The following is a 57,671-nucleotide window of genomic DNA, read 5'->3' as shown; positions in this document are numbered from 1 at the left end:
CATCGACCTGGACTTCAGCACCCTCGGCTACTTGCAGGAATCAGTGGCCCCCAGCCTCGACGACCCCGACGAGCTGTTGTTCCATCGACAAACGCTGCACATGGAACTCGAAGGTTACACCGGAGGCGGCCACATGCTGCGGCTGGCGGCTGACGTCTACCGTGACGACGCCTCCTTCCAGGACGAATCGACGGTAAAATCGCGCCTGCGCGAGGCTTACCTCAGGCTGCGCTTTGACAAGGTAGACCTTCGCCTGGGTCGCCAGCAGATCGCCTGGGGAGAAGCCGACGGCGCGATAGTGTCGGACCAGGTTTCGCCCTTTGACCTCACCAACTTCATCGTCCCCGAGTTCGACGAGATACGGCTGGGCGTGGACGGAGTAACCCTGGACTACTACTTCGATGATGGCAGCGACCTGCAGCTGCTGTGGCTCGGGCGTTTCACCAGCCCCGACTTCCCCGACCTTGGCTCGCCCTGGTCCTTCGTGGACCCCGACGCGCTGGGAGGGCTGGCGCTGTTGCCAGCCGAGAGGCCAGCCGCGAGCTTCGCGAACTCTGAGTTTGGCCTGCGCTACAGCCGTCACCCGCTGGCGGCCGACTGGTCGATCGGCTACCTCAGGAGCTGGGACGACCGTCCTTCGCTGGCAGTGGACCCTCTCTCGGGCACGGCGACCCCGCGCCACGAACAGTTTGACCTGCTGACCTTCAACGTGGTGCACCCGAGAGGAAACCTCCTCTACCGGCTGGACGCGGCCTTCGAAAACAACAGGATGTTCTCGGTCTCACCGCTGGCCGCGCCCGAAACCGCCGGCCGCGGTTTCCGCGCCCGCCAGGACGTGGCCCGCGTGCTGCTGGCGCTCGACACCAAGCCTGACTTCGACTGGTGGGAACAGGCCGACGCAAGCCTGCAGCTGGTGCACGAACAGATCATCGACCCTCACTCCGCGCTGCTCCACCCGCGAGAGACCGACTACGTGGGGCTACGCCTTTCGGGAGCCTGGATGGCCGAAACGATCAAGCCGTGGCTGTTTACGATGGTCAATGTCAGGGGCAACGACGCCTGGCTGCAGGCCAAGGTCGACTACCAACCCATGGACAACTGGAAGTTCTCGGCCGAGTACGACGCATTCTTCGGCCATGCCTACAACCCGATGGCGCGCACTGGTGGAACCTTTGGCCGCTTTGATCGCAACGACATGCTGCTGTTCACCGTACGGCGCAGTTTCTGAGAAACCGTTTTCAGCTAGAGAAAAAACACTGTATCACCGCTTCACAAACCTTGTCCTCTCGCGCCCCCTGCCAATCCTGCTGGCCACCTTGCTGCTTACCGGCTGGTTCGCCTGGCAGTTGCCATCGATCAGAACGGACAGCGACGCGCGTTCCTACCTGGGCAAGGACGACCCGGTCGGCCAAGCGCTTGACCGCATGGAAGATATCTTCGGTGAGCAGGACCTGTTCATGATCCTGGTCCTTCGCCGTGACCACCGCGACGGCATCTACAATCCATCCTCGCTGGCTCTCATCCGCGAAATGGGCGAGTGGCTCGAGCAGCAGGACGAGTTCGAAACCTCCTTGCCCTCGGACCTCAGGTCGCTGGCCACCGTAAACAACATCGTCGGCAGTGACAGCGGATTGCTCGTGCTCCCCTTCATGGACGAGATCCCCGCCAACCGGGATCAGTCGCTGGCACTTCGCGGGGCGCTCGACGCCGACCCGGTTTACAGCGGGTCGTTGGTGTCTGCCGATGGCAAGGGTGCCACCATCATGGTCAGGCGATCAGCGGCGGGGAACCTTAACCGACAGGGCGCCTCCAGGAAACTGGAAGCCTACGTCAACAAGTTGTCTGCCGATGGCCGCCCCGAGACCTTCCACCTCGCGGGGAGACCTATCATTGAAGGCATCTTCGATGAAAACATGCGCAGCGACACGCGCAACATGCTGCCCGCGGTGATAGGCCTGATCGGCATAATGCTGTGGCTGACCTTTCGCAGCGTACGCGGGGTGCTACTGCCGTTTGCAGTCATACTGGGAACCGAGCTGTGGACCATGGGCGCGCTGGCGGCATTGGACCACCCCATCTACCCGATCACGACCATCCTGCCGGTGATCCTGGTGCCCATAGCGGTGGCCGATTCCATCCACCTTCTCAGCCGCTACTACGATGCCCAGGTCGAAAACCCGTCGCTCGACCGAGAGGCCGTCGTCCGCCTGACCATGCAGGAAATGGCTTCCCCGGTACTGCTGACATCGATCACCACGGCGGTTGGCTTCAGCGCCATGTCGGTCTCGAGGCTGATACCGATTTTTGAGTTCGGCCTGGCGGCGGCCGGTGGAATAATGGTAGCGCTGTTGCTCACCTTGGTACTGATGCCTGCCGTGCTGATGGTGTTGCCGCTGCAGCCCGGCCGCGGCCGCTCGAGAAACAGCTTGCTCGACCGCGGGTCGTGGCTGGTGCGACAGCTCACCGGATCGGCCGTGCTCGTGAATCGAAACCCCTGGGTCACGCTGGCCCTGTTCGCCCTGCTGTCGAGCGTGGGCGTGTTCGGTATCCGCCTGGTCACGGCCGACAGCTCCATGGTGAGCCAGTTTCCACCCGGCCACAGGGTAAGAGTCGCCAACAACGTAGCCGACCTCTACTTTGCCGGTGGAACTACCACCGACATACTGATCGACAGCGGTAGCGAAGGGGGCCTCAAGGATCCGGCCCTGCTCAAGGCCATGGCCTCGGTACAGGACGGGCTCGAAGAAATGGAGCTGGTGGGCGACAGCTTTTCGCTGGCCGACCTCGTGGCGCGAATGCACGCCGTCATGAACGGCCTGCCCAACGGTAGCCGGGAGATGCCGGCCGACAGAGAGCTAGTGGCCCAGTACCTGCTCTTGTACTCGATGTCGGGCAGCCCCGGAGACTTCGAAGACCTGGTAGACTACGACTACCGCTACGCCCGCCTGCGTACCTTCTTGCGCGACCCGGGCACTACAGCGGCCCGGCAGGTGCTCGAGCGCAGTGACGAACTGGTGTCGCTTCACTTTGCTGACCTGCCCAACGCCAGTGCCGTGGCAGCCGGCGGAGCACAGTTTACCACCACGCTGGAAGAAGCCATTATCTCGGGCCAGTTCATGACTGCGTCTATCTGCCTGCCGGTGCTCGTCGCGATTGGCTTCCTCGTGTTCAGGAGCCTTGTGATGGCGCTGCTGCTGGTGGCACCGGTGGCCTTCGCCGTCCTGCTCACTTACGGCGCGCTCGGCATTGCCGGCATCCCCACCGACTTTGGCATTGCCGTGCTGAGCGGGATCACACTGGGGATCGGCGTCGATTTCTCGGTGCACTACCTGCATCGCTACCGCGAGTTGCGAAACCGCGGCATGGAGCACGAAGGCGCCAGCGTTCTCACCGCCGCCACCGCCGGTCGCGCGCTGTTTTTTAACGCAGTGGTACTGGTCGGAGGCTTCCTCGTCCTGCTGGGAGCGCGCTTCTACCCGCAGGTAAAACTCGGCTTGTTGGTGACCACGACCATGGTGATCTGCTACGTCTACACCCTGTATCTCTTCCCGGCAGCGCTGGGACTTTTTGCAGCAGAGCAATCAAGCACCGGGAAGGGACCCTCGTGAAACGCGCCTGGCAACGCTACATCGATGCGGTCATCCGCAGGCCACTGGTGGCACTGCTCATCGCGCTGGCCGCCACCGCCTTCATGGCCGCCGGCCTTCCACGAGTCTACATAGACAGCGACGCGAGGCAGTTCCTCCCCGACAAGGACATAGCGCGCGACAACCTGGCGTACATCGAAGAAGTTTTCGGCGATGTAAGCCTGCACATGATCGCCGTGCTCAGGCCCGACCACCCCGACGGTGCCTTCAACCCCGAGACACTGGCGCTGGTGAGCCGCATCACCGACTGGCTGCAGGAACAGCCCGAATTTGAAACGGCCGTCAACTCGGATCTGAGGTCGCTGTCCACCGTAAACAATGTGCGCGGCACCGAGGAGGGCATGGAAGTGGAGCCCTTCATGGAGCTGGCTCCCGATGATCCCGAGGGAGCCCGGCGGCTGAGGCAAGCCATACGAGACAACGGTATGTTCGAAGGCACCCTCGCGGCTCTCGACGATAAGGGCACCCTGATAATGGTGCGCGAGTCCGAGCAGGGTCACGCCGACCAGGCCGGCTCCTACCTGAAGCTCAAGGCCTACGTCGACGGGCTCAGCGAGGCGGGCCATCCCGAACAGTTTTTTCTCGCCGGCCGCCCGGTGATCGAAGGAATCTTCTACATCGCCATCCCCGCCGAGGGCCGTCGCCTGATGCCCTTCGTACTTGCGGTGATCAGCCTGCTGGTACTCTTGTCATTTCGCACGCTTCGCTCGGTTGGTATCTGCCTCGCCGTTATAGCCGCGACCGAAATCTGGACCTTCGGATTCCTGGGTTGGTGGGGACACCCGATGTACACCATCAGTTCCATACTGCTGGTCGTTCTCGTACCCATAGCCGTTGCCGATTCGATACACCTGCTCAGTCGCTACTACGACGCGCAGGTCGAGTCACCCGACGCAGGGCGCGACGAGATCGTGCGCGTAACGATGATGGACATGGGTCCTCCCGTGCTGCTTACCTCGGTGACTACGGCGGTCGGTTTTCTGTCGACCTCGATGTCATCGATGGCGCCGCTACGCGACTTCGGTGTGCTCGCCGCGGTGGGGGTGACGGCGGCCTTCGTGCTTACGCTCCTGCTCATTCCTGCGCTGTTTGCCCTGTTGCCGCTGAAGGCACCGCGTTTGGGCACCCGCCGCAGCCTGTTTGACGACAACAACAGCAGCGTGCGCCTGTTCGCTGGCGTAGCGCGCGCGGCGTCGCGGAGAAGAAACTGGGTAGTGGCCGTTTTCGCAGCACTGGTAGTGGCTGGAATTTTTGGAGCCAGCAGGTTGACCGTGGACAGTTCGCGCATAGCCCAGTTTCCGCCGGGCCACGAAATCAGGGACGCCGACGACGCGGTCAACGCCCACTTCTCGGGAAGCACCATACTCGACGTTGTAATAGACGGCGGCTCGGTCGACGCCATCAAGGATCCCGCGCTACTCTCCGCCATGCTTGAAATGCAACGGCGAATGGACGAGCTGCCGCAGGTAGGTGGCTCCTTGTCACTGGCCGAACTGGTAGCCCGCATGAACCGCGTAATGCACGGCGATGACCCCCACAAGGCCGAGATACCCGGCTCGCGTGAGCTGGTGGCCCAGTACCTGCTGCTCTACTCCATGTCGGGTGATCCCGGCGATTTTGACGACATGGTGGACTACGACTACCGCCACGCCCGCATGCAGATGTTCATCAACCGCACCGGCACCGCCTGGGCAAAAGCTACTCTCGAACAGGCAAGGGACCTCTCCGAGGAACTGTTCAACGGTCCGGGGCTGCCGTCGGCAAAAATAGTATTCTCGGGTGACGCCATGACGAGTTCGCGAATGGAATTGCACGTCATAAACGACCAGATCCGAGCGCTGGCCATATGTCTGCCCCTGCTGACCTTGATCTGCTGGGCGGTGTTCGGACGGTTGCCGCTGGGAGTGCTTGCCGTGATGCCCGTTACTTTTGCCCTGCTGGCTGCCTACGGGAGCATGGGCTTTGCCGGGGTACCGGTCGATATACCCATAGTAATGCTCGGCGCCATGACGCTTGGAATAGGCATCGACTTCGCCATCCACTACCTCTACCGCTACCTGGGAGAGAGACGCGCTGGTGTCGCGCACGAACAAGCGGCCGTGATTACAGCGGTTACGGCCGGGCGCGCGTTGTTCTTCAACGCGGTGGTGCTCCTGGCAGGCTTCCTGGTTTTGCTCGCCGCCGATCTCTACCCGCAGATCAAGCTGGGCGCGCTCACCGCCATCACGGTCGCGGTATGTTACCTGGTGTCTATACTTCTGTTCCCGGCCACCCTTTCACGGCTGGTGCGTATTCCGGGCTCGGGTGGAACTGGTCAATCGAGCAAGGGCAGCAGGTAGGGCCACAGGGTCTCTGCCAGGCGACGATGCCCTTCGAGGTTGGGGTGCACGCCGTCGGCCACGTTGAGAGCCGGATCTCCAGCTACCCCAGCCATCAGGTCCACCAGCAGCGGAGCCGAGCTGAGACGGGCTACGTCTCGGTACACGGCTTCTGCCGCTCCCCCCGAACGCAGCTCAAACGGTGGAAACAGGGTCCCGGCTATCAGAACCCCGGAGCCCGCCGCCTGGAAACGCTCAACGATCTCGACAAGATTCTTCGTCCAGGCCTCCGACGGCACCCGTCGGAACACATCGTTGGCGCCCAGCTCAACAACTACCACCGCTGGCGGCTCCCGCAGGAACTCAGGCAGGCGCAACAGGGACCCGCCGGTGGTTATGCCGGAGACACCTGCGTTGACGCAGCGGTAGTCCAAACCTTCGCTGTTTATCCTTTCCTGCACCACCGCCGGAAACGCAGCGGCCTGGCCCACGCCGGTGCCAGCAGTGATGCTGTCGCCAAAAAACAGGACAACCGGGGCATCGGCCGAGGGCGCCTCACGGGCGGGCGCACCGTATTCATGGACAGTGCAGGAAGCCAGCAGCACGAGCAGCGTGGCCACGGTCCTGGCTGTCAGCAAAGCCACTGGCGGTCAGTCGGCGCCGGGGCCGTTGTCCGACGCGCCGGCGGCACGCAGCTTGCGGTGATCCCAGCTCGTGGTCTTCTCGGGGTGAAACACCAACGCCACCCTCTTGCGTACGGCCTCTACCACGTGAGGCCGAGAAAGATCTTCTGGAATATCCTGGTACTTGTTGGCCGACTTAACCCCTATCTCCACGCAAAGATCCTGATCGTCGATGACGTCGTAGTAACCGCGCTGAAAAACGCCGCGCAGGGTACCGTAGGTATCACCGTCTTCGACCAGGGCGGACCCCCTCGGGTCGCGCCGCAGGTTGACGACTTTCTGCGAAGCTCCGTAGGTGTGCATCGAGATAAGACCGTCCACCATCGAGTACCACATGGGCATCATGTGGGGTACGCCGTCGTGGTTGTTGCTGCCAACTATCACGGTCTGTGCGTTCTCTATGAACGCGCTGATTTCTTCTTCGCTGAGCGCTATGCGATCGCGTACATTAGCCATGCTTGTCGTGTTCCCCTGTAGCCCGAGCGGTCAGTCCATAAAGTCTTCGAGCTGCTGCAGTTCCCGCTCAAAACCGCTGCCGCTCAGATCATCGTCCAGATCGTCGCCTATGCCGCTGCCATCCATGCCATCGTCGTCAAACTCTTTTTCAATCTGCAGATCACGGTCTGCCTGCTCCCGAAACGCGCGCTCGGCCGAGGTCTCCCCCTCTAGACGCGACGGGGGCTCGACCATGCGGGGTTTTTCGATCTCCGGCCAGTCGTCGTCCAGGAAGGGGTCGGGTAGCATGAGTTCATTGCGCTCGCCCTGCCCCGCCCCCGGCTCCTGGTCGTCAACGTAGGCCACCAGGGAAACAGGTGCCAGGCACAGGGCTGCAAAAAAAAGTGCGCAGATTGTCAACCGGGCCATGCCTCAGGGTACCCCGACAGTGACCATCGCGCCAGCAGATTCTGGCCGTTTACCAGCCTCCTCAGGGCAAAAAGACCCGGCGCCTCCCTCAGGCCACGAAGATCGCGTCGCTGTGCCAGCTGTCGCTGATCCGCCCGTTGTCCATATTTACGTCGGGGATGTAGTTGCGCAGCATGCGCACCTTTGACAGCAGCCTGAAGGTTGATACGTCCTCTATCGCCTTCTTTCCATGGTTGGACTTGAGTGCGGGCAGTATTTCTTCCTGGAATCGCTCAACGATATCCGCGTCCGACACCCCGTCGATGATCATCACCAGGGCCACCCGGCCGTCGATCTCGGCCACGTGGGATTCGTAGACCGAGCGGGTGAATACGGTCACGACCTTGGGCTCGCGGTTTATTTCTTCCAGGAAGCGGCTGAGCCGCACGTCGACCTCAAAGCGGATGATGTACATGTGCCGGCACTGAAAATGGCCGGTGCCCGACTCGCCCATGTCGAGTTCGGTGAAGTAGCGCAGAAGTTGGTCCTGCTCCATGCGCGCGCGCTTCCGGCTGACCGTCCGCACCGGGATTCGGTTCTGCTCGCCCAGCTTGTTGTCCGACAAGCGGGGGTCGCGAACCAGGGCGCGGACGATCTTCAACTCCTGGGCATCGAGTATACGCGGGTCGGTTTTTCGTCTAGTCATGGGTAGTAATCTGACGAATCCCCGGTGTTCTGTCAACCTTTTGGCCTGATTTGGTCATTCTAGCTTAGCTATTGACAGATTCCCTACTTTCTACTAGCTTTCTTGTCTCGGCCGGAGCGCGTAGCACTCGAGCAACCGGCGCGGACACAGCTAATGAGACAACTCAGCGACGGCAGCATACCTTCTCTCTACCTCCCGGAGACCGAACACGACGCCTGCGGTATTGGGTTCCTCGCCCGCCTGGACAACGTCCCCACCCACGACCTGATCGAAAAAGCCCTCTCGGGACTCCACAACCTTGACCACCGCGGCGCGTCGGGCTGCGACCCCGAGTCGGGTGACGGCGCGGGCGTGCTCATACAGGTCCCCGATCGTTTTCTGCGCACCCGCGCAGAAAAACTGGGAATCCCCCTGCCCCCAGCCCGGGAATACGGCGTCGGCATGCTTTTTCTGCCCCGTGAAGCTGCCGAGCGTAGCCTCTGCGAAGAAATCGTGGCCAGCGCCGCCAGGAGCGTGGGCCTCGAAGTGCTCGGCTGGCGCGAGGTCCCCTTCAACGAGCAGCACTGTGGTAGCACGTCGCTTACGACCAGGCCCGACTTTGCCCAGGTGTTCGTGGGTAAGAACGGGCTCGAACTCGACGAGGAATCATTCGAGCGCAAGCTCTACACCATGCGCAAGGTGGCCGAGAACAAGGCCGCGGCCGCCGGCGGCGCCTCGGCGAGGGATTTCTACCCCAGCAGCCTGTCCTGCCGTACGCTGGTCTACAAGGGCATGCTGCTCACCGGCCAGCTGGCCAGTTTTTACCCCGACCTCGCCGAAGCAGACATGGAGTCAGCCCTGGCGCTGGTGCACTCGCGCTTCAGCACCAACACGCTGCCCGCATGGAGCCTGGCGCAACCGTTTCGCTACATGTGCCACAACGGCGAGATCAACACCTTGCGCGGCAACATCAACTGGATGAACGCCCGCGAAAAGCTGTTCGAATCGTCGACTTTCGGGCCCGAGCTCGAGCGCCTGCTGCCGATAGTAAAGCCCGGCCAGTCCGACTCGGCCACCTTCGACAACGCACTGGAGCTTCTGTTCCAGACCGGCCGTGAACTGCCCCACGCCGCCATGATGATGGTGCCCGAAGCCTGGGAAAAGCACGACGACATGGACCAGCAACGCCGCGACTTCTATCGCTACCACGGCTGCCTGCTTGAGCCCTGGGACGGACCGGCCTGCATTCCCTTCACCGACGGCCACCGCGTGGGTGCCATACTCGACCGCAACGGGCTGCGCCCCTCGAGATACCTCGTGACCAAGGACGGACTGGTGATCGTCGCCTCGGAAACGGGCGTGATCGACGTACCCCCCGAAAACGTGGAGCGCAAGGGACGCCTGCAACCGGGCCGAATCTTTCTCGTTGACCTCGACGAGCACCGCATCATCGACGACGAGGAAGCCAAGGCTGCCATGGCGGCACGCCTGCCCTGGGGAGAATGGCTCGAGAGGAACGTCGTCGAACTCGACGAGCTGCCCGAGCCCGGCGGGATGCCGGCAACGACCACCGGTGGCGAACTGAAGACCGCCCAGAAGCTCCACGCCTACACCCGCGAAGAACTCAAAATGCTGCTGCTGCCCATGGCCCGTGACGGCCAGGAACCATTGGGCTCGATGGGCACAGACACCCCCCTGGCCGTGCTGTCGAACCAGCCGCAGCTACTCTACAACTATTTCAAGCAGCTGTTCGCCCAGGTGACCAACCCGCCCATAGACCCCATCCGCGAAGAGCTGATCATGTCGCTGGACGCCATGTGCGGGCGCCAGCAGAACCTTTTCGACGAGACCGAGGACCACTGCCGCCAGCTGCACATACCCGCGCCCTGCATCAGCAACGACCAGCTCGCGCGCATACGCGAGATCGACGCCAACGGTATACACAGTACGACCCTCGACTCCCTGTTTGATGCGTCCGGCGGTGAAGACGCCCTGGACGAGGCGCTGCAGGCTATCTGCAACCAGGCCTCGGAGGCCGTAAAAAAAGGCTTCGACATCATCATCCTCTCCGACCGCGCGGCCGACGCCGAGCGCGCGCCGATACCGGCGCTGCTGGCTATCGGCGCCGTCCATCACCACCTCATACGCGAGGGCAGCCGAACGCTGGTCGGGTTGGTAGTGGAAAGCGGCGAAGTGCGCGAGGTGATGCACTTCTGCCTGCTGTCGGGCTACGGCGCGTCGGCCGTAAACCCCTGGCTGGCCATGGATACGCTCAATGCCCTCGCGGGCAAGGGCGCGCTCGATGGAGTGTCGGCCGAACAGGCCGTTGAGAATTACTGCAAGGCTATCGGCAAGGGTCTGCTCAAGACCATGTCGAAGATGGGCATCTCTACGCAGGCCAGCTACCGCGGCGCGCAGATCTTCGAAGCCATAGGCATCGCCCCCGAGGTCATAGAGCGTTGTTTCTTTGGCACTGCCTCTCGCATAGGCGGGATCGGCCTCGATGTGATAGCCGAGGAGTCGCGACTGCGCCACGATCGCGCCTACGGACAAGCGGTGGGCGACGCCGACGCGCTTGAAACAGGCGGCCAGTACCAGTGGCGTCGGCGCGGAGAATACCACCTGTTCAACCCCGAAACCGTGTCGAGGTTGCAGCTGGCGGTACGCTCGGGCGACTACGAGGTATTCGGGCAGTACAGCAAGCTCGTCAACGAGCAGAGCAGCAACCTGTGTACGCTCAGGGGCCTGATGAGTTTCAGGAACGACACCACGCCCGTACCCCTCGACGAAGTTGAAGCGGCCACCGAGATCGTTAAGAGATTCAAGACCGGCGCCATGTCCTACGGCTCGATCAGCCGCGAAGCGCACGAAAACCTGGCCATCGCCATGAACCGCATAGGCGGACGTTCCAACACGGGCGAAGGCGGTGAGAACCCCGACCGCTTCAAGCCCATGGCCAACGGCGACTCGGCCTGCTCGGCCATCAAGCAGGTGGCCTCGGGCAGGTTCGGCGTGACCATCAACTACCTCACCAACGCCAAGGAACTGCAGATAAAGATGGCGCAGGGAGCCAAGCCCGGCGAGGGCGGCCAGTTGCCGGGACACAAGGTGGACCGGGTGATAGCCCGCACCCGCTACTCCACGCCGGGGGTAGGCCTGATTTCTCCCCCGCCCCACCACGACATCTATTCCATCGAGGACCTCGCACAGCTCATCCACGACCTGAAAAACTCAAACCCGGCGGCGAGGGTCAGCGTCAAGCTGGTTTCCGAGGTCGGGGTGGGCACGATCGCGGCCGGGGTATCGAAGGCAAAGGCCGACGTGGTGCTCATAAGCGGCCACGACGGCGGCACCGGGGCTTCGCCTCTCAGCTCGATCAAGTACGCCGGTGCGCCCTGGGAACTGGGACTCGCCGAGACCCAGCAGGTGCTGGTGGACAACGACCTGCGCAGCCGCATCAGGGTCGAGACCGACGGACAGCTCAAGACCGGGCGCGACGTGGCCGTGGCTGCCATGCTCGGTGCGGACGAGTTCGGATTTGCGACCGCCGCCCTGGTGGCGGAAGGCTGCATCATGATGCGCAAGTGCCATCTCAATACCTGCCCGGTAGGCATCGCCACCCAGGACAAATCGCTGCGCAAAAAATTCTCGGGCACGCCCGAACAAGTGATCAACTTCATGATGTTCGTGGCCGAAGAACTTCGCGAGATAATGGCCGCCATGGGAGTGCGCTCCGTGCAGGAGCTCACCGGTCGCGTGGATCTTCTCAACATTTCTGAAGCCGTGGACCACTGGAAGGCGCGCGGGTTGGATCTCGCGCCCATACTCGCCCGCCCGCCGGCCTTACCCGGCGTGGGCATAAGCGGCACCGGTACCCAGGATCACGGCCTGGAAAAAGCGCTGGACAACGAGATCATCCAACTGGTGCGGGCAGCCCTGGACGAGGGCAAGGCGGTGGCGATTGACCTGCCTATTGCCAACACCAACCGCACCGTGTGTACCACCCTGAGCCACGAGATAACGAAGAAGTACGGTGAAGAGGGCCTGCCCGACCACACCATCAAGCTCAATTTTACCGGCTCTGCCGGGCAAAGCTTCGGTGCCTTCATGGCCCCCGGCATAACCGCCCACATCCACGGTGACGCCAACGACTACTTCTGCAAGGGAATGTCGGGCGGACAGGTGAGCATAGCCCCGCAGGCCGAGGCCTCCTTCGTGGCCGAGGACAACATCATCATTGGCAACGTGGCTTTCTACGGCGCCACCGCCGGCGAAGTGTTCGTGCGCGGCCAGGTAGGCGAACGCTGCTGCGTGCGTAACAGCGGCGTCACGGTCGTTGTCGAAGGCGTGGGTGACCACGGCTGCGAGTACATGACCGGTGGCCGACTGGTGTGCCTGGGTACCACCGGGCGCAACTTTGCTGCCGGGATGAGCGGTGGGTTTGCCTACGTGCTCGACGTCGACGGGCGCTTCGCCGAGCGCTGCAACATGGGAATGATCGAGTTGTTCAAGCTCGATGACCCCGACGAGGCGGCCGAGATCAAGCGATTAGTGCAGCGACACGTACAGCTCACCGGCAGCGAGCTGGCCGAGCGCCTGCTCGGCGACTGGAACAACACCCTGGCGCGGTTCGTCAAGGTGTTTCCCAGCGAGTACCGACGCGTGCTCGAGGAAACCGAAAAGGAGAAAAGCGGCGCCGCCGCCCAGGCCTCGGCCTGAGCAAGCGACAGCGCCGCGAGGCAATCACGGTGAGTAAAGCTACGGGCTTCATGGATTTTGAACGGGAGACGCCGACTCGGCGACCCGTCAAAGAACGGCTGGGCGACTACCGCGAACTTGAGGGCAAGCTTGATGCCGACGCGCTCAACCGGCAAGCGGCCCGCTGCATGGACTGCGGCGTACCGTTCTGTCACAACGGCTGTCCGCTGGGCAACACCATCCCCGAGTTCAACGACCTCGTTTACAACCACGAATGGCGCGAAGCCATCTCGGTGCTGCACGAGACCAACAACTTCCCGGAGTTTACCGGCCGCGTCTGCCCCGCCCCCTGCGAAGAGAGCTGCGTTGTCAACATCAACAGCGACCCGGTCAACATAAAGCTGATCGAGAAAAACATCATAGACCGCGCCTGGCAGGAAGGCTGGATCACCCCGCTGCCCGCGCCGGTCAAGACCGGGAAAACCGTTGCCGTGGTAGGCTCGGGTCCAGCCGGCATGGCGGCTGCCCAGCAACTGGCCCGTGCCGGTCACGACGTGACCCTCTTCGAGCGGGCCGACCGCGTGGGGGGGCTGCTCAGGTACGGGATTCCCGATTTCAAGATGGAAAAGCAGCTCATCGATCGCCGCGTGGAGCAGATGCAGGCCGAGGGTGTGACCATGCGCTGCGGTGTAGACGTGGGTAGCGACATCGGTACCGACAAATTGAGGGCAGATTTTGATGCCGTGGTACTTTCGCTGGGCTGCACGGTGCCGAGAGACCTCGAGGTCAGCGGACGAGAACTCGAGGGAGTTCACTTCGCCATGGACTTTCTACCCCAGCAGAACAAGCGCGTAGCCGGCGACACCGTGCCCAAGCAGGAGGCAATTCTCGCCGAGGGCAAGCACGTGATCGTGATAGGCGGTGGCGACACGGGCAGTGACTGCGTGGGAACATCTAACCGCCAGGGAGCGGCCAGCGTCACCCAGTTTGAGATCATGCCCGAGCCCCCGCACCAGCGCACCGAGAGCATGCCCTGGCCCTACTGGCCCATGATCTACCGTAGCTCGAGCAGCCACGAAGAAGGTGCCGAGCGTGATTTTGCTATCAACACCCGTCGCCTCCTGGGCAAGGACGGAAAGGTAGAGGCACTTGAAGCCGTGCGCATCGAGTGGAAACGCTCGGAGGACGGGCGCATGCAGATGAGCGAGATCGAGGGCAGCGAATTCACGGTGCCGGCCGGGCTGGTGCTGCTGGCCATGGGTTTCACCGGCCCGAGGACCACGGGCCTGGTCGAGCAACTCGGCGTCGCGCTTGACGCCAGGGGCAACATCGCCGCCGACCCCGACTACGCTACAAACGTGCCCGGAGTGTTCGCCTGTGGAGACACGAGGCGCGGCCAGTCGCTGGTGGTGTGGGCGCTGTGGGAAGGACGCGAATGTGCCCGCGGCGTGGATGCTTTCCTGCAGGGCGAAAGTCGCCTGCCCTCTTCACCCGCCCGCCCGGAGACCGGCGGCCGGCCGCTCGCCTAGAGGTACTTCTTCAGCTCGAGGCGACCGATCTGCTCGAGATGGACCTCGTCCGGTCCATCGGCAAGCCTCAGTGTTCGCAGGCCCGAGTAGAGCCTGGCCAGGTTGAAGTCCTGGCAGACACCAGCGCCGCCGTGCACCTGCATGGCGTTGTCGACCACTTTCAGGGCCATGCGCGGGGCTGCTACCTTGATCTGGGCGATCTCGCTGCGGGCTTCCTTGTTGCCCACCGTGTCCATCAGCCATGCGGCCTTGAGCGTCAGCAAACGCGACTGCTCTATATCAATACGAGCCTCGGCTATGCGCGCCCTGGTGACTCCCATCTCGGCCAGGTGACGGCCAAAAGCCTTGCGCTCAAGAGCGCGCCGGCACATGGCCTCGAGCGCCCTCTCGGCCGCACCGACCGTGCGCATGCAGTGGTGAATGCGCCCGGGGCCCAGCCGGCCCTGGGCTATCTCGAAGCCACGGCCTTCGCCCAGCAGGAGATTAGCCACCGGCACGCGCACGTCCTTGAACTCAATCTCGGCGTGGCCATGCGGCGCGTCGTCATAACCGAATACGCTGAGCATGCGCTTGATGTTTATACCCGGCGCATCGAGTGGCACCAGTATCATCGACTGCTGCTGATGGCGGGCGGCGTCGGGATCGGTCTTGCCCATGAAGATCGAAATCTTCGCACGCGGATCGCCGGCGCCCGACGACCACCACTTGGTGCCGTTGATCACGTACTCATCGCCGTCGCGCACGATGGTCGAGCAGATGTTGGTGGCGTCCGAGCTGGCGACCGCCGGTTCAGTCATGCAGAACACCGAACGGATCTCGCCCTCCAGCAAAGGAGCCAGCCACTCGGCTTTCTGCTCCTCGTTGCCGTAGCGCTCAATGACTTCCATGTTGCCGGTGTCGGGAGCCGAACAGTTGAATGACTCCGAGGCGAAGTGGCTACGCCCCATCAATTCCGCCAGCGGCGCGTACTCGAGGTTGCTCAGGCCGGCTCCTCGGCCGCTTTCTGGCAGAAAAAGGTTCCACAATCCGTCGGCCTTGGCCCTGGCCTTGATCTCTTCGAGCAAAGGGATGACACACCAGCGGCCGCCATCCTCGATCTGTTGCTCCAGCTCTTCCTCGTTGGGGTAGAGATTCTCCTCTATGAATGCGCCAACGCGCTCCGCGTAGTCCTTGGTCTTCTGCGAATATTCAAAATCCATTGATTTTCCTCTGTACAGGCCCGCCGGGCTTGCCGTGTGTGCTTGCGCGCGTCGTTCGCCGCAGCGCGATGATCGTAGAGTCACTGTTTAACTAGCCGGAGTCCGCGGGTGAGACAACGTGAAGTCCGGCCCGGACGTCGCCGAACCGTGATTGTTAACGGTCGCTCGGGCCTGCTATCTCGCCGGTGTGCCCAGCTCACAATTGCCACGAAACGTACTGGTCGTAGGCGCATCGCTTGCGGGCCTGAAAACCTGCGAGGGCCTGCGCGAGCGCGGCTTCGACGGAAAACTCACCCTCCTGGGCGCCGAACCTCATCAACCCTATGACCGCCCGCCGCTTTCGAAAGAATTGCTTGCCGGCCGTTGGGATACCGACAAAGTCAGATTGCGCCCCAACGGTCTTGGCGAACTCGAGCTGCAATACTTTCCGGGTGTCAGTGCTACCGGGCTCGACCTCGCCGAAAGGCAGGTGCTGCTCGAAGACGATCGCCGACTGGGCTTTGACGCCCTGGTCATAGCCACCGGCGCGCTGCCGCGGACTCTTCCCGGTCTTGCCGGCAAAGCGCCGTTGGGCCTGCACTACCTGCGCAGCCTCGACGATGCTCTCTGCCTGAGGTCCGCTCTCACCAGCGGCACGCCGCGCGTCGTCATCGCCGGCGCGGGCTTCATCGGCCTGGAGGTCGCCTCGACCTGTCGCGAACTTGGCCTGGAGGTCACGGTCGTCGAACCGAGACCGTGGCCGATGGCGCGCGCGCTAGACCAGGCCACCGGCCAAACAGCAGCACAACTCCACCGCGACCACGGAGTACAACTGCGCTTGCAGCGGATGGTGTCCAGCGTGGAGGGAGCAGGCAGGGTAGAAAGTGTCGTTCTCGATGATGGCGAACGACTGGCGGCCGACCTGCTCGTGGCCGGCACCGGTTGCCGGCCCGCCACCGACTGGTTGGAAAAAAGCGGCCTGGCCCTGGAAGACGGTGTAATCTGCGACGAGTTCTGCAGGGCCGCCCCCGCTATATACGCCGCCGGCGACGTGGCGCGCTGGCAACACCGAGGCTACGGCGAATCGATACGGGTGGAGCACTGGACCAACGCAGTCGAGCAGGCGGGCTACGTGGCCCGTACCCTGCTCGAGCCCGAGCCGCACGAACCGTTCTCGCCGCTGCCATTTTTCTGGAGCGACCAGCACGGCGTCAAGATACAGTTCGTTGGCCGCGCGGGCACCGGCGACACGGTGCAGGTGGTTCACGGCGACGAAGCCGAGTACAGGTTTGTTGCCTTGCAGGGCTTCCGCGATGGCCCGCTCACCGGTGTGCTCACCTTTGCCCGGCCGCGCTACTCGATGATGTACGGCGAGTGGCTCAAACAAGGAATCTCGTTTTCCGAAGCGCTCTCCCGAGCCTCGGCCTGAGAAAGGCCAATGTCACAGGCCACGAGACCCGGCCGGTTTTTTCTGTTAGGGTCGGTTGTCTTATGGACGACCCCACAGCACCCGAACGAAGCCGTTTCGCCGAACTCGCAGCCGACCGAGCAAAAACCTGGCAGCACTTCCCGAGTAGGGGATTCCCCGCCCACGTGGGATTGATACTCGAAGAAGTACGCAGCGACTACGCCAGGATGCGCCTGCCCTTCGGGCCGGAGTTGACGCAACCGGCCGGCATGCTGCACGGCGGTATGGTCGCCGCCCTGCTGGACACCTGCGTGGTTCCGGCCATAGGCAGCGGCTACGACGAAAGGCCCGTGATGCTCACGGTAGACATGAGGACTGACTTCCTGGCACCGATAGTGGGCGACGCGATAGCGGAGGGCTGGATAGAAAAACGCGGCCGTTCAACGGTGTTCTGCCGCGCTTCGGTGCGCAACGAGCAGGGCGAACTGTGTGCCACCGGGACCCTCGTCTACAAGGTGGGTCGGCCGCTGGCAGAGATCACCTCTACTCCAGATTGAGCACGCGCGCGGCGTTGTCGCGCAGGAAGCCTGGCCACACTTCGTCCTTGAGCGGCAGTTTTTCCAGCTCGGCAAAAATCCGCTCGAGACTCAGACCCATGGGAAAGTAGCCGGCGTAGATCAGGCGGTCGCCGCCCCGCGAGTTGGCGTAGTCGATAACCTCCTTGGGATAGTACTTAGGAGCGAAGGCGCTGGTCGAGTAGTACAGGTTGGGGTACTTGAGCATGAGCTTGACGATGAGGTCGGTCCAGGGCTCGCAACCGTGGCGGGTGACAAAGCGCAGCTCGGGAAAGAAGTAGCAGACCTCGTCTATCTGCTCGACGTGCTGGCAAGCCATGGGCAGGCGCGGGCCGGGCACGCCGGCGCAAACAAAAATGGGGATATCCAGGTCGACGCAGGCCGCGTACAACGGGTACATGCGACGGTCGGCGATGGGCACCTGCGGCAGGCAACCAGCCGGAAACGAGGTGGCCGCCTTGACGTTGAGCTCCTTGACCGCCCGCCTGAGATCGCGCACACCTTCCATGCCCATGTTGGGGTTGACCTGGTAGCTGCCGATAAACCGGTCCGGGTTTTCCTTGAGCGCACGACACAGGTCTTCGTGCTCGAGTGTCACGCCGACCAGTGCCTGGGCAATGCCGTACTTGTCCATCTCCGAGAGCGTGTAGGACACGTAGTCGTCAAAGCGATCGCCCTTCTTTGTCTCGGGCACGTCCTTGAACATGTACTCAACCGGGAACTCGAACATCTCCCGGCTCTCGTTGTCGAGCAACTGCGACTTCATGAAATCGTACCACTTACCGCGGTCGTTGGTCGGTATCGAAAGCATGGTATCGATCACGCCTATGTCTTTGGGCATTGCCATCAGCTGTCTGTCTTCCCCCTGTCCATCGCAACAATTCAATCACGGCGGCCACGGCCTGTACAGGGCGGGGTCAACCGTTCTGAGCCCGCTACTTGCTCGATGCCCGCCTGCCGGTTACTCTCCGGAAGCCGCTATGAACCTTGCCGACAGTACCATCGCCGTCACCGGCGCTACAGGCTCCCTGGGCCGCAACATAGTAGAAGTGCTGCTCGCCCGTGGGGCGCGCGTGGTAGGGGTGGTGCGCGACCCCGACAAGGTACCGGGGCTGGCGGACCGCGTGGAGCTCAGGCGCGCTGACCTCGGCGACCGTGGCGCATTGGAAAAAGCGCTCGAGGGCTGCGACGGGCTGGTATCGAACGCGGGTATGCTCAACATCGGCCTGCAGAAATGGAGTGCCCACGAACGCGTCAACGTGGGCGGTATAGAGAACCTGCTGCGGGCGGCAGCCGCCACCGGCACCCGGCGCGTGGTTCACATGTCGTCGATATCGGTCTACAGCTTCCCGGCGCGTAAACCCCTGGACGACGAGCCACCCCTCATGGATGGACTGAGCACGCGCCACCCGCTGAAGGTCTACCCGCTTTCCAAGGCCCTCGGTGAACGACGCGCGTGGAAGCTCGCCGACGAGTTGGGGCTTTCGCTGACCGCGCTCAGGCCCAGCGGAATATTCGGTGCCTGGGACACCGTGTTCTGGAGCAAGGTGAGAGCCCTTTACAGCCTGCCGCTGGCACCGGTACCGGTGGGCTGGCGCATAAGCTGGATATACGCGGGCGACGTGGCCGAGGCTATCGCCCTGTCGTTGGAAAAACAGGCGGCCGTGGGACGCGCTTACAACGTGGCGGGTGACGCTTCTACCACGTTCTGGCAGTTACTGTCGGCGTGGCGACAGGTTGGAGGCCGCACCCCGTTGGCCTGGCTTCCACTACCGCTCCCCATGCGCCGACACTACGACACCCGCAAGCTGCGGGAAGAGCTCGGCTGGCAACCCCGCGACCCCGAAAACGCGATGCGTGACATGCTCGCGCTCGAACAAAAACGTTAGCTACCCCGCGCGCCCCTTGAACTCGTCCATGGCTCGATTGACGCCCATAGCGTTGGCCATAGCGTCGAGCAAGGGCACGGGCAGCAGGCGCATGGCTGGTAGCAGCCTGACCGACCAGGGCAACACCAAGCGTCGGCGACGAAGGCGTATGGCCCTGAGGATGGACCGCACCACTTTTTCTTCCTTGAGTATGGGCATCAAGCGGCTCTTTACGCCGTCAAACATGCCGGTGTTTACAAAGAACGGGCAAATAACCGTGGTGCCCACGCCCGGGGCGAGGCTGCGCAACTCCACCCGCAGCGATTCGTCGAAACCGATCGCGGCCCACTTGCTCGCCGAGTAGTCCGACAAGCGAGCAACGCCCATGTAGCCCGACGCCGATGCCAGCGTCACCACCTGGCCGGCGTTGCGTTCAATCATCCCGGGCAGGAACGCGCGCGTGACCCAGTACAGGGCCAAGGTGTTGACGGCGAAGGTCTGCTCGATCTTCTCGTCGGGAATGTCGAGCAGGTAACCGCCACTCACCACCCCGGCGTTATTGACCAGCAAGTCTACCTCGCCCAGCTCGGCTTTCACCCGGGCAGCAACAGAGGCAACGGTAGCTCGATTGCTGACGTCGCAGCGGAATCCATGCGCCTCGCCGCCCTCGCTGTTTATCTTATCGACCGCGGCCTGCAGGCCGGCCTCGTCAAGATCCCACAACACCACGCGAGCGCCGCCTGCGGCCAACCCCCTCGCTATGCCCAGACCCATGCCGCTGGCCGCGCCGGTGACCAGCGCCGTACGTCCCTTGAATGCTTCCATGCGCCGAGCCTAGCCGTGGCCGGCCGGCAATGGAACGCGGCGTAAGGCCGGATAACAACCGCCCCAGCCTGCGCCATAAGAGCGGTCAGTCAGTCGCGGAAATTGACGTACTGCAGCGGCAGGTCGACCTTGAGGTCCTTGCACAGCTCGATGACCTCCTGCAGGTTATCTCGCTTCTTGCCGCTCACGCGCAGTTGATCGCCCTGTATCTGTGCCTGTACCTTCAGCTTGGCGTCGCGGATCTTCTTGCTGATCGACTTGGCAGTGTCCTGGTCGATCCCCTGCCGGACGGTAATTTCCTGCCTGAGCGAGCCCCCCGATGCTTCCTCGGCCTTGCCGTAATCGAGCGAGCGGGCGTCGACCTTGCGGCGGGTGAGCCAGGAGCTCAGCAATTCGTGTACCTGCTTGAGCTTGAAATCGTCGTCGGCTGTTACCTTGATGACCTCCTCGGACAATTCCAGCGAGCACTTGCCGCCCTTGAAATCGTAACGCTGTTTTATCTCGCGCTGGGCGCTGTTAACGGCGTTGTCTACTTCCTGCATGTCGGTCTGCGATACTATGTCGAATGATGGCATGAAGTCTTCATAGCGCGAGTGCCGGTTTTTCGGAAGCCCCGGCCCCGGGGAGGACCTCGCCCGGCCGGCAGCTCGGCAACAAGGTGTAAACCCGGGGCGGCCTTGAACCGGGCGGCCGGGGCAGTAATTAATCAACCCGGCGCTGCAGGCATGAAGGTATACGCGACAGTAGACGACGTGGCGCTGGGCCCCGACCGTATTGAAAACCTGGCGCTACGGGCCGAGCAACTCGGCTTTGACGGGCTGGTGGTGGCCGAGGGGGTACACGACAGCTTCATACTGGCGGCGCTGGCTCTGCGCGCTACCGAACGGCTGCAGGTGATGACCGGCGTCGCCCTCGCCTTTACGCGCAGCCCGATGAGCACAGCCATCGCGGCCTGGGACCTGGCCTCGATGTCCGACGGCCGCTTCGAGCTTGGCCTGGGCTCGCAGGTCAAGGGCAACATCACCCGCCGTTACGGGATGCCCTGGTCGGCGCCCGCGGCGCGCATGACCGATTACCTGGGCGCGCTGCGTGCCTGCTGGCGGGCCTTCCAGTCGGGCGAGCGACTCGACTACCACTCGGACGCCTACACGCTTGATCGCCTGCAACCGTTTTTCAATCCAGGGCCGATAGCCCAGCCAGACATCCCCGTCTACCTGGGTGCCGTACAACCCGGCATGCTGCGAGTCGCGGGTTGCCATGCCGACGGCATCATCACCCACCCCACCAACTCATCGCCGCTTTGCCTGCGCGAACGCCTGCGCCCACCCCTGGACGAGGGAGCTGCCGCAAACGCCGACCGGGCAACACCAGGTGTCATAGCGAGTTGCTTTGTCGCTACCGGCGCCAACGCCGCGGCCGTGGCCGCCGAGCGAGAGCAGATGCAACAGCTACTGGGCTTCCTGTTCTCCACGCCCCAGTACTGGCCCACCCTCGAGTTGCACGGTTGGTCGGAGCTGGGCGAAAAACTGCTTGCGGCCACGCGCGCAGGCGACTGGCAGAACATGGCCGAGCTCCTCAACGACCGGGTGATGGACGAGCTGGTCTTCTCGGGAACGCACGACGAGCTGGCGCCGTTGTTGCTGAACGCCTACCGAGGACTCGCCACCGGCATCACCCTGCGACTGTCCGCCGATTCACCCGGCAACGATGAAGGGCAGGCAGCAGACCGCGGCCTGGCCGAGCTGGTGGCGGGGCTGCAGGCCGGCTGAAGGCTGCTGGCGGCCGCGAGACCTACCCCGAGCCGTCCCCGCACCCTTACTGTACGCCCGCGCTCAGTCCTCGTAGACGGGTTTACGACCTTCGCTGCGGGCCTTGAGAAACTCGGCCAGGTTGTTGGTGGTAAGGCGCACCAACAGCTGGTTGCGACTTTCCATTTCGATGGCCGCGTCGAGACTCGCGGTCTCGAGATTAGACCACAGCACTTTCTTGGTCATGGCCACGCCGTGCGTCGACAGCTCGCAGATGGCCGCCGCCATGTCGAGGCAGCTGTCCATCAACGCGCCGTCTTCTACCACCCGGCTCACCAGCCCGATGCGCTCGGCCTCCTCGGCACTGACCTTCCTGCCGGTGAGCAGTATCTCGTTGGCCCTCGACAACCCCACCATGCGCGGCAACAGCCAGCTTATGCCCAGCTCGGTACCCGTGAGCCCGTTAATAATGCCCGCACCCTTGAAACAGGACGACGTCGCAGCCACGCGAATGTCGCAGCCCAGCGCCACGCAGAACCCCCCGCCAACGGCCGGGCCGTTTATGGCGCCGATCACCGGCTGCCGCATACCCTTGAGCGCCGGCACTATTCCCGCCATGTAGTCCATGGCCAGGGTCGCAATGCGCGACATCGGCAGGCCGTCCGATCCAGGCGGCAGCCCCGTGTCGTCGAGATCCATGCCCGAACAGAAGCCCGCGCCGGCGCCGGTGAGTATGACCACCTTGCAGTCGTTGTCCCCCGAAACCTCGGCGAGGACGCCGTATAGGTCCTCCACCATTGCAAAATTCATCGGGTTCATGCGGTCGGGCTCGTTGAACCTGACCACGCTCACGTGCTCGCGGGGCTTTTCCAGTAGTACTCGCTTCATCTGCTCTCTTTAACACAGGACGCGCTGCTTGTAACCGCCACGCCTTGTTGCGCCCGGCTGCCCTTTACCCCAGCGCCGGTTCAGGGCAGTTTTACCGCCGGCATGAAGGCGGTCATACAGAGGGTGAGCCAAGCGCGGGTCGAGGTAGACGGGAGCTGCGTGGGCAGCATCGATACCGGCTTCGTGGTGCTCCTGGGCGTAGAGCACGCCGACACCGCCGAGCAGGCGCGGACGCTGGCCACCCGCGTGGCCGGCCTGAGAGTATTTGCCGACGAGAACGGCCGCATGAACCTCGATCTCGCCCAGGTCAACGGCCAGGTGCTGGCGATTTCCCAGTTCACCCTCTGCGCTAACGAAAAAAAATCAGGGCGGCGGCCATCGTTTACCGCCGCTGCGCCACCCGAACAGGCCGAGCCGATCTACCGCGAGTTCTGCGAAGCGCTGCGCGGCCACGGATTGACCGTGGCCGAGGGCGTGTTCGGCGCCATGATGGACGTGAGCCTGGTCAACCAGGGCCCGGTCACGCTCATCCTCTGAAAGCGACTGGCCTCCCCTTCAGGCCCGGTCAAACAGCGCCAGGAAGCCCACCAGGTCCAACGCGCCTCCTTCGACCTTGACGTCGCCGGATGCAAACGCGGCCACCGGGTTGCGACGGCGAACGAGGATGTCTTTCCACGTCGTCGACGCGACCGTCACCGTGACCTCCGGCTCTGCGAAAAAGTAGGGCTGCACCTCGACGACCCCGCGCCTGACGTGCAACATGAACTTCTCTTCGGTGTCGGGAAACACGAAGCCCACCACCCGGTCCACGTCGGCCGCCTTGTCAGCGTCGAGGCGCACAGCCATCGAGCTCATGATGTCGGCGAGCGGAAAGCCGTAGAACATCTCGTCGGTCAGGTTGAGCTCAGGCCCCTCGTCGGGGACGATCTCGCCGCGCAGAAAACCGGCCTGGGTGAGATAAAAATATCTTCCGTTGGGGCTCACCTGGCCCGCCGCCAGCGCTTCGAGGGCACGGGCTTTGAGTGTCCTGAAACCCTCGTTGCCGGGTTCGAGGCGCACGAGCTGGTCGCTCAGCTCGGCCGCCCAGGCCGCATCACCCCCATCCAGGGCTTCCTGCGCCGCCTGCTCAAGCGTGCGCTCGCCCGAAGCGAGTTCGGCCATAAGACGCGCGCGCCGGTCGGGCGCCACCGGAGAAAGCGTGGCCGTGTTGCCGTCAAACCAGCCGAGGTAGCCGTCGAACACCGACCGCACCGACCACTCCACGGTGCCATAGTACTCCTGCAGCCACGGGTTCTCGGCGAGGTGGACAGGCAGGCTCACGAAGTCCACGAGTTCTCCGGGTGTCAGGCCCTTGTTGATCCCGCGTATCGACTGGTCATGAACGTACTGTATAGCGTCGCGGTAATCCCTGAGTTGCTCTTCTATGTGAGCCCCGCCCTCCAGTGGCCGAGTGTGACTGGGCACGAGGTACTCGGGCTGGTAACGGCGCATGGCGTCGAGGCTGCGTACCCAGTCCATGACATCGCGGTAACCGGTGCCGCGTATGGTGTAGAGGTTGGGAAACGCGCGGTAGAAATTATCGCCGGGCAGCAGGGTCCTGCTGTCGGGCAGCCACACAAATAACTGGTCGGGCGTCTCCCCGGGTGCGTGCACGAGCCTGATGCGCACGCCTGCAATCTCAACGTCGAGCTCGTCGTCAAAAGTATGCGTGGGCCTGATCAAGGCCGCGGTGCCGCCACCGTGGCCGGTGTGCAGGCGCGGCCCTATGCCGCAGTTCACCTGCTGGTCTTCGGGAAGGTAGTTTCCGAACATCTGCATGCTGCGGTGCACGATGGCCGGCCTCACCACGTTGATGATGCGGTTTATATGAGCCTCGGTGCTGCTGTGCGCGTATACCGCCGGCGGGTTGTCGGGATCGTCCACGAAGGCGCGCGCCCCCAGCACGTGGTCGCTGTGGTTGTGGGTATATATGATGGCAGCGACGGGCTTGTCGACCAGCCGGCGAAACGCCTGCCGCACCTCGTGCCCGGTCTCCAGGCTCTCGGTGGTGTCAACGATAATGACGCCGTCGTCACCTTCGATCATTATGGCGTTGGCCAGCGCGTAGCCCACCGCCACATGCACGCTTTCATTGACCCGGTAGATCTTTTTCTCGAATTCGGCGCTGTGCTGCGCGAGACCCTCGGGGCTGGCCACCAGGCGCGGGCCGTCAGTGCTGTCGTCGGCTCGGCCGCACGCGAAGGAGGACAGCAGCAGTGTCATCATCAGCGCTGGCATCAGCGCTGGCACCAGCGCTGGCATGGTCTTGTAGTTGAGTCTCAAGTCGAGTTCCCCCTTCGCCCGGCCGGCTTCGCCGGCGCGTGACGGAACACTTTGTCTGTTGTCACTGTCGACGGCAACTTGTAAGTGAAACACCACCATGAAGTTTGCCTGCGCCACCGCCATGAACGACCCCCTGCACTTCGTCGAACTTGCGCGGGCTGCCGAAGGTCACGGTTTTGCCGCCGTGGCTGTGTCCGACCACCTGGCCTTTCCGCGGCAGCTTGAATCCAAGTATCCCTACACCGATGACGGGCTGCCCTGGTGGGACCAAGAGACAACCCCCTGGCCCGACCCGCTGGTGGCCATCGCCATGATGGCCGCCGCCACCGAGACCCTCGAATTCTTTACCAACATTTACGTCCTGCCTGCCCGCCACCCCGTACACGTGGCAAAACAACTCTCCACGCTGTCGGTAATGAGCCGCGACCGCGTGGCCCTGGGCGTGGGCATGGGTTGGATGCGCGAGGAGTTCGAGCTGGCCGACCAGCAGTTTGCCGCGCGCGGTCGGCGCGCCGACGAAGCCATAGCCGTCATCCGCAAACTTTCGACCGGGGGCTGGCAGCAACACCACGGCGAATTCTACGACTTTCCCGAGATCACCATGCAGCCGAAGCCTCCCGCGGCGCCGAGAATCCTGGTGGGCGGCACTTCGCAGCGGGCCCTGAAACGCGCGGCCGAAAACGACGGTTGGATTTCCGAACGGCAGAGCAGCGAAGAGATTCTCGCCTCGCTCGATTGGATCGAGCAACGGCGGCGTGAGCTGGGCAAGGCCGACTCCCCTTTTGAGTCCTGGGTGTCGCCCATCGATGCCTTTGAACCGGCAGCCATAAGTGAGCTGGGCAAAAAAGGAGTCACCGGCATACTCACCATGCCCTGGGTGCTGTACGAAGGCCGCGAACAGGTCCCGCTCGACGCCAAGCTGTCGGCCTTCGAGCGTTACGCCCGCGAAGTGATACAGCCGGTTAACAGCGACTGACAGCCGGCCTTTCAGCCGACAGGCTACTTCAGCTGGTCGCCGTAACTGTTGAGCTTCCAGCCCGAGCCGTCGTTGCTTTCTTCAAAAGTGCGCACGTAGCCGGTGCGGCTGATCTTCCAGGAGCCGTCAACCCGGCGATACTCGTCGTGGTAAAAAGCCGCGCCGCGCAAGCGCGCGTCGGCCTCCACGAAGACCAGGTAATCCTCGAGATACCAGGTGCCGCGCGCGCTGTCGCTGCCGGTCAGCTCAATTTCGGGATGGTGGCCGTGGTGCAGGCTCACGATCTCGCTGCTACCCAACGAGCCGCTCAGAAACTCCATTATCGCGTCGCGGCCCTGGTAGGAGTACTTGCCGCTGTCGTAAGCCGCGCTGCAGTCCTGGGCCAGGCAGTCGGCCAACCCGTCCCAATCCTTGCTGTCCAGGCAACGAAAATAGCGGTACTTGAGCTGGCGTATCTCTTCGATGTCGTCGAGCTTTGCCACCGTCACGCATCCTCGCCGTCGGGTTCCAGCCCCATCATGCTCCGAAAGCCCACGCTGTGGCCGGCCGTCATGCCGCCGTCTATCACCAGCGAGTGACCGCTCACGAACGACGCGTCTTCGCTCGCCAGGAACAGCGCCCCGGCGGCTATCTCGTGGGGCTCCCCAATGCGGCCAAGCTGGTGATGCTCGATAAAGGAGTCGAGGTATTCTTCCATGCCCTGCTCAAACAGCAGTGCCGTCAAGGGCGTGCGAACAAAGCCCGGGCAGATTGCGTTCACCCGTATACCCATCCGGCCGTAGTCCATGGCCATGTTCTTGGTGAGCAATACCACGCCCCCCTTGCTCGCGTTGTAGGCGCTGCCACCCTCGGTGCCCTCCAGTCCCTCGATGCTCGCGATGTTTATCACACTGCCCGAACGGCGCTCCATCATGTGCGGCAGGACGGCCCTGTTTACTAGAAAGGTGCCCTTGAGGTTGACGTCAATGATACGGTCCCACTCCTCTATAGCGAGATCGTGAACCGCACCGCCGCCGCCGACCCCGGCGGCGTTTACCAGCACGTCTATGGACCCGAAGTCGTCGGCCACGCGGGCAACGGCTGCCGACACCGCGTCGGGATCGGTCACGTCGGCAATTTCAAATCGCGCAGCCCCGGCCGAAGCAGCTACCTCGACCTCGGTCCAGGCCTGCGCATCGGGCTGGGCCAGGTCCAGGCCCGCTACGCGCGCGCCCTCGCGGGCAAACGCCAAGGCCGTGGCCGCGCCTATGCCAGAGGCTGCACCGGTTACCAGCGCTGTCTTTCCTTCAAGTCTCGCCATTGATTCCCCCTGGGTAGGTACTTCAGCTGTCTCCGAGGTCAGTCAACAGGGCCTGTGCCTGGTCCTCTGTCAGCTCGCTGCGCGCGGTTATACCGCCAGCGGGGTAGCCAACACCAACGGCCACCGGGACCGAGCGGCCCAGGGCAAACTTGAGGTACTGCACGGTCGACAGTCTGCGGTCGTCGCGTTGCCGCTCGTCTATGACCGGGCCCAGCTTTCTGCCGTCGGCGGTCTCCACGTACACGTGGTCGGGAAGATCCTGCCAGCGTGACAACAGCTCGGCACGGATTTCTGCGTCGTCGATTTCAACCAGGAGTGTGCAGCCGAGTTCACCCTCCCCGCCCAGCAGCTCATTGTAAGTCATCATCTCGTGCTCGATATCGACCTCGCGTACGATGCACTCCACCCGCATCATTTCCTGCACCTGGTAAAGCACCGTGTCGTGGTTCTCGAACAAGAAGGTGAGATACTCACCCACATGCACGCGCCTGACCTTCTTGAGCGCCATCACCCTCGTCCGTATGGGATCACGCTGCTCCTGGTAACTGACGTAGTCGATTATTTCATCACGCTCTACACGCCTCATGGGCTCTCGTCCTCCGCTTCACGCAATCGTTTTTCGAATCCGTCCTGCCTGTAGGCCCGCGCCAGCACGGTCAGCGGATGCATGGCGCGACGGCCGGCGTGTTGCTCAAACTGTATAGCGGCCAGCGGACAGTCAGTGGCCCACACTTCGCTGTCGGCCGACTGCATGCCATCGAAGGCCTTCTTGCCCACGCGGGCCGAGGCCTCGAAGCCGCGCACGGTCATCGACCAGGTGCCGTCGTGGCCGCAGCACTCCATGGTCATTGCCGGCTTTACGCCGGGAATACCCCGCAGCAGGTCACGCCCGGGAAACCCCACGGCCTGGGCGCGCAGGTGACAGGGCGCGTGGTAGGCCACCTTGTCGCCGGGGCTGCTGAGAAAATCGGTATTGAAGCGAGCTTCGTCGCGCAGGCTCCACAGGTACTCGCTCACGTCGGCTACCAGGGGCGCGAGGCGCTGTGCTCTCTCGCGATCTTCTCCCTCGAGCAATTCGGGCCACTCTCGGCGCATCATCATCGAGCAGGTAGGGTTGATGGCCAGCACCCTGGCCCCGAGCTCAACGAAGGGATCGAGCAGGTCAAGGTTTACACGGGCGTTGGCCCGCAAGGTGTCGAGGTCGCCGCTTTCCCAAGCCGGCATTCCACAGCAACGAAACCCTTGGGCGCAGACGACTTGCACGCCGTTGCGCTGCAGTACCTCGATAGCGTCTCGCCCCAGCTCGGGCGAATTGTGTTGCACAAAGCAGGTCTGGAAGAGCACGGCTTCCGGCGCGTCGGTATTGTTGCACAGGCCGTCGCGGCGGGCCCACTTCTCGAAAGTGCTGCGTGCAAAATCCGGGAGCAACTTTTCGCGGTGCACGCCAAGCACCTTTTCCATGAACAAGCGGTGAAGACGCGATCGGTTCAAGACGTTGGCCATGCCGCCGCTCGCTCTTGCCAGGGCGCCAAGGCGGTCAGGATTGGCAAGCACCCGCTCTCCGAGGCTGGCCTTTCTCCTGCGCGCGCGCTGCGCCTTCCATCGATGCACCAGGCGCGGAAAATCCAGCTTGAACTCGTGATCGTCGCGAGGCGTGTATGGACACTGGACTTCGCAGAGCTTGCACTGGAAGCAGGAGTCCATCACCTGCTCGGTGACCTCTGGCGAAACCAGCGACACATCGCCGTCGCAGGCCTCGTCGATCTCCTTGAACAGCAACGGAAAAGAATCGCAGTACTTGAAGCACATGCGACAGCCCGAACAGACGTCAAAAACCCTGTCTACCTCGCCCTTCAGCGCTTCACTGTCCCAGTAGAGCGCTTCGCTGGGATCGTAGCTCAGGCCGACCGTGGGCTGGTAGGAAATCGTTCGACCACCACTCATCGCGTTGAGCCTGCAGGCCGAATCGACCCGCCACCCCTTGGCGGCGGGCCGATTCGGCCGTGTCAGCCTACTTCGTCAAGCAGGGCCTGGAAGCGTCCGGCGTGGGACTTCTCGGCCTTGGCCAGGGTCTCGAACCAGTCGGCTATCTCGTCGAAGCCCTCTTCGCGCGCCGTCTTGGCCATGCCCGGGTACATGTCGGTGTACTCGTGGGTCTCGCCTGCCACGGCAGCGGCCAGCATGCTGGCCGTGTCGCCTATGGGAAGGTCGGTGGCCGGGTCGCCGACGGTCTTGATGTAGTCGAGGTGTCCGTGCGCGTGGCCGGTCTCACCCTCGGCAGTCTCGCGAAAGTTTCCCGCGATCACGGGGTAGCCCTCCACGTCGGCCTGCTTGGCGAAGTAGAGATACCGCCTGTTTGCCTGCGACTCACCGGCAAAAGCCGCCTTGAGGTTGTCCAGTGTTCCCGTTCCTTTCAAATCTGCCATCTTGTTGCTCTCCTTTGCTCCTTCGTTTCTAAGTTTCGTGTTTCTGGTTCTCTGGGTTCCAGCAGCTCTAAGGCGCCCGGCAATCGCCGCACAGGCCGGTTACGCGAACATCCAGGCCCTGCACCTCGAAGCCTGAATCCAGCTCGAGCGAATTACCAAGCTGGTCGAGTTCCTCGCTGAAAAAGTCACTGACGTTGCCACACGCACTGCAGAGAAGGTGATGATGGCGCTCCGTATTACCGTCCCACCGGGAGCTGCTCCCTTCGACCTTCAGCTCGGTGGCCATGCCCGCATTCACGAACGAACGCAGGTTGCGGTATACCGTCGCCAGCGAGACGTCGGGAAGCCGTTGCTTGACGGCGTCGAACAAGGCGTCAGCGTCGGGATGGTCCGATCGCTCGCGTAGCTCGCAGTAGAGGACCCGGCGCTGCACGGTTGGCGATAATTCGGCGGCCAGAAAAACTTCGGCCACATTAAGCTGAGGAGCAGCAAAACCTGTTGCTTGTTGACCTTTCATTGACTTTGCGAATGATTATTGGAGCGGGACAAGACTGTCAAGCGGGGTGGACGCGAGAACCAGGCGCCAAGCTACATTTCGCGGCGGCCTTCGAGCGCGCGGCTGACGGTCACGTTGTCGGTGTACTCCAGGTTGCCGCCCACCGGTATGCCGTGGGCGATGCGGCTCACCGTTATGCCCATCGGCTTTACCAGGCGGGCCAGGTACACGGCCGTGGCCTCGCCCTCCACCGTGGGATTGGTTGCAACCACGAGTTCAGTTACCCCGTCGCCGTCCAGCCGGACCACGAGTTCGCGAATGCGCAACTGCTCGGGGCCACGGCCATCGAGAGGCGAAATCGACCCCTGCAGCACGTGGTAAAGTCCGTCAAAACCGTGACTGCGCTCAATCGCCAGCAGGTCCGACGGCTCCTCGACCACGCAGACCAGGTCGTGCCTCCTCTCGGGGCTGCTGCATATTGAGCAGGGGTCATCCTCTGTCAGCCCGAAGCACAGGGAGCAGAAACGCGTGTCGCTCTTTACCCGCGCTATGGCGTCAGAAAGATCAGCCGCGTAGCCATTGTCGGCAGCAAGCACGAAGAAAGCCAGGCGCGAGGCGGTCTTCTCGCCTATGCCGGGCAGGCGCGCGAGCAACTTGACCAGGCGTTCGAGGGCTGGAGTATAGGCCAAGCCGCGCGCCTCAGCCCTTGAGTCCGGGAATATTGAGGCCGGGAATGTTAAGCCCGCCGGTTACTTTCTGCATCTCTTCGGCTAACGCTGCCTGCACCTTGCGCAGCGCCTCGTTCACGGCCGCCAGCACCAGGTCCTCCATCATGCGAGCGTCGCCCGAACCCGCCAGCGCGTCTTCGATCTTCAGCTCGAGCAGTTGCATGCGGCCGTTCACCGTCACCGTAACCATGCCCCCGCCGGCATCGGCAGTGGCGCGCTGTTTTTCGGCACGCTCCTGCATGCGACCCATTTCTTTCTGCAGGTTCCGCGCCTGCTTCATCATGTCGAGCATTCCGAGTTCTGCCATAGTGATCAGGTTCTCCTGGTATCGGGGGCTGACATCAATCTGACTGATCCAGCCGCGTAACTTTTTCGATGCGCCCCTGCAATATTTCCTGGGCAGCCTTGACCAACGGATCCTCGCGGGCTCGCGCCTCGGTCTCGCTGTCGCGCCCTGCTTCGAGCGTCTTGACAGAAAAGGAATCGGCAACACTCTCGTTGTTGAGGCCCAGTACTTCGAGCTCCAACTCGGCGCCGAAGTGTCCCCGGGCCAGCTCGAGGACCCGGCCCCTGAGTTCTTTTTCTTCCAACCGGCGCAGGTGGCCAGACAGCTGCGGCTTGATGCTGAGCTTGTGGGTGTCGAGCTGCAATACCTCGCAGTTGGTGAGCAACACGTAGAGATCAATGCCTGCCTTGTTCTGCACCGAGGCCAGGAAGCCTTCCCAGCGCTCGCCGTGACTGCCTTCAGCGGCTGTCGCGGCGCTCTCTAGCCCGGGCGCCGTCTGCCCTGCTGCCTCCTCCGCGACCGGCGTTCCCAGTGGGGGCGCCGCATCTACGGGGGCAGGATCTTTCGGACTGACAGCCATTGGAGTGGTGGCTTTCGACGGGGCAGCCTTCCGAGGTTCAGCTTTAGCCTTCGAGCTTTGCGGCTTAACCTGGGCTGCAGGCCGCGGGATTTCGGCCCCATCGCGCAGACTTTCGAGCAGCTCTGCGGCCATGGCCACCGGCTCGAGCGAGGCCACCTGCAGCAGGCCCATCTCCAGCACCAGCTCGGGAGATTCCGAGCCCCGCAACTGCGAGGCGGTCTTGAGCAGGCACTGGAACACGCGGTGAAGGTCGAGCGTGCTGCGCCGGTCGGCAAGGCGTTCGGCCAGCTGTCGATAGTCGTCGCCGGCTCCGCGGGGCACGGCCTCGACACCGGCCGAGGCCGCTATGGTCACGTAGCGCAGCAGCTCCATGACCCGCAGCAGCAGGTTCGAAGTATCGTAGCCGCGATCGCGGCAAAGTGCCGCCAACTCTACCATCCGGGCACAGTCAGCGTCGAGTATGCCTTCGACAACTGCGGCCACCGAGTCGCGCCCCGCTATGCCGAGAAAATCAGACACGAAGGCCGCGTCCATTTTTTCTTCACCCGACGCGACCACCTGTTCCAGCAGCGACTGGGCATCGCGCATGCTGCCGTCGGCCTCGCGGCTCAAGAGCTCAATGGCGTCAAGACCGACACCAAGTTTGTCGACCTCGGCCACGTGCACAAGATGCCCTACCATGTCGGTCATCGATATGCGCCGGAAGTCGTAGCGCTGGCAGCGCGATAATACGGTGGCCGGCATCTTCTGGATCTCGGTGGTGGCCATGATGAAGCGCACATGATCCGGCGGCTCCTCGAGTAGCTTGAGCAATGCGTTAAAAGCACCCTTGGAGAGCTGGTGTACCTCGTCGATTATGTAAACGCGGTAGCGCGAACCCGCCGGCCGGTAGGCCGACGCCTCGATGATGGCGCGAACGTCGTCCACGCTGTTATTGGATGCGCCGTCGATCTCGAGGACGTCGACCGACGCGTCGGCCAGCGCCTGGGTACATGGCGGGCACTGGTTACAGGGCTCGGCTCCCTTGCGTTCGGAACAGTTGAGAGCCCTCGCCAGCAAGCGGGCCACCGTGGTCTTACCCACGCCACGCACACCCGTGAACAGAAACGCGTGTCCCACTCGGTCGCGCTCAAGGGCCGCACCCAGGGTACGGGTAACGTGCGGCTGGCCAACGACCTCGGCAAAGGTCCTGGGCCGCCATCTTCTTGCAAGTACCTGGTAAGCCATATCCCTGTTCTCTATCGCTGAAACCGGCTGCCCCGCGTCACCCGCGGCGCGGCACCGATCCAGCCTCGAAGCAGCTATCATTGTTCGCCCCGACGGGCAACGAAAGCCCTCCCCCCCCCAGCCGCGATACCCCTTTGCGCTGCATCGACAAACAGTACAATATCGCCCACATGAATCACCCTCCACCCCATGCCGCCCCCGTCACGGCGGTTTTTACGGTTGTGCTTCCCGTACTGCTGGCCCTGCTTCTGACCGCTACCGGCGCCCAGGCCGGTATCCTCCAGCCGGGAGAAACCATCAAGGAAAGCAACGTGCACGAGGTGGCCGACTACATCACGCCGGGCGTACGCTGGTGCGTAGAACAAGGCATGACCATGGACATCGTGGCCTACAAGTACATTCCGCCGCCGGCCATCTACTCCGAGGCCACCGAGAAATACTCCAGCCAGGTCCAACTGAAGGACGATAACCTCGTTCACAACTGGGTCGCGGGTAAGCCTTTTCCGGACGTTGATCCCAACGACCCACGCGCCGCCATGAAGGTGATGTACAACTTCGAGCGCAGCATCTACTTCTCGGAATCGCTGGATCTTAACTACATGGATGCCGACACCGGCTCCCTCTACACCGACTCGAAGGGAAAGAACCACTACAACGTGGAGCGGCACTTCGTGCCCGAGTGGCTGCGGGTGATGCGCTTCGAGGGCAGGCTGGTACACGAACCCAAGCCCCTGCTGCTGCCCAACAAGGACAGCGTGTTCTACAAGGCCGGCCTTTACCCGCTCATAGAACCCTTTGACCTCAGGGGCGTCGGTGGAGTGAGTTTCAGGTACCAGGACCAGAGCCGCCACGACGACACGTGGCTCTATATCCCGTTCGCGCGGCGGGTGCGCCGCATGTCTACCGCCCAGCGCAGTGATGCCATGTTCGGCCAGGACATCGACGTGGACAGCTTCGGCGGCTACGCCGGCCAGATTCCCTGGTTCGAGTGGAGACTGCTGGGCGTCAAGCCCATGTACCTGTCGCTACACGGCGAGCGCCTACCCCCCGAACCCTGCGAGGGCGACGGCGGCATGACCTTCTGCGAAAAGTGGGAGATGCGCCCCGAGGTCTACATCATCGAGGGGATATCAAAGTCGCCGACCTACGCGTTCAGCAAGCGAGTTATCTTCCTGGACAAGGAAACCAACGTGGTCAGCGTGTCGGATCTCTACGACCAGGGCGAAGAGTTGTGGAAAACGGTCATGCTCAGTTTTCGCTCTTCGAAGCGCCCCAACCCACAGGTTGATTTCGAGTACGACGAGACACGAATGTTTGCCTACGCTTACTCGGTCATAGACACCCAGCTCATGCACGGCACGAGGGTCGCAATACCCGGGCTGGCCTTTCAGGACGAGGCGGCCTGGTACCTCGACCTCGGCCCCGACGTAGACACGGCCGCCGCCGAAGACTGGTTTTCCATTCCCGGACTGCTCTCGGCCAGCCGCTGAACCGGCTGACCGACAACCCGGCAATGGGGGGCACTCAACGCGGGGCCTCCGAAGATACTGTTAACGGAGAGGTGTCCGAGTTCGGCTTAAGGAGCACGCCTGGAACGCGTGTGTGCCGAAAGGTACCGTGGGTTCGAATCCCACCCTCTCCGCCACCCTCTATCTACGAACTTTGCTTTGTCGATCACGGCAACCCTCTAGAAACCCGTTAGTGGGAATCTTTTGCGCTATTTCCACCTGGATCAGTGTGAATGAGGTGTGCCATGGCCGTGACTGTGTCCCTTTGGCGATGGATTGATTTTCTTTTCATGCCCCTCATGAGCGGGCGGATCAGGTGCTATCGGTGCAACCGTGTCCTTATGCACGTGGGCGAGGTCATCCTTGTTGATTGAAAATTCGTGCGGGTGGCTGGTGTGCTGGTAGCCATGCAGCTGCATTAAGAGGAGTAGAAAACCAGCAAAAACGAGCCCGCTGTTGGCAGCATTGCTGAACTTTTTAAAGGATGCCATTTTGCGCCAACCAGATAGTGCGAACAGCATAACGCTGAGGGCAGCAACCTGGCCAAGTTCAACACCAAGGTTGAATGAAAGAATACGAAGCACCAACCCTTCTTCGGCCAGCGGCAGCATTTGCAGACGGGTTGATAGGCCAAAACCATGAACCAGGCCAAAGGCAAAGACCATCCACGCCAGGTTAGGTGCTTTAACACCCAGGTATTTCTTAAAACCATCCAGGTTGTCGAAGCCTTTGTACATGACCGTGAGGGCAATCACTGCGTCGACGAGAAAGTAGTTCGCCTGGATATGATAGATAGTGGCAAAAACCAGCGTGATGGAGTGACCAATAGTAAAGGCCGTTACGAACTTAACGATATCCTTGAAACGCGTAAGGAAAAAAATGACACCGAATAGAAACAACAGGTGGTCATAGCCGGTTATCATGTGGCTTGCGCCGAGCTCGAGGTATTCCCAATTACCGGCTTCCAGGGCCGTGGCTTTGTCTGCCTCTGACATACTGTGGGCAAAGGCATTACTGCCGAATAAAAAGCTCAACAAGCTGAGACAAATTGCTTTCATGGTTACTCCTGCAGATATCCAGTGATTTCTTTTTTGTTCGGGCATTCTATTCGTCGTTGCCGCGCTACCCCACACGAGGACGCCCTACCTAGATCATAGCAATGATCTAGGTAAGATGACTGTTCGCGCGCTTTGAATGTTTAATTGGGATCCGCCCGGGCTCTGCGGTGGCCGCGTCAGGCATCCTCGTTGTCGCCGTCCGCGGTTTCCACGCCCACCATGGGGCCACCGAGCATGCGGTCCCAAAGAAAATTGGGCACCGCGCGCATGAGCAAACCGAACACGCTCCAGGGCATGACCGGCACCGTCGAGGTACTGACGCCACGCTCGATGAGGTCGGCTATACGCCTGGCACCGACTTCTGCCGTGACGAGAAAAGGCCTCGACTTCACGTCCTGGTTAAGCGGCGTGTCTATATAACCCGGCAGCAGGGTCGTGACCCTCGTGCCGCGGCCTCGCAGCTCGACCCTGGCCGCCTCGCAGTACTTGAGCAGCGCGGCCTTGCTGGCCGAGTAAGCCCCCAGCCCCGGCATGCCCCTGTAGGCCGCGACCGACGACAGGGCGACGATGTGTCCACCCCCGGTCTTGTTGAATATCTCGGCCGCCGCGTCCACGGTCGCCATGGCGCCGAGCAGGTTGGTGTGTATCGTCTGCTCATCGCGCTCGAAGCCGGGGCTGCCGATCTTGTGGTTGAGGGCTATGCCCGCATTGGCCACCACCATGTCCAGCCCACCCAGTGCTCCGTCCAGATCCTGCATTACAACGCGTACCGCGCCGGTGTCGGTGACATCGAGTGAGCGGGTTTCAACACGCCGGTCGCTGCCTCCTGTCCGCGCGAGAATCTCGGCCTTGAGCTCTTCGAGCGCCGGTACCCTGCGCGCGGCCAAGCCGAGGTCCCAACCACGCCCAGCCAGCTCAAGGGCCAGCGCGCGTCCTATCCCGGAGCTCGCCCCGGTGATGAAAGCTGTTTTCGCCATAGTGGCGCCGACGATTGCCGTAACCCCCCGGTATGTCGAGTTGACCGGCCAGGCCGTGGAAGGATTACTCCCAGCTGTCGGCAACGGCCCCGGTTGTTGGCCGCACACCCCCGCCTGTAAGCAATCAGGCGCCCGCGGGTGGTTATTCAAGCACAAAAAAAACGGGCGCCCCGCAAGGGACGCCCGCCATTATTTCTCAGCAATCAGCCAGCTGCTTCAGGCAGCTCCCTTTTTCTGGAACAGGTACAGGATGACCCCCAAGGACATCAAGCCGACCAGCCCATTATCTCCGAGCGTGGCTATCAAGCCCGTAATGTTGGCCACCACGTCGCCGCCCACGAAGGGCACCGCCTGGCCAAACAGGATCTGCATAACGATGGCCAGCGCCACCAGCAACACGCCCAGTTCAGTTATTTCCTTGAGTCCTTTTTTTACTACTTCGAGCATTTTCACCTCCACTGTATCTGTTATTACTCCGATCAGGTTGGAGCCTGTCCCCCCAGTCTAGCAGCCGGTAGTGCTTCGCTTGGCGTTCCGGGGCAAACTAGATTGCCTGGCGTCTTTCGATCAATCTTTGATTTTAACGCGCTGCGCAGGCTGGCAGCCCCCTTGGAAAGCAACCCTCGGCCAATACCCCCCGACCTGCTCGATTTTGACGCGGCGCTGCATGTTGCGCACACGAACAGGCTGAAAGGGCCCGGCTCGCGCACAACCGCCTGCTTACTCGATACGACCGTCGTAGATGCCCCGGCCCGAAAAGGCACCTACGGCGCTGCTATCACTTCACTATAGTCAGGGCCCGCGTATCGGTTGCAATACTGACCCCACCGCTGAAGGCCTCTGCCGTCACGGTAGCCGAACCCTCTTTATCTGCCTGTCCGCTCCAGGCCTGGCTCGCGCTGCCACCAGGAGGAACATCTCCGACCACCGCGAGCCTGCCGGGGCTGATATTGCGGACGCGCCGGTTGGGACTGATGTTGAACCTGATTTCAGCCGAGCTGATGGTGGCCGTTCCGGTGTTGGTCAGGGTTACGGTAAACGTAGCCTGGTCTCCGCGATTTACAGCCGACGGCCCGGTGATCACCACCAAGCCCTGGACTGTGGGCGCTTCAACACATGATGCCGCCGTGAGGACGCCCGCATCGCAGCTGGTTGCGCCGCTCGGCGAAAAGCCCGCATTGCACGTGGGCTGACACGTGGCGCCACTTGGGAGCGTCGCGGTGCAATCACCCACCGCGCCGTTTGCAGGCGGTACCGAAGCATCACAAGAGGCACAAGAGGACCCATCACCGCCACAAACGCCGCATGCATCCTCTGCCGTGGTACCCCCGCAGAGTCCGGTGCAATCTGTCACAGCTGATCCGTTACAGACCCCCGCACAATCGGCTACTGCCAATCCACCACAAACCCCTGCGCAATCTACTGCTGCGGATCCGTTACAGACCCCCGCGCAATCTGCTACTGAGGTTCCGTTACACACGCCCGCGCAATCTGCTGCTGCCGACCCGTTACAGACCCCGGCACAATCTGCTACCGCGGCTCCGTTACACACCCCCGCGCAGTCCTGGACTGCGCTTCCACCACAAACCCCGACGCAATCTACTGCTGCGGATCCGTTACAGACCCCGGCGCAATCTGCTACTGAAGTTCCGTTACACACGCCCGCGCAATCTGCTGCTGCCGACCCGTTACAGACCCCGGCACAATCTGCTACCGCGGTTCCGTTACACACCCCTGCGCAGTCCTGGACTGCGCTTCCACCACAAAGTCCGGCGCAATCTACTGCTGCGGATCCGTTACAGACCCCCGCGCAATCTGCTACTGAAGTTCCGTTACAAACCCCGGCGCAATCTGTTGCTGCCGACCCGTTACAGACCCCGGCACAATCTGCTACTGAGGTTCCGTTACACACCCCTGCGCAGTCCTGGACTGCGCTTCCACCACAAAGTCCGGCGCAATCTACTGCGGCCGATCCGTTACAGACCCCGGCGCAATCTACGGCTGCCGTTCCGCCGCATACGTTGTTGCAATCTCTTGCTTCATTACCACAGCAGCCGGCGGGGTTCAGCCCAGGACCACCGCAAATTCCGCATTCATCCACCACCGTGGTTCCGCCACAAACACCGGCGCAGTCTTCCGCTGCACTTCCGCCGCACACCCCGGCGCAATCCGCTACTGCCGTTCCATTACAGACACCGGCGCAATCTGCTACTGAGGTTCCGTTACAGACACCGGCGCAATCTGCTGCTGCCGTTCCGTTACAAACCCCCGCACAATCCGCTGCTGCCGTTCCGTTACACACCCCGGCGCAATCCGCTACTGCCGTTCCGTTACAGACACCGGCGCAATCTGCTACTGAGGTTCCGTTACAAATCCCGGCGCAGTCTTCTGTCGCACTTCCACCACAAACCCCCGCACAATCTTTCACCTCGGTTCCGCTGCAAGTCCCGGGAGGAATGCTAAGACCAACGATCTCCACATCGTCGATAAAGAACAGTCCCTTATTCATATTAGAGTCGAATTCGATGCGAACATCGGAAGTCGCCGCAAACTGAGCCAGGTCGATGTCGTGGAAGTGATAAATGTTGTCAGAAGTGGCAATAGTTTCGACTGTAACGAAGGCGCCGCCGTCCACGCTCACCTTGACCCGCACGTTGTCCGAACCCTCGAACTGGTTGCCCTTACCCCAGTAAGTCAGGCGTGCTCCGCTGGCTCCCAGCAGGTTGACCGTACGTCGCAGGAAAGCTGCCGACTTACGCAAACGAACGTGCCTGGTACCCGAATGCGGGCCATTCCTGTTGTTTCTTATCCTCGCGTTACTTCTGCTCCACCCCCCTACCCAGTCACCTGTACCACCCGTAAAGTTACCCGACTCGAACCCGTCGAAGGCAAGGCCGGCCGCTACCGGCGCCGGTGCCACGGTTACAAGCACCGTATCGCTTGCCGAGTCCCCCGCATCGTCGATGACAGTCAGGTCAACGGTGTGGAAGCCGACAGCTAGCGAGACAAGTGGGGTGCCACCCGTTGCCAGCAGGACCCCCGCTTCGCGCCACTCGAAGGTGACAATAGTGCCGTCGATGTCCGAGGAGGCCGAGCCATCAAGCGCTACGGTTTCAGTACCATTGCCATCGCTGTCTGTAACGACCTGGTCCGCGCCAGCATTGGCGACCGGCGCCTGGTTGGTAGGCGGAGAAACCGTTCCGCTGCACACGCCTGCCGAACACTGGTCGCCCGTTGTGGCCGGATTGCCGTCATCGCAGAGTGTGCCGTCTGTGGACACCGGGTCGCTGCAGATCCCCGTTGCCGAATTGCAAATGCCCGCCAAGTGGCACTGGTCGCTGGCAGTGCAGGTCACGCCGGCGCAAAGGTTCGTACCCCCCGTTCCCCCGTGGAAGACGAAGACCACGCCCTCCTGGGATTCGCCGGCGGTGTAACAGCCGGCTCCCATCAGCACATCGGCTGAGCCATCGCCGTTGACATCCCCGGCGCCCGCGACGTCGAAGCAAGGGTTATTGCCGGCGTAAGCGGCGGTCGCCTGGCCCGTCTTGAGCTGAACGTAGGCATCCGCAAGGCTGCTGCCCACCAGTCCCGTTGAGCTGCCCCGGAAGACGTACGCGGTTCCTTCCCTGTCGAGGCTGCCGGGGTATTCGAGACCCCCCACGATGACGTCGTCGAAGCCGTCGCCATCGACGTCCCCGGCTCCTGACATACGCCAGCCCAGCCTCTGAACCGGGCCCAGGATCACGATGGGGTTGTCGCCCTCGATGAACGTGTCCGCATCGGCGGGACTGCTGGCGGTGATACCGGTAGCGCTGCCGTGGAAGACCAGGAACGCTCCGTGGCCGCCGCTGGTGACGCCGGTAGGATAGCCGGTATCGGAGATCATGATGTCGGAGAAGCCATCGCCGTTCACGTCCCCGATGCCCGTAACGAAGGCAGATAGAGAGATGGTCGCATCCGAGGTGATCCTGGCATCCGCGCTGCCGGGATCGGTCCCGACTATCCCCGTGGCGCTGCCGTGGAAGGCCATGATGTAGGAGCCCGCCGCGACGAGCACGTCGTCGAAGCCGTCGTTGTTGAGGTCACCCCCCGCAGCGACGTCCGCACCTACCTGATCCCCGCTGACCGCCGGCTGGCCAGGAGGATAGGAAAGGATTACGTGGTCGGCGTCATCGATGCCGGTTCCGGTGATCCCCGCCACGCTGCCCAGAAAGATCAGTGCCGCACCGCCGTTGCCTTGATAGTTGTTTGGAGGAATGGTGCACGTCGGCGGGTTCGTCTGCGTACAGGCAAAGGGGATTCCCAGGCGGGGCATGCCTAGGATGATGTCTCCGAAGCCGTCCTTGTTGACATCGCCGGCTCCCGAAACCGCGTGGCCGAGCCGCGAGTCGAGCACTGGGCCGAAGATACTGGCGTGGGCGGTGGAGGGGCCAGTGCCTACAATCCCCGTCGCGCTTCCGAGAAACACGAAGGCCGCGCCATTCACCGCCAGGGTGCCGCCCGCGATGGTGCTGTCGTAGTGATGAGCGCCCACGACGATGTCATCGTAGCCGTCACCGTTGACATCGCCAGCCCCCGCCACGCTCCAACCGAATTCGCTGGCAGCCTGGTCCCCCAGCAGCACCGCGTTGGCCGTGGAGGGGTCGGTGCCCACGATCCCGCCGGGACCGCCGAGAAAAACGAAAACGGCGCCCTCGTCAAACAGCCCGTCGACAGTGTCCCAACCGAAGGCGCCAACGACAATGTCGGAGTAACCGTCACCGTTGACGTCCCCCGCGTCGGCGACGGTCGAACCGAAGTTCGGCGGGGAGAAGTTCCCTGACCAAACGTGGTTCGACTCGATCAGCGAGTCCGGCAGCCCGGAGACGAGCAGGCTCCCCGATCCGGGAGCGACCGGCAGCACTTCGCCGCCGCCCGGGCCCGGCGCTTGTTGCGCTGAGCCGGGAGAAATTCCCAACAAAGAAACGGTTACTGAAAACAAGACTAGCGCTGAAGTGATACGTTTCACAACAATGGACCCCCTTCACTCAGGCCAACCAAAGGCCATCTCGAAACAACTGGTATGCAACATAGAGGCCAACATAGTTATTGCGCTGAAATGGGAGCTTCCGCGCGAAAAATGATTGGGTAAATACCCCAGTTGGGGGCTCCTCACCCATGGTGAGAAACAAGGAGCCGGGCACGCTGACCGAGACCCGAGGCCCGCCTATATGCGCAGCATGTCGAAAGGGGTCGCCGGCTTCGTAGTGTGCCAGCATATCGTCGGGATCAAAGATCACGCCGATGGGGTTGGCGCCGAACACCCCCGGTCGGGGGGGTACGTAGGAGAAATAACGTTCTTTGACTATTTTAGCCCTTTCCTTATGGGGGGGCGGTGGATTATTCTGCGCTTGCGCGTTCCGCACGCCCGCCCACACGCGCCGATAGGAAAAGTAGTTGAAAATGTCTTTTGCCGCCCGTCCCCTGGCCTTTCTGGCCATGGCTACACTGGCCCTCAGCTCGGTCGCGGTAGCCCCGTCACCTGCCCAGCTGATCGCGCGCGACACCGACCGTCACCCCGAAGATTCGCTACGGCTTCCCTGCCTGCTGCAACCCAACGCCAAGACCATCGACATGACCCGGCGCCGCAGCTACCGGGCCTGCTCTGCCGGTGGATCCCTTGATACCCCCGAACAGACCGCTCGCCACTTCCTCGAGCAATACTCGCCAGCGCTGAAGATGGGCGCAGAGGGCGTGGCCGGCCTCAGAACCGTGCAGATCAAGCGCGGACTGGCGAGCGCCCATACCCGTTTTGAACAGACCGTAAATCGAAGGCCGGTGTTCAACGCGTGGCTGTCGGTGCACCAGGGACCTTCAGGGGACGTGCAGGCCCTGCACACAAACTACAGCGTCGCGCCGATAAGCAAGCCCAGGCGACCAAAGGTTCGTCGCGCCGCCGCCCGGCGCGCGGCGCTTGCCGCGGCAGGCGTGACCGCCGAGCGCATGCGTCACGACCACCGGCTGGTGTGGTTCGCAGCCGCCGACGGCACTCTCAGGGTGGCACACGAGCTGTGGATATGGGCAGCCGAACCGCTGGGAGATTTTCTCACCGTTGTCGACGGGGTCACCGGCAAGATACTGTTCCAGGAAAACCGCATTGCCTTTGACACCGGCAGTGGCCTGGTCTTCCTGCCTAACCCGGTGCAAACGTCGGGCAACACCGGTCTCACTGATAACTCGGACCTGACCAGCGCAACTCTTGACGCCCAGCGAAGCGCGGTTACGCTGCTGGGGCTGGACGCGGGAACCGGCCGTATCAAGGGAGAATACGTAGATCTCACGCTGACTGGAGGTCTCGTTGTGACCGTGGCCGACGAGCCCAGCCGTGTCTATAACTACGATCGCGACGACGATCGTTTCGAAGAAGTAACCATCTACCACTCCATCGACTCACTGCAGCGCTGGTTTCACTCGCTCGGCTTTGACGACGACACGCCACCGGCCAACGGCATTCGTGACTTTCCAACGCTGGCCAACGCGCACTGGTTTGCTGATGACCAGTCCTACTACTCCACTGGCGACGACGCCGTGCACTTCGGTGACGGCGGTATCGACGACGGAGAGGACGCCGACATCATTGCCCACGAGTATGGGCACGCGGTCCAGCACGACCAGAATGCCTGCTGGGGTGGCGGGGATATGGGAGCCATGGGCGAGGGCTTCGGCGACTACCTGGCCGCCAGTTTCTACTTGCCCAATGGCGACGCCACCTACCAGGCTTCCCACGCGGCCTGCGTGGGCGACTGGGACGCCACCTCCTTTGGCTCGGGAAACCCGGCCTGCCTCAGGCGCGTTGACGGCAACAAGACCTATCCCGGAGACCTGGTGGGCTCAGCACACGCAGACGGAGAAATCTGGTCGCGCGCCGTGTGGGACATAAGGCTGGCACTTGGCGCGACCAAGGCCGACACGCTGGTGCTGGAGCACCACTTCTCGGTACCGTGTAACGCAACGATGACAGACGCGGCACTGGCCCTGCTGCAGGCAAACGTCAACCTCTACTCCGGGTTGGACGACGCGACTATCCGAACGGCGTTCTGTGACCGCGGGATATTGAGCGGTGTTGCATGTACCCCGCCGTCAACCCTGTCTGTCGGCATAGTACCCTCCGATGACCCCGCGTTTGCCGGCTCGGCTCTTAACTACACGGTGACTGCTACCAATACCGGGGGATCGAGTCTTACAGGCGTCGCTCTTTCTGCCACGGTGCCTTCGGGCTCCAGCTATATCGCCGGCTCGGCCAGTGACGGCGGCTCGGAATCGGGCGGCACTGTGAGCTGGTCGACGTTCTCGCTGGCGGCCGGGGCGCAGGCCCAGCGCAGTTACCAGGTGCTGGTAGGCCCCGGTTCGGGTACCCAGGTAGCGTTTTCCGACGACATGGAATCGGGCAGTGGAGCGTGGGTGGCTGGCCATAACCTTGGAAGTGCTGACTGGAGCCTGAGCGGAAGCAATCCTTTCGGCGGAAAGGGGTCGAGTAAGTCGGTGCCTACCACCACGGTGGGTGCCACGGCCTGCATCGACGGCAAGGCCGACGTATTCTCCTGCAACTCGGTAGATCTTGAGCAGTTCTTCCCCATGTCGGCCATAGGCGGGGGAGACGGTAACGACAGCTGGGGCTGGACCGACAGCACCACCGGGAGCGAGTACGCCATAGCCGGACGCTCCACTGGCACCTCGTTCCTTGACGTCACCGACCCGGCCGCTCCTATCTACCTCGGCGACCTGCCAACGGCCACCGGCGAAAGCGCCTGGCGCGACATGAAGGTATACGCCGACCACGTCTACATCGTCTCCGATAATAACGGCGCACACGGCATGCAGGTGTTCGATCTCACCGGCTTGCGTTCGGTGGCATCGCCACCCGTCACTTTCAGCGAGACCGCCCACTACCCCAACTTCGGCAACGCCCACAACATAGCGATCAACGAGGACACGGGCTTTGCATACGTGGTGGGCAGCAGCACCTGCTCGGCCGGGCTGCACATGGTCGACCTGTCGTCGCCCGCCTCGCCCGTGCAGGCCGGCTGCTACTCGGGCGACGGCTACACCCACGACGTGCAGTGCGTGGTCTACGCGGGACCGGATTCGGCCTACAGCGGCCAGGAAATCTGCTTCGCCTTCAACGAGGACACGCTCACCATCGTTAACGTGGAGGACAAGAGCAGCCCGGTGCAGATCTCGCGGACGGGCTACAGCGGCGTATCATACACCCATCAGGGATGGGTCACCGAGGACCACGCTTACGTGCTTCTCAACGATGAGCTCGACGAAGCATATGGCGGACACAACACGCGCACCTACATCGTGGACGTAAGCGACCTGGACGCACCTGTTTTCGGCGCGAGTTACACATCGCACCTGCCCAGCATCGACCACAACCTGTACATCAAGAACGGCTACGCCTACGAATCGAACTACACCACCGGCCTGCGAATCATCGACCTTTCCGACATTGCCAACGGAAACCTGTGCGAGGTCGCGTCCTTCGACATCTACCCGGCCAGCGATGCAGCGGCGTTCGCGGGGGCGTGGAATGTTTACCCGTTTTTCGCCAGCGGAACGATAGTGATCAGCAGCATCGAGGGTCTCACCCTTGTCACACCCGACCTGTCTTCTCCCACCTGCTTCGATCCCGGTGGCGGCTCGGGCCAGTCGTGGTTTGCGCCTGACCCGGGCATCGAAAGTGACCTGTGGGTCCGCACGGCCTCGCCCATCGCCGTGGCCGGCACCCCGACGCTCACCTTCTGGCACGACTACAACACCGAGCCCGGTTACGACGGCGGTGTCGTCGAGATAAGCAGCGACGGCGGTAGCAGCTGGAGCGATCTCGGGTCGGCGATGACGGCCAACGGCTACAATTCCAGCCTTAACACCTGTTGCAGCAATCCGCTGGGCGGACGGCAGGCCTTCTCAGGAAGCAGCGGCGAGTACCTGCAGACCACCATAGACCTATCGGCCTGGACGGGTGAGCAAGTGCTGCTGCGCTGGCGCATGGGCAGTGACAGCAGCGTGCCCGGTACCGGCTGGTACCTGGATAACGTCGAGATAGGGACCGAGGTTTCACTCAGCGCAAGCGCCCAGGGAAGTTCAAACGAGGGTCAAAGCGGCAGCCAGGCCGTGGTTACCCAGGTTACGTCTTCCTGCGGTAACGGCGTAACCGACCCGGGCGAGGACTGCGACGATTCTGGAGAATCAGCAACCTGCGATGCCGATTGCACGGCGGCGACCTGTGGCGACCAGGCGGTCAACTCCACTGCCGGCGAACAGTGCGACGACGGCAACCTGGACGATACCGATGCCTGCCTGTCCACCTGCCTGGACGCGACCTGCGGTGACAGCGCGGTGCAGGCTGGGGTCGAGGAGTGCGACGACGGCCCCGCCAACTCGGACAGTACTCCCGACGCGTGCCGGACCGACTGCAGCAGCGCTTCGTGCGGCGACAGCGTGCAGGACAGTGGCGAGCAGTGCGACGACGGCAACTCCAGTAACACCGACGCCTGTACTGCTAACTGCCTGGAGGCTTTCTGCGGCGACGGCTACACCGAGCAGGGAGTGGAAAGCTGCGATGACGGCAACAACACCCCCGGTGACGGTTGTTCGGACGAATGTGCCGCCGAGGTGGCTCCAGACAAGGCCCAGCAGGCCTGCATCGTATTGGTCAACAAGGCTGCGTCCAAGGTCGCCAAGGCCCGTGGCAAGATCGCGAAGGGCTGTATGAAAACAGCCGCCAAGGGCGACACCGCGGGCGCCCAGGCCTGCATCACGACCGATCCCAAGGGCAAGGTTGCCAAGGCCCGCCAGAAGCTGAGTGACACCGTGCTCGGCAAGTGCCAGTCGCCTCCCTCGTTTGGTTTCACCGACGCCGCGACCGCCGGCGACGGCGCGGAGGACGGAGAACTGTCGTTGGTCGCCGGGTTACTCGGCAATGACCTGTCGTCGGCAGCGCTTACCACGGCCGAGAACCGAGACGGCGCTCGCTGCCAGGCCACCGTGCAATTCTCGGCAAGCAAGCTGTCGTTCTCAGTTCACAAGCTGTTCCAGGCCTGCAAGAAGTCGGGACTTAAGGCCGGAAGTTTCACGGGTAGCGAACAACTGGCCGGCTGTTTTGATGTCCTGGCGACGGACTCCTCGGGTAAACTGGCCAGGGCCCGAAACAAGACATCCAGTAAAATGAGAAAGAATTGCACTTCGGTTGACGTGTCGCAGACGCTGCCCGGAAGTTGCTCGGCCAGCCCGGACGGGACAGCGGCTGCAGACTGCGCGGTCGAAGTAACGTTGTGCAAAACCTGCCTGGAGCTCAACGTCATTGACGACATGGCCTACGACTGCGACCAGTTTGACAACGGCCTCGCCGACGGCAGCTGCAACTGAACCGGCGACACTCGCTTCCCTTGCCTCGCCTCGGCTTGTGCATTCGCAGCTAGACAGCTAACAGTGCCGCGTGCACCCGGTACTGCTGCTCAAGACGGTTCACCTCCTGGCCGCGTCGGTATTTTTCGGCGTCAGCCTGGCAAACGGCCTGCTTAAAACAGCAGCCGATCGCAACGGTGACTGGCAGCGGCGCTGCTGGGCCATGCAGCAGGTGCTGCTCAACAATCGTCTGTTTATGCTGCCTGCCGCGCTGCTGCTGCCCGCCACCGGACTGGTGCAGGCCCTGATCGGCGAGCACTCGTTCAGCAGCGGCTGGCTGCCGCCCGCCCTGCTGCTCTACGCCGTCCTGGCTGCCATACTGGCCTGGTCTTTTCGCGCAGAATCAGCGCTCGCACGCCTGGCGCACTCGGCCGCGGCCGATGACGCCCAGGCCCAGGCGGAGTACATCAGCCTGAGCCGGCGCTGGAGCGTCGCCGGTCTTATCGCGACCGTGACGATGATCGCCGTGTTCCTGCTCATGGTAACAAGGGGCAGCCTGTAGACAGTGAACGTCCCCGTAACAACGGTAGACGCCTTCGACGATCAGCCGCGGCTGCGAGGCAACCCGGCCGGGGTATGCCTGCCCGATACTCCCTTGCCCGATAAGGCGATGCAGGCCATCGCCGCTCATATGAACCTGCCTGAAACCGCCTTCGCAGTCCCCCGCAAAGACGGCGACCACGACCTACGGTGGTTTACCCCCACCTGCGAGGTCGACCTGTGCGGACACGCGACACTGGCCACCGCCGCGGTGCTATTGGACCAAGCGGGCAAGGCGATCCACAGCCTGGCTTTTCACACCCGAAGCGGTCGCCTGGAGGCTCGACCGCTTGGCGAAGAATCGATTGAAATAATTCTGCCGGCGCTTACATGCCAACCTGCAGACGATGACGGACAACTGGCCGGCGCACTGGGAGCCATCCCGACCACGGTGCTGGTTACGGATACCCACTACGTGGGCCTGTTTGACAGGCCCGGCGAGATAGCACGGCTTGAGCCCGACATGAAAGCGCTGGCCGGACTGGACAAGGCCCAAGTAATAGTCTGCGCTCCCGGCGACGGCTGCGATATCGAATCCCGATTCTTCGCACCCGCCATGGGTATACCCGAGGACCCTGCCACCGGCTCGTCCTGCTCGGTGCTGGGCCCGATGTGGCTCAGCCTGCACGGCAAAGACAAGGTGGTCGTACTCCAGTTATCCGAACGGGGAGCACGTCTACTCTGCCACACGCTCGTGGACCACGTGGCGGTCAGCGGGCATTACAGCCTTCGCGACACCATTGAAGTCGAAGTCTGAGCACCGCATCGCCGTGGTGTTCCAAGCCGCCCCGTCAGCAGTGCCGGCTTCACACCCCGACGGTCACTGCTGGACGACACTGAGCAGGTAGTAGACCCCGTCCTGGCCCGAGAAGGATAGCTCCCAGGTGTCGGCCCCGATACTGACCTGGAAGCAACTGTCAGCCGCGCAGGGATCCTGGGTGATCGTGGCGGCCGGAAGCGCGCCTTCCGACGGCGCAGCCAGCAGCAGGAATACCCGCAGGTCGGAGCCTAGCGCCTGGTCGGGAACCCAGCGCGCGCGGCCCCTGCGCTCGGTACCGCCAAGGCGGTTGAGAAACTCGAAGGGGGCATCCACTACGAAACCGCCGGCGGCGAGCGAGGCCCCGACAATTTCCCCCGCGCTCTCGGCCGCGCCATAGCGGTCGAGCGAACTGCAGACCGGCAGCAGGTGCAGGCGGCCGGGGTCGGGCAAGCTAATCTCCACGTGCTGGCTGGTGTAGTGGCAGTCTACCGCGGCCGGCGGCGTGAGCATGTCGTAAGTGTGCCAGTACTCCTGCACGCTGCTGTCGGGCCGGTCAGCTCTAACCCGGAAGCCATCGGCGACTATGAAGTGCCCACCATCGAGCGGCAGCAGCCAACGGTCAAAGGTATCGAGCCATCCATCGTCCAGGTCATCACGCCCATAAACCGCGTCACCGTCGAGGTGCAGCAGCTCGATGCCAGAAACGGTGAGGCTCTCTATGATGCCCGGCGTGTCTTCTACCTGGCTGGTGTTGGTCGACGGGTCGCCGTCCCACAGGGCCCCGGGTACCACCAGGGTATTGTGCCCGGTGGGGTTGTTGTCAGGAGCATAGTCGGGTGGAATCCCGTAGCCGATATCAATCGAGCCGTAACCAAGGTCAGCCAGAAGTCGCGTGCCGTAAGCCACCCATACAAGGCTGCCGAAATCGAGCTCGGTGTGCGGGAAGGTGTTGGGGATGGCGCTTACAGACAAGAAGGTCTGGTCAGCCTGCTCGTAGCGTTGTTCAACATCGCCCAGCGTCGCCGTGACCGTAGAACCGGGCAGGCCCACGCGGATGTTGCCCCAGCCGCCTTCCTCAAGCACGGTCACCTGGGTACCGGCCAGCGCAGCCGCGGAGCACTGTTCGACCAAGGCCACCCAGTCACGCGCAAGCGAAGCATCAATAGTAAAGGGATTGCGCAGGCCCCAGTCGAACCAGCGATTGTTGAAATAAGCCCGCGCCGTGCAGGGATCGACGGTCGCCGGCCCCTGCCCGATCAGCTCCGACGCCATGGCCATGTACAGGGGCATGAAGGTCGACCAACCGCGCTTGGCCCAGGAGTCACCGTAGTCCACCGTCAGGCCGTCGGGTGCCAGGAACTCCAGCGCCCACTGACTCACTGCGGGCATACGGTCCCAGCGTACGCTGTCGATGGACTCGCCGAAAGTAGCGCGCGACAGCATGTTGATCTGCCGCAGGTTGTCGAAGGACACGTGCGTGTACATCATCAACCCTTCTTTGTAAGCGCCGTCGGCCAGGTAAAAATCACGGTGCAGCCACAAAACCCCGAGCGCGGTCAGCGCCACCTGCGGTGCACGGGGGTCCTCGTGGTAATAGGTAATCGCCCAGTACATGGCGGCCAGCGACAACACCGGCGTCCAGTTGTTGCCGTTGTACAACGCCCAGTGGTGGTTTTCGGCGTGCTGCAGAAAGACATCGATACGGCTGCCCATCTCGGTGGCTATGATGTCGTGGTCGGCCTGCGACAGGTCATCCCACAGGGTATCGGCAAATATAGACCAGTAGCGCATGGGCGGTAGCGTCCCCAGGTCGAACACCAGGCTCTGGTTCTCCCAGGTCCAGTCACCGAAACGGGCGATCTCCACGGCTATGAACTGTGCCACCAGCGCGTCGATATCAGCCAGCGAAAACTGGCAGCCACCGCCACCCTGCTCGTGGCAGGCGCGCACGCGGCGCAGCAGGTGCAGCACGCGGATAGCTCGGTCCTCGTTCCAGTTACCCGCAGCCGTACCGTCCAGGTAAGGAGCCGCGTCGGGATGGTCTTCGATGAGCACGGGGTCCTCGCCGTTGCAGACCTTGCCGCCCCGGGTATAGACGTCCCACATATTACGGATGTTTGTTACCGAGCCCCAGCCCGCGCCTTCCTCGTAAACCGGCGCGTAGTAACAGGGCAGGTTGTTAAATACTTCCTGCCCGGCCAGCCACTGCTCGTTCGCCCCGAACAACCTCGGATGGTCGAGGGCCGGTAGCGAGGGAGGATTAAAGATTTCCTCGGTGTCCAGCGTGAGATCCTGTATTGCCATGCTGTTGTACACGAAGCGTCCCGACAGGCAGTTGGCCCCGTCACACCCGCCGGGGTACTGGCGGTATATGAACGCCGCCACCACCAGTTCGTCTACTGTCTGCAAGGATTCAGGCACGTCTACGCTGTAAGTTTGGGCTCCCGAGTAAGAAACTTCCGCCGCCGGATCGTGGGGCCCGGTAATCACATAGCCCTGGCAGTTGCCCGCCTTGCCCCACAACAGGAACAGGCCGGGTGGAACATTCTCGCTCCAATCCTCGGCGGCCTCCTTGTACTTGGGAATGCAGTTGCCCAGCTCGTCGGTGTCGTCGGCGTGGCATGGATCGGGCTGGCTGCCGAACAGGCGCGCCCAGGCGATCCTGTAGTTGAGGCGCACCGCCCGGTGCGCGGGCGGTAGCGGAAAGCGAAACTGCGCCCAGGTCGGATCGCCCGAAATGGGTATGTGTATGCTGCCCGTGGGCCAGCGATTAGCGAAGAAAAGAGCGTTGCCGTTGGTGGGGTGGTCGGTGAGAGTGACACGGCAGTGAGGATCGCCGGCGTAGTCCTTGATGGGGCCCGCCTCGACGCGATCGACGTCCCAGCTTACCGACACGTCGCAGGTGGAATCATCGGGCGTCCAACCCACCGGTGGATCAACGGGCGCAAGCGTGTCGGAGAGAAAAGTCGGAAGCGGGTCGGGCCAGCTAACCGACAGCGCCGTGTCGGGCAGCGACGGCAACAGGTCGGTTATGCCCAGCAGGCTGGGTGCTATGTCCTGCCAGGGGGTAGCAACGTCGCAGTTACCCGGGGCATCGCATTCCGACGGGCAACTCACGTAGTCTTCGCCCAGCCCGCTGTCGCAGCTGCCGTTGCCACAACACGAACCGCAGTCGGTCGCGCAGTTGCCGCAATCCTCGCCAAGGCCGCAAGTGCCGTCGGGGCAGGCGGTCGCCGTGCAGTCAGCGTAGCAGGTGGCAGTCTCGACGCCGTCGTCGCATTCTTCGCCGGCCTCCACCACGCCGTTGCCACAGGCAGGACAGCTGTTGTCGGCCGCGCCGTTGTCGAACAGGTCGCAGTCCTGCTCAAGAACATCGGCATCGTTGAACAGGCGGCAAGCGCGGCAACGCACCCTCGCCTCGACGCAGTCAGCCGCCGCCGAAGAGCCGGCAGAGGCTTCGCCGGCGCACTGTCCTGCCAGGACCGCAGCCAGGTCGACCCCACGGGCTACGCACTTCTTCTCAAACAGCGAGGCAAGCTTCTGCTCGGCGCGGGCGATCTTGCCGCGTTGGTCATTGTTGATCGCGTCGAAGCAGGCCTGCTGCAGCGAGCCCGCGTCAGCAAAACTCTCATCGCGCAGGCCTTTTTTCTTGGTATCAACGAACTCCCGCAAAACGGCCGACAGCAACTTTGCCGAGCCCTTGGCGCCGCTCAACTGGCAGCCGGCCCCGTTGCGATCCCCGTCTTTGCCCACCACGGCAGCGTCCAGGTCCTGGCCGTAAACGTCGTGTACCAGCGCGGTCGTCTCACGCGCGGCGGCCTCGTTGACCAGCTGGCCTGAACTGTAGGCAAAGCTGGGTGTAACGTCGCAGCTACGGGTCTCGCCCGCCAGGGTCTTGGCGTGGGCTCTTGCGATCTTGCCGCGCTGGTCGGCCACGAGACAAGCCTCGGCACCCGTGCCGGCAGGCTCCTGCCGCGAGGCCTGCTTAATACAACCGGTGTTCTCTTTTGCCTGGGCCGACGAGACCTTGGCCGCGCCCTTGTTCATGGCGTTGACGCAGGCCTGCGAAGGTTTGTCCAGGGGTTGCGCGCCGGCGACGCCAGCCACCAGCAGAAGGGCCACGCAGAGAGTCCAGGTTCTGGTCACCCGCCCACGGTGTCACGCCCCGTGGTCTACTGGAAGCCCGGTTTTTACCATCGCTCGTCCGGGGAGGGAGTACACCGTGCGTTTATCGAAAAGCCGGAAAAAACTCCTTGCCACTGCTCCCGGCGCGCAAGTGTTTCTTGCCCACTGGCACGGTGTCGAGCAATCCGAGGCCCGTATGAGCCGAGCCGGGGGCCAACCGAACATCGTCGCCCGGTAACGGCAACAGCTGCCACGTGGTCGGATTGGTCGTCGGCTCCTTGCCCGAGTGGGTGCCTGCTTCGACACACAAATAGAAGTTCCCCTCGTGCATGACGTAGTCACCCGTGTTGTAGATCGTGGGCACTCCTCCTGCCCTGCTCGAGGTCGCGCTCCAACGCTCGATCAGCAAGTAGTCAACGTCGGCTGGCAAGCCCATAAAGTCGTTGAACGTGACTGGGTCGACGGTCCCACGGCTGTTGCCGCTGGCCGTAATGTTTCCCACCGTGCCGTTGAGCGCTCCACCCAGGCCGTTGACCAGTTCGAGGCTGGGCTCGTCAAAAACGTTGTCTAGCAGCGTGATCGGGTTGGTTTGTGTCGCGTGCACGCGGATCAGATGGCCCGGGTGCACGCTGCCCGCGTAGATCTCGTCGCGTTGGAAGTCGAACTGCCGGAATACGTTTCGCTCGACCTGGTACGCGGATACCCCGTCGGCGTCGCCTCCCATGAAGGCCCCAAGGAAACGAAACGAGCTGTAGAAATTGTCGTGGATCGTCATGCCGTCACCGGGTGCGTGCACGTCTCCACTTTCCTGACCGAAGAAGCCGATCAGCGTGTTCGCCGCGCCGATGAACACGTTGTCGTGTATGGAGCTCTGGCCGTAGCGCACATCCATCTGGCTGGTGCTGTCCTGAAAGGCCTGGAAGGAGTCCTTCCAGTCAATGGCCGCGAGCGCGAACACGTTGTTATTGATCTTGCAGCCATCGCCAAGCTGCCCGACCTGCAGGGCCTCGGTCCCGGTGCGCAGAATCCGGTTGTTTTCGATGTGCAGGTTGTTGAAGGAATGTTGCGGAGCCGTCTGGGTGCTGCCGATGTACAGCCCTTCGCTCCCGGTGTCGTGGATATAGTTGTCGTGAACGTAGACGTTGTTCATCGGTACTGTACCGTCGTCAGTCTTGAGGGTCATGCCGGCAAAGCCCACTTCGCGGATCTCGATAAACGAAAGCTCGTAGTCACTGGTCGGCGGATTCACGATGCCGACCGGTACCTGGCTCCCTACTGAGACCCCTGAGAACCCAGATCCGAACAAATAAAAATCGTCGTCGACGAGGATTCCGTAGGTTCCACGGGTATTGGCGTAGTTGTTTTCCCTGTGTCCAGGGAACGCGGCATCCCCTGTCAGGGATACCGGGTCGTACTTGCCCGTCAAGACCCAGTTGGACCCGCCGCTGAGAGAGAGCAGGTAATAGTGTCCCTGGCCACCCACGCGGACCCGCCCGTTGACGTTGGTGATGATCAACGGTCGGTCGGCCGAACGCACCGGGAGGTTCCCTATACGAAGAAACTTGTATTCACCCCCTTCGAGGTAAAGGCGGTCGAGCGTGCTCCAGTCGACGGCTGGATACGATGCCTGGATGTCGACCAGGTATGCACCCTGCCCCAGGGGCGGCGCAGGGATAGTAAGGGTAAACTCAGGCACGCCCCACTCCCCGTCCGGATTGCGCTCGCATTCTTCGCCGGGATCGACCACGCCGTCGCCACAGGCGGGGCAGCTTTTGTCGGCTGCGCTGTTGTCGAACAGGTCGCAGTCCTGCTCAAGAGCGTCGGCGTCGTTGAACAGGCGGCAAGCGCGGCAACGTACCCTCGCCTCGACGCAGTCAGCCGCCGCCGAAGAGCCGGCAGAGGCTTCGCCGGCGCACTGTCCAGCCAGGACCGCCGCCAGGTCGACCCCACGGGCCACGCACTTTTTTTCAAGCAGCGAGGCGAGCTTCTGCTCGGCGCGGGCGATCTTGCCGCGTTGGTCATTGTTGATCGCGTCAAAGCAGGCCTGCTGCAGCGAGGCCGCGTCCGCAAAAATCTCATCGCGCAGACCTTTCTTCTTGGTATCAACGAACTCGCGAGAAACAGCCGCCAGCAACTTGGCCGATCCCTTGGCGGCGCTCAACTGGCAGGTGGCCCCGTTGCGGTCCGCGTCCTTGCCCACGACGGCCGCGTCCAGGTCCTGGCCGTACACGTCGTGTATCAGCGCCATCGTTTCACGCGCGGCGGCCGCGTTGACCAGCTGGCCTGAACTGTAGGCAAAGCTGGGTGTGACGTCGCAGCTGCGGGTCTCGCCCGCCAGGGTCTTGGCCTGTGCACGCGCGATCTTGCCCCGCTGGTCGGCCACGAGGCAAGCCTCGGCGCCCGTTCCGGCAGGCTCCAGGCGCGCGGCCTGCTTAATACAACCGCTGTTATCTTTTGCCTGGGCCGACGAAACCTTGGCGGCGCCCTTGTTCATGGCGTTGACGCAGGCCTGCGAAGATTTGCCCAGGGGTTGCGCGCCGGCAGCACCGGCGACCAGCAGGAGGGCCGCGCATAGAGTCCAGGTCCTGTTCACCCGCCCACGGTGGCACACCCTGTAGTTTACTGGAAGGACCGGATGCACCGTCGGTCACCTGCAGCTCAAGGCCGTCGCCACGCGCGGGACGCTGGGGGTCCAGTCAACCAGGGCCCGGTACTTTTGTGCGTCCGCCACGGGCTGGGCCTGGTCCTCGAGCACTCCCCACGAGCCCCACTTGGTCCAGTCCCCCACGTAGCTGAAGTTGCCGAACATCGACACCCCCGCGTCGTGAAGCAGGTCGAGGTACTCGAGGTAGCGCTGGTACATGCGCGGGTCGCGGTTGACCGCCTGCAGGATGCCGGTCAGGGTCAAGTCGTTCTCGGCGCCGAGGCTACCCACGAAGTGCTGCCCCCCCTCGTAGCAGACCAGCCGCGCGCCCTGCGTATCGGCAACGGCTTTCTGCGCAACAACGTCGGCCCACGCCGTGGCTATCATCGCGGGCGCGTCCACGTCCAGAATATCGTCCAGCGTGGGATAGGATGGCGCGGCGGGCGGAATGTCGGCCGGGGTGTAGACCTGGCCGAAGTAAGGCGCGACCGCGAGGGCGTCCGGCATGTTGTAGGCGGGATTAATCGCCGGATCGTTCAGGGCGCTGAAACGCGCGCTCGTGATGGACAGGTTCGCCGACTGCGTCGCGAGCACCTTGACCAACCGGCTGTCGTCGACGAACTCCTGCTCGAAGATCTCCCAGATCTGCGCCGAGCGCATGGCGCAGAAGATCTGCCCCGCCGTCCAAGGGTCCGGATCGAGCCCCAGGCTCGATCCCATGGCCTGCACGTATGAGGTCTGCTCGAAGATTCCATTCCAGGTCTCGTTCGAGTACTCGACGTAGATCTTCAGTGACGGATCCACGCTGTCGCGCAACAGGGCGGCCGTCTGCCGGACGTAGTCGTCATCGGCCTCGTGCGGGATACAAATCCAGGGGTCCTGGTCGAGAGTGTTCGCCAGCTCGACCATGTGCTCCAGGGCCACCCCCTCGTCGCGCGTCTGGGTGTAGGTGTCCACTGTCGTCCGTTCGCTCCAGGAGACCAGCGGCGAGGCGTTGGTCTCGCCCCAGTCCATGAAGCGCAGGTTGGCGAAAGTCGCGAGCCGCTGCAGGAAGAGGGGGTGAAAGGGATCGCTCTGATAGACACCGGCGAAACCCGGCCGGATCAGGCGCAGATTGCGGATGTAGTCGGCGCTCGACGACGAGTCGTGCATCTCCAGGTAGATGTAGCCCTCCCCGCCTGGGGGCACGGTGAAGGTGTAGGTCGAGGTTCCGCCTCCGGTGGGGATGAACTCCTGGGTGCCGGCGCCCTGGGCCTTGAGCCGGATACGGCCCGCGCCTTCGAGGATCAGGGTGTAGTCCCCCGCTTCGGGCGCGGGCAGCAGCGTGTGCGCCAAGTGATTGGCCCCGTCGCTGGCGAGGAAGGGCAGGCCCGTTGGCCAGCCGTTCGCGTCGGTCGGCATCTCTGCGCTCATCCCGCTGTCCCACTCGCTCCCGCCCACACTGCGCGTGAGCCAGGTCCGGCTCATCCGGAACACGTCAACAAAGTCCCACGAGGTGGCCCAGTCCACGACGCTGCCCAGGTTCATCCCCAGGGTCATATTCGGCGGCGGATTGACGTTGAAGACGCCGGTGACCGTGGTGTCGGCTCCCATGGTGATGCTGCGGGGGTTGCCCAGGCCCGAGACTTCGCCCGTCCAGCCCCCGAAGGAGTGCTCGACCGCCGGCGTCGCCTGCAGCTTGACCACGGTCCCCGCCTCGAACACCGTCCCCGCCGGGTCGGAGGTCACCGAACCCCCTGGTCCGGCACTGAGATTCAAGGTGTAGAGCGGCCCGGGCTCGATGATCTCAAAGGCAACCATGCTCGTCTGGTGGTTGTAACTGCCCTCGTGCGCGTACAGGCGGACCTCGACCGGCCCGGCGATCGCGTCGTAGCCGCTCAGAGGCAGGATGAAGTCGAAGTCGGCGACACCGAGGTCGCCGTGGGCAATGGTGCTCGAGGTGAAGATCTCGTCACCGGGCTGGAATCCATCGACGCTGGTGAAGAGGGAGTACCGCCTCGGTGCGTGCCAGCTGAAGCGCTGGATGCTGAAGTTGACCTTCTTCGCGTTCAGGTCGACAGTCCCCGCCGGATCCTCGAGCGTGAAACCCAGGTACTCGTCATCAACCACGGCCTCGGCCAGGGTGCTGACAGTGGCGGTGGCGTTCACGTAGAAGCCGAAGGCATCGTCTACCCCGGGGACCGGGTAGGTCCCGGCACCGTGGTACCAGCCCGAGTAGACCAGGTTCGGCGCCAGGTAGGAGGTCGCCGTCCAGGGCGTGTTCGAGGCCGGCTCGGTTCCCACGAAATCGCTGACGATCATGCCAAGCGCGGAACAGCTGTTGTCAGCTGCGCTGTTGTCGAACAGGTCGCAGTCCTGCTCAAGAGCGTCGGCGTC

Annotated in this window: 41 protein-coding genes and 1 tRNA gene (1 of these 42 running past the window's edge); 16 read left to right on the top strand and 26 right to left on the bottom strand. The window is 62.9% G+C overall.

The window, feature by feature from the left end; genetic code table 11:
• The 3 genes in view from EYQ35_07145 to EYQ35_07135 are tightly spaced (each overlapping or abutting the next) and all read left to right on the top strand, a layout consistent with a single transcriptional unit that may run on beyond the window.
• Positions 1–1,228, top strand: partial view of an AMIN domain-containing protein gene (locus tag EYQ35_07145; GenBank protein ID HIF63909.1) — the 3' portion only. It extends 737 nt beyond the left edge of the window; only the last 1,228 of its 1,965 coding nucleotides appear in the window; its start codon lies off the left edge, out of view; its stop codon occupies positions 1,226–1,228.
• Positions 1,041–3,608, top strand: coding sequence for a hypothetical protein (locus tag EYQ35_07140; GenBank protein ID HIF63908.1), 2,568 nt, complete (start codon positions 1,041–1,043; stop codon positions 3,606–3,608). Before EYQ35_07145 ends, EYQ35_07140 begins: the two co-directional genes overlap by 188 nt.
• The gene (locus tag EYQ35_07135; protein HIF63907.1) at positions 3,605–5,986 is read left to right on the top strand and encodes a hypothetical protein; all 2,382 of its coding nucleotides are present in this window, start codon (positions 3,605–3,607) and stop codon (positions 5,984–5,986) included. The genes EYQ35_07140 and EYQ35_07135 overlap by 4 nt, the downstream gene beginning before the upstream one ends.
• Here the strand turns inward: EYQ35_07135 and EYQ35_07130 are convergent.
• The 4 genes from EYQ35_07130 to EYQ35_07115 form a co-directional block, all read right to left on the bottom strand.
• The gene (locus EYQ35_07130) at positions 5,962–6,609 is read right to left on the bottom strand and encodes an arylesterase (protein HIF63906.1); all 648 of its coding nucleotides are present in this window, start codon (positions 6,607–6,609) and stop codon (positions 5,962–5,964) included. The genes EYQ35_07135 and EYQ35_07130 overlap by 25 nt on opposite strands.
• A 6-nt stretch (positions 6,610–6,615) precedes the next feature.
• Positions 6,616–7,104 (bottom strand): PPOX class F420-dependent oxidoreductase, encoded by a 489-nt coding sequence (locus EYQ35_07125; protein HIF63905.1) that lies wholly within the window; start codon positions 7,102–7,104, stop codon positions 6,616–6,618.
• Between the two features lie 30 nt (positions 7,105–7,134).
• Entirely contained in the window at positions 7,135–7,512 is a 378-nt protein-coding gene (locus EYQ35_07120; protein HIF63904.1) for a hypothetical protein, read from the bottom strand.
• An 88-nt stretch (positions 7,513–7,600) separates the two neighbouring features.
• Positions 7,601–8,197 (bottom strand): Lrp/AsnC family transcriptional regulator, encoded by a 597-nt coding sequence (locus EYQ35_07115; GenBank protein ID HIF63903.1) that lies wholly within the window; start codon positions 8,195–8,197, stop codon positions 7,601–7,603.
• Positions 8,198–8,350: 153 nt separating this feature from the next.
• Between EYQ35_07115 and gltB the strand changes: the two genes are divergently transcribed.
• Together gltB and EYQ35_07105 are read left to right on the top strand one after the other, a co-directional pair.
• Entirely contained in the window at positions 8,351–12,895 is a 4,545-nt protein-coding gene (gltB, locus tag EYQ35_07110) for a glutamate synthase large subunit (protein HIF63902.1), read from the top strand.
• A 29-nt stretch (positions 12,896–12,924) separates the two neighbouring features.
• A complete protein-coding gene (locus tag EYQ35_07105) occupies positions 12,925–14,403 on the top strand; it encodes a glutamate synthase subunit beta (GenBank protein HIF63901.1) in 1,479 nt (492 codons plus the stop codon).
• Here EYQ35_07105 and EYQ35_07100 read toward each other — a convergent pair.
• Positions 14,400–15,602 carry an acyl-CoA dehydrogenase gene (locus EYQ35_07100; GenBank protein ID HIF63900.1) on the bottom strand — a complete coding sequence of 401 codons (1,203 nt, stop codon included), beginning with the start codon at positions 15,600–15,602 and terminating at the stop codon, positions 14,400–14,402. The two genes, EYQ35_07105 and EYQ35_07100, sit on opposite strands and share 4 nt — an antisense overlap.
• 151 nt (positions 15,603–15,753) lie before the next feature.
• Here EYQ35_07100 and EYQ35_07095 point away from each other — a divergent pair, with 151 nt between their 5' ends.
• Both EYQ35_07095 and EYQ35_07090 read left to right on the top strand, forming a co-directional pair.
• Entirely contained in the window at positions 15,754–17,010 is a 1,257-nt protein-coding gene (locus EYQ35_07095; GenBank protein ID HIF63899.1) for an FAD-dependent oxidoreductase, read from the top strand.
• 62 nt (positions 17,011–17,072) lie between these two features.
• Complete coding sequence (locus EYQ35_07090) at positions 17,073–17,546, top strand: PaaI family thioesterase (GenBank protein ID HIF63898.1); 474 nt, start codon at positions 17,073–17,075, stop codon at positions 17,544–17,546.
• On the opposite strand, the gene EYQ35_07085 is transcribed toward EYQ35_07090, so the two are convergent.
• Complete coding sequence (locus tag EYQ35_07085) at positions 17,533–18,411, bottom strand: amidohydrolase (protein ID HIF63897.1); 879 nt, start codon at positions 18,409–18,411, stop codon at positions 17,533–17,535. The genes EYQ35_07090 and EYQ35_07085 overlap by 14 nt on opposite strands.
• Between EYQ35_07085 and EYQ35_07080 the strand changes: the two genes are divergently transcribed.
• On the top strand, positions 18,329–19,453 hold the full coding sequence (locus EYQ35_07080) for an NAD(P)-dependent oxidoreductase (protein HIF63896.1): 1,125 nt from the start codon (positions 18,329–18,331) through the stop codon (positions 19,451–19,453). The genes EYQ35_07085 and EYQ35_07080 overlap by 83 nt on opposite strands.
• Here the strand turns inward: EYQ35_07080 and EYQ35_07075 are convergent, their stop codons facing one another.
• A complete protein-coding gene (locus EYQ35_07075) occupies positions 19,454–20,257 on the bottom strand; it encodes an SDR family NAD(P)-dependent oxidoreductase (protein HIF63895.1) in 804 nt (267 codons plus the stop codon). It lies immediately after the preceding gene.
• An 89-nt stretch (positions 20,258–20,346) separates the two neighbouring features.
• Entirely contained in the window at positions 20,347–20,832 is a 486-nt protein-coding gene (locus EYQ35_07070; GenBank protein HIF63894.1) for a YajQ family cyclic di-GMP-binding protein, read from the bottom strand.
• Positions 20,833–20,982: 150 nt separating this feature from the next.
• Between EYQ35_07070 and EYQ35_07065 the strand changes: the two genes are divergently transcribed.
• Positions 20,983–22,026 carry a TIGR03617 family F420-dependent LLM class oxidoreductase gene (locus EYQ35_07065; GenBank protein HIF63893.1) on the top strand — a complete coding sequence of 348 codons (1,044 nt, stop codon included), beginning with the start codon at positions 20,983–20,985 and terminating at the stop codon, positions 22,024–22,026.
• Positions 22,027–22,089: 63 nt separating this feature from the next.
• Here the strand turns inward: EYQ35_07065 and EYQ35_07060 are convergent, their stop codons facing one another.
• Entirely contained in the window at positions 22,090–22,893 is an 804-nt protein-coding gene (locus tag EYQ35_07060) for an enoyl-CoA hydratase (GenBank protein ID HIF63892.1), read from the bottom strand.
• Between the two features lie 102 nt (positions 22,894–22,995).
• Here EYQ35_07060 and EYQ35_07055 point away from each other — a divergent pair, with 102 nt between their 5' ends.
• On the top strand, positions 22,996–23,430 hold the full coding sequence (locus EYQ35_07055) for a D-tyrosyl-tRNA(Tyr) deacylase (protein ID HIF63891.1): 435 nt from the start codon (positions 22,996–22,998) through the stop codon (positions 23,428–23,430).
• A gap of 18 nt (positions 23,431–23,448) precedes the next feature.
• Here EYQ35_07055 and EYQ35_07050 read toward each other — a convergent pair whose 3' ends face one another.
• Positions 23,449–25,338: an MBL fold metallo-hydrolase gene (locus EYQ35_07050; GenBank protein HIF63890.1), complete on the bottom strand. Its 1,890-nt coding sequence runs from the start codon at positions 25,336–25,338 to the stop codon at positions 23,449–23,451.
• Here EYQ35_07050 and EYQ35_07045 point away from each other — a divergent pair.
• The gene (locus EYQ35_07045) at positions 25,313–26,191 is read left to right on the top strand and encodes a TIGR03619 family F420-dependent LLM class oxidoreductase (GenBank protein HIF63889.1); all 879 of its coding nucleotides are present in this window, start codon (positions 25,313–25,315) and stop codon (positions 26,189–26,191) included. The two genes, EYQ35_07050 and EYQ35_07045, sit on opposite strands and share 26 nt — an antisense overlap.
• 23 nt (positions 26,192–26,214) lie before the next feature.
• On the opposite strand, the gene EYQ35_07040 is transcribed toward EYQ35_07045, so the two are convergent.
• The 9 genes from EYQ35_07040 to dnaX all read right to left on the bottom strand — a co-directional run bounded on the left by EYQ35_07040 (position 26,215) and on the right by dnaX (position 33,315).
• Entirely contained in the window at positions 26,215–26,679 is a 465-nt protein-coding gene (locus tag EYQ35_07040; protein HIF63888.1) for a nuclear transport factor 2 family protein, read from the bottom strand.
• Positions 26,676–27,491: an SDR family oxidoreductase gene (locus EYQ35_07035; GenBank protein HIF63887.1), complete on the bottom strand. Its 816-nt coding sequence runs from the start codon at positions 27,489–27,491 to the stop codon at positions 26,676–26,678. Before EYQ35_07035 ends, EYQ35_07040 begins: the two co-directional genes overlap by 4 nt.
• Positions 27,492–27,513: 22 nt before the next feature.
• Positions 27,514–28,077: a DUF3501 family protein gene (locus EYQ35_07030; protein ID HIF63886.1), complete on the bottom strand. Its 564-nt coding sequence runs from the start codon at positions 28,075–28,077 to the stop codon at positions 27,514–27,516.
• On the bottom strand, positions 28,074–29,435 hold the full coding sequence (locus EYQ35_07025) for a hypothetical protein (protein HIF63885.1): 1,362 nt from the start codon (positions 29,433–29,435) through the stop codon (positions 28,074–28,076). The genes EYQ35_07030 and EYQ35_07025 overlap by 4 nt, the downstream gene beginning before the upstream one ends.
• 62 nt (positions 29,436–29,497) lie before the next feature.
• Positions 29,498–29,917 (bottom strand): rubrerythrin, encoded by a 420-nt coding sequence (locus EYQ35_07020; protein HIF63884.1) that lies wholly within the window; start codon positions 29,915–29,917, stop codon positions 29,498–29,500.
• Between the two features lie 67 nt (positions 29,918–29,984).
• Positions 29,985–30,434: a transcriptional repressor gene (locus EYQ35_07015; protein HIF63883.1), complete on the bottom strand. Its 450-nt coding sequence runs from the start codon at positions 30,432–30,434 to the stop codon at positions 29,985–29,987.
• 71 nt (positions 30,435–30,505) lie between these two features.
• Positions 30,506–31,102 carry a recombination protein RecR gene (gene recR, locus EYQ35_07010; protein HIF63882.1) on the bottom strand — a complete coding sequence of 199 codons (597 nt, stop codon included), beginning with the start codon at positions 31,100–31,102 and terminating at the stop codon, positions 30,506–30,508.
• A gap of 10 nt (positions 31,103–31,112) precedes the next feature.
• Positions 31,113–31,448: a YbaB/EbfC family nucleoid-associated protein gene (locus tag EYQ35_07005; protein HIF63881.1), complete on the bottom strand. Its 336-nt coding sequence runs from the start codon at positions 31,446–31,448 to the stop codon at positions 31,113–31,115.
• Between the two features lie 34 nt (positions 31,449–31,482).
• Positions 31,483–33,315 carry a DNA polymerase III subunit gamma/tau gene (gene dnaX / locus EYQ35_07000; protein HIF63880.1) on the bottom strand — a complete coding sequence of 611 codons (1,833 nt, stop codon included), beginning with the start codon at positions 33,313–33,315 and terminating at the stop codon, positions 31,483–31,485.
• A gap of 89 nt (positions 33,316–33,404) precedes the next feature.
• On the opposite strand from dnaX, the gene EYQ35_06995 reads away from it, so the two are divergent.
• Both EYQ35_06995 and EYQ35_06990 read left to right on the top strand, forming a co-directional pair.
• Positions 33,405–34,724: a DUF1329 domain-containing protein gene (locus EYQ35_06995; protein ID HIF63879.1), complete on the top strand. Its 1,320-nt coding sequence runs from the start codon at positions 33,405–33,407 to the stop codon at positions 34,722–34,724.
• A 65-nt stretch (positions 34,725–34,789) separates the two neighbouring features.
• Positions 34,790–34,879: transfer RNA gene (locus EYQ35_06990), tRNA-Ser, on the top strand.
• Positions 34,880–34,966: 87 nt separating this feature from the next.
• Here EYQ35_06990 and EYQ35_06985 read toward each other — a convergent pair.
• The 5 genes from EYQ35_06985 to EYQ35_06965 all read right to left on the bottom strand — a co-directional run bounded on the left by EYQ35_06985 (position 34,967) and on the right by EYQ35_06965 (position 42,257).
• On the bottom strand, positions 34,967–35,800 hold the full coding sequence (locus tag EYQ35_06985; protein HIF63878.1) for a HupE/UreJ family protein: 834 nt from the start codon (positions 35,798–35,800) through the stop codon (positions 34,967–34,969).
• Positions 35,801–35,976: 176 nt separating this feature from the next.
• On the bottom strand, positions 35,977–36,777 hold the full coding sequence (locus tag EYQ35_06980) for an SDR family NAD(P)-dependent oxidoreductase (protein ID HIF63877.1): 801 nt from the start codon (positions 36,775–36,777) through the stop codon (positions 35,977–35,979).
• A gap of 216 nt (positions 36,778–36,993) precedes the next feature.
• Positions 36,994–37,224 carry a hypothetical protein gene (locus EYQ35_06975; GenBank protein ID HIF63876.1) on the bottom strand — a complete coding sequence of 77 codons (231 nt, stop codon included), beginning with the start codon at positions 37,222–37,224 and terminating at the stop codon, positions 36,994–36,996.
• Positions 37,225–37,555: 331 nt separating this feature from the next.
• Positions 37,556–41,734, bottom strand: a complete 4,179-nt coding sequence (locus EYQ35_06970; GenBank protein ID HIF63875.1) for a hypothetical protein — start codon at positions 41,732–41,734, stop codon at positions 37,556–37,558.
• A 70-nt stretch (positions 41,735–41,804) separates the two neighbouring features.
• Positions 41,805–42,257, bottom strand: a complete 453-nt coding sequence (locus EYQ35_06965) for a hypothetical protein (GenBank protein ID HIF63874.1) — start codon at positions 42,255–42,257, stop codon at positions 41,805–41,807.
• Here EYQ35_06965 and EYQ35_06960 point away from each other — a divergent pair.
• The 3 genes from EYQ35_06960 (at position 42,220) to EYQ35_06950 (ending at position 48,523) form a co-directional block, all read left to right on the top strand.
• The gene (locus tag EYQ35_06960) at positions 42,220–47,187 is read left to right on the top strand and encodes a choice-of-anchor B family protein (protein ID HIF63873.1); all 4,968 of its coding nucleotides are present in this window, start codon (positions 42,220–42,222) and stop codon (positions 47,185–47,187) included. The two genes, EYQ35_06965 and EYQ35_06960, sit on opposite strands and share 38 nt — an antisense overlap.
• Before the next feature lie 70 nt (positions 47,188–47,257).
• Positions 47,258–47,728 carry a DUF2269 family protein gene (locus EYQ35_06955; protein HIF63872.1) on the top strand — a complete coding sequence of 157 codons (471 nt, stop codon included), beginning with the start codon at positions 47,258–47,260 and terminating at the stop codon, positions 47,726–47,728.
• Positions 47,729–47,731: 3 nt separating this feature from the next.
• Positions 47,732–48,523 (top strand): PhzF family phenazine biosynthesis protein, encoded by a 792-nt coding sequence (locus EYQ35_06950; protein ID HIF63871.1) that lies wholly within the window; start codon positions 47,732–47,734, stop codon positions 48,521–48,523.
• 63 nt (positions 48,524–48,586) lie between these two features.
• Here the strand turns inward: EYQ35_06950 and EYQ35_06945 are convergent, their stop codons facing one another.
• Positions 48,587–52,672, bottom strand: a complete 4,086-nt coding sequence (locus tag EYQ35_06945) for a hypothetical protein (protein ID HIF63870.1) — start codon at positions 52,670–52,672, stop codon at positions 48,587–48,589.
• 82 nt (positions 52,673–52,754) lie between these two features.
• Complete coding sequence (locus tag EYQ35_06940; protein HIF63869.1) at positions 52,755–55,244, bottom strand: hypothetical protein; 2,490 nt, start codon at positions 55,242–55,244, stop codon at positions 52,755–52,757.
• Positions 55,245–57,671 lie beyond the last annotated feature (2,427 nt).

The sequence above is a fragment of the Candidatus Binatota bacterium genome, from assembly GCA_012960245.1.
Lineage (GTDB): Bacteria > Desulfobacterota > Binatia > UBA1149 > UBA1149 > UBA1149.
Note: the sequence above shows the minus strand (reverse complement) of the source record. Positions and strands in the feature narration are given on the sequence as shown.

Coding starts and splice junctions, on each gene's coding strand:
- EYQ35_07030 (HIF63886.1), bottom strand. CDS start 28,077: ATGAGGCGTGTAGAGCGTGATGAAATAATCGACTACGTCAGTTACCAG.
- EYQ35_07085 (HIF63897.1), bottom strand. CDS start 18,411: ATGGCAATGCCCAAAGACATAGGCGTGATCGATACCATGCTTTCGATA.
- EYQ35_07075 (HIF63895.1), bottom strand. CDS start 20,257: ATGGAAGCATTCAAGGGACGTACGGCGCTGGTCACCGGCGCGGCCAGC.
- EYQ35_07050 (HIF63890.1), bottom strand. CDS start 25,338: ATGGCGGTGGCGCAGGCAAACTTCATGGTGGTGTTTCACTTACAAGTT.
- EYQ35_06995 (HIF63879.1), top strand. CDS start 33,405: ATGAATCACCCTCCACCCCATGCCGCCCCCGTCACGGCGGTTTTTACG.
- EYQ35_07025 (HIF63885.1), bottom strand. CDS start 29,435: ATGAGTGGTGGTCGAACGATTTCCTACCAGCCCACGGTCGGCCTGAGC.
- EYQ35_06960 (HIF63873.1), top strand. CDS start 42,220: ATGTCTTTTGCCGCCCGTCCCCTGGCCTTTCTGGCCATGGCTACACTG.
- EYQ35_07080 (HIF63896.1), top strand. CDS start 18,329: ATGAAATCGTACCACTTACCGCGGTCGTTGGTCGGTATCGAAAGCATG.
- EYQ35_07005 (HIF63881.1), bottom strand. CDS start 31,448: ATGGCAGAACTCGGAATGCTCGACATGATGAAGCAGGCGCGGAACCTG.
- EYQ35_07115 (HIF63903.1), bottom strand. CDS start 8,197: ATGACTAGACGAAAAACCGACCCGCGTATACTCGATGCCCAGGAGTTG.
- EYQ35_07045 (HIF63889.1), top strand. CDS start 25,313: ATGAAGTTTGCCTGCGCCACCGCCATGAACGACCCCCTGCACTTCGTC.
- EYQ35_07035 (HIF63887.1), bottom strand. CDS start 27,491: ATGGCGAGACTTGAAGGAAAGACAGCGCTGGTAACCGGTGCAGCCTCT.
- EYQ35_07090 (HIF63898.1), top strand. CDS start 17,073: ATGGACGACCCCACAGCACCCGAACGAAGCCGTTTCGCCGAACTCGCA.
- EYQ35_07015 (HIF63883.1), bottom strand. CDS start 30,434: ATGAAAGGTCAACAAGCAACAGGTTTTGCTGCTCCTCAGCTTAATGTG.
- dnaX (HIF63880.1), bottom strand. CDS start 33,315: ATGATAGCTGCTTCGAGGCTGGATCGGTGCCGCGCCGCGGGTGACGCG.
- EYQ35_07020 (HIF63884.1), bottom strand. CDS start 29,917: ATGGCAGATTTGAAAGGAACGGGAACACTGGACAACCTCAAGGCGGCT.
- EYQ35_06980 (HIF63877.1), bottom strand. CDS start 36,777: ATGGCGAAAACAGCTTTCATCACCGGGGCGAGCTCCGGGATAGGACGC.
- EYQ35_06975 (HIF63876.1), bottom strand. CDS start 37,224: ATGCTCGAAGTAGTAAAAAAAGGACTCAAGGAAATAACTGAACTGGGC.
- EYQ35_06965 (HIF63874.1), bottom strand. CDS start 42,257: ATGGCCAGAAAGGCCAGGGGACGGGCGGCAAAAGACATTTTCAACTAC.
- EYQ35_07120 (HIF63904.1), bottom strand. CDS start 7,512: ATGGCCCGGTTGACAATCTGCGCACTTTTTTTTGCAGCCCTGTGCCTG.
- EYQ35_07055 (HIF63891.1), top strand. CDS start 22,996: ATGAAGGCGGTCATACAGAGGGTGAGCCAAGCGCGGGTCGAGGTAGAC.
- EYQ35_06985 (HIF63878.1), bottom strand. CDS start 35,800: ATGAAAGCAATTTGTCTCAGCTTGTTGAGCTTTTTATTCGGCAGTAAT.
- EYQ35_07065 (HIF63893.1), top strand. CDS start 20,983: ATGAAGGTATACGCGACAGTAGACGACGTGGCGCTGGGCCCCGACCGT.
- EYQ35_07100 (HIF63900.1), bottom strand. CDS start 15,602: ATGGATTTTGAATATTCGCAGAAGACCAAGGACTACGCGGAGCGCGTT.
- EYQ35_07125 (HIF63905.1), bottom strand. CDS start 7,104: ATGGCTAATGTACGCGATCGCATAGCGCTCAGCGAAGAAGAAATCAGC.
- EYQ35_07060 (HIF63892.1), bottom strand. CDS start 22,893: ATGAAGCGAGTACTACTGGAAAAGCCCCGCGAGCACGTGAGCGTGGTC.
- gltB (HIF63902.1), top strand. CDS start 8,351: ATGAGACAACTCAGCGACGGCAGCATACCTTCTCTCTACCTCCCGGAG.
- EYQ35_07140 (HIF63908.1), top strand. CDS start 1,041: ATGTCAGGGGCAACGACGCCTGGCTGCAGGCCAAGGTCGACTACCAAC.
- EYQ35_07070 (HIF63894.1), bottom strand. CDS start 20,832: ATGCCATCATTCGACATAGTATCGCAGACCGACATGCAGGAAGTAGAC.